At 68.3% G+C, this 53,098-nt stretch carries 61 protein-coding genes, 1 tRNA gene, 1 pseudogene and 1 riboswitch (1 of these 64 cut by a window edge); of the genes and pseudogenes, 31 read left to right on the top strand and 32 right to left on the bottom strand.

Translation table 11 applies throughout. From position 1 onward, the window contains the following. From ACZ5DS_RS29265 to ACZ5DS_RS29245, 5 genes are all read left to right on the top strand, one after another. Window positions 1–992: the 3' portion of an SEC-C domain-containing protein gene (locus tag ACZ5DS_RS29265; protein ID WP_468244246.1), read on the top strand. The gene continues 25 nt to the left of window position 1, outside the view; the window shows 992 of its 1,017 coding nt (coding positions 26–1,017); its start codon lies off the left edge, out of view; the stop codon is at window positions 990–992. 82 nt (window positions 993–1,074) lie between these two features. Beyond that, on the top strand, window positions 1,075–1,476 hold the full coding sequence (locus ACZ5DS_RS29260) for a hypothetical protein (RefSeq protein ID WP_468244244.1): 402 nt from the start codon (window positions 1,075–1,077) through the stop codon (window positions 1,474–1,476). A 437-nt stretch (window positions 1,477–1,913) separates the two neighbouring features. Next, a complete protein-coding gene (locus ACZ5DS_RS29255; protein ID WP_468244242.1) occupies window positions 1,914–2,372 on the top strand; it encodes a very short patch repair endonuclease in 459 nt (152 codons plus the stop codon). Next, entirely contained in the window at window positions 2,369–3,373 is a 1,005-nt protein-coding gene (locus ACZ5DS_RS29250) for an NgoMIV family type II restriction endonuclease (protein WP_468244239.1), read from the top strand. The genes ACZ5DS_RS29255 and ACZ5DS_RS29250 overlap by 4 nt, the downstream gene beginning before the upstream one ends. A gap of 130 nt (window positions 3,374–3,503) precedes the next feature. Next, the gene (locus tag ACZ5DS_RS29245; protein WP_468244238.1) at window positions 3,504–4,619 is read left to right on the top strand and encodes a DNA cytosine methyltransferase; all 1,116 of its coding nucleotides are present in this window, start codon (window positions 3,504–3,506) and stop codon (window positions 4,617–4,619) included. Here the strand turns inward: ACZ5DS_RS29245 and ACZ5DS_RS29240 are convergent. The 3 genes from ACZ5DS_RS29240 to ACZ5DS_RS29230 form a co-directional block, all read right to left on the bottom strand. Next, a complete protein-coding gene (locus ACZ5DS_RS29240; RefSeq protein ID WP_468244235.1) occupies window positions 4,616–5,575 on the bottom strand; it encodes a NaeI family type II restriction endonuclease in 960 nt (319 codons plus the stop codon). The two genes, ACZ5DS_RS29245 and ACZ5DS_RS29240, sit on opposite strands and share 4 nt — an antisense overlap. 75 nt (window positions 5,576–5,650) lie before the next feature. Then, window positions 5,651–5,938, bottom strand: coding sequence for a hypothetical protein (locus tag ACZ5DS_RS29235; protein WP_468244233.1), 288 nt, complete (start codon window positions 5,936–5,938; stop codon window positions 5,651–5,653). Between the two features lie 110 nt (window positions 5,939–6,048). Then, window positions 6,049–6,702 carry an ATP-binding protein gene (locus ACZ5DS_RS29230; RefSeq protein WP_468244231.1) on the bottom strand — a complete coding sequence of 218 codons (654 nt, stop codon included), beginning with the start codon at window positions 6,700–6,702 and terminating at the stop codon, window positions 6,049–6,051. A gap of 273 nt (window positions 6,703–6,975) precedes the next feature. On the opposite strand from ACZ5DS_RS29230, the gene ACZ5DS_RS29225 reads away from it, so the two are divergent. The 3 genes from ACZ5DS_RS29225 (at window position 6,976) to ACZ5DS_RS29215 (ending at window position 8,956) form a co-directional block, all read left to right on the top strand. Continuing rightward, window positions 6,976–7,824: a helix-turn-helix domain-containing protein gene (locus tag ACZ5DS_RS29225; protein WP_468244229.1), complete on the top strand. Its 849-nt coding sequence runs from the start codon at window positions 6,976–6,978 to the stop codon at window positions 7,822–7,824. A gap of 8 nt (window positions 7,825–7,832) precedes the next feature. Then, the gene (locus ACZ5DS_RS29220) at window positions 7,833–8,027 is read left to right on the top strand and encodes a hypothetical protein (RefSeq protein WP_468244226.1); all 195 of its coding nucleotides are present in this window, start codon (window positions 7,833–7,835) and stop codon (window positions 8,025–8,027) included. 74 nt (window positions 8,028–8,101) lie between these two features. After that, window positions 8,102–8,956 carry a hypothetical protein gene (locus ACZ5DS_RS29215; RefSeq protein ID WP_468244224.1) on the top strand — a complete coding sequence of 285 codons (855 nt, stop codon included), beginning with the start codon at window positions 8,102–8,104 and terminating at the stop codon, window positions 8,954–8,956. A 258-nt stretch (window positions 8,957–9,214) separates the two neighbouring features. On the opposite strand, the gene ACZ5DS_RS29210 is transcribed toward ACZ5DS_RS29215, so the two are convergent. The 3 genes from ACZ5DS_RS29210 to ACZ5DS_RS29200 are packed head-to-tail and all read right to left on the bottom strand — an operon-like array spanning window position 9,215 to window position 10,855. Continuing rightward, window positions 9,215–10,066 carry a helix-turn-helix domain-containing protein gene (locus ACZ5DS_RS29210; RefSeq protein ID WP_468244221.1) on the bottom strand — a complete coding sequence of 284 codons (852 nt, stop codon included), beginning with the start codon at window positions 10,064–10,066 and terminating at the stop codon, window positions 9,215–9,217. Between the two features lie 23 nt (window positions 10,067–10,089). Continuing rightward, the gene (locus ACZ5DS_RS29205; protein ID WP_468244218.1) at window positions 10,090–10,623 is read right to left on the bottom strand and encodes a DUF6879 family protein; all 534 of its coding nucleotides are present in this window, start codon (window positions 10,621–10,623) and stop codon (window positions 10,090–10,092) included. Continuing rightward, window positions 10,598–10,855, bottom strand: coding sequence for a hypothetical protein (locus ACZ5DS_RS29200; protein WP_468244619.1), 258 nt, complete (start codon window positions 10,853–10,855; stop codon window positions 10,598–10,600). The genes ACZ5DS_RS29205 and ACZ5DS_RS29200 overlap by 26 nt, the downstream gene beginning before the upstream one ends. Before the next feature lie 359 nt (window positions 10,856–11,214). Here ACZ5DS_RS29200 and ACZ5DS_RS29195 point away from each other — a divergent pair, with 359 nt between their 5' ends. The 3 genes from ACZ5DS_RS29195 (at window position 11,215) to ACZ5DS_RS29185 (ending at window position 12,645) form a co-directional block, all read left to right on the top strand. Continuing rightward, window positions 11,215–11,652 carry a glycine-rich domain-containing protein gene (locus tag ACZ5DS_RS29195; protein WP_468244215.1) on the top strand — a complete coding sequence of 146 codons (438 nt, stop codon included), beginning with the start codon at window positions 11,215–11,217 and terminating at the stop codon, window positions 11,650–11,652. A gap of 83 nt (window positions 11,653–11,735) precedes the next feature. Further along, complete coding sequence (locus ACZ5DS_RS29190; RefSeq protein WP_468244212.1) at window positions 11,736–12,110, top strand: hypothetical protein; 375 nt, start codon at window positions 11,736–11,738, stop codon at window positions 12,108–12,110. Window positions 12,111–12,444: 334 nt separating this feature from the next. Further along, a complete protein-coding gene (locus tag ACZ5DS_RS29185) occupies window positions 12,445–12,645 on the top strand; it encodes a hypothetical protein (RefSeq protein ID WP_468244209.1) in 201 nt (66 codons plus the stop codon). Window positions 12,646–12,699: 54 nt separating this feature from the next. On the opposite strand, the gene ACZ5DS_RS29180 is transcribed toward ACZ5DS_RS29185, so the two are convergent. Both ACZ5DS_RS29180 and ACZ5DS_RS29175 read right to left on the bottom strand, forming a co-directional pair. Beyond that, the gene (locus ACZ5DS_RS29180; protein WP_468244206.1) at window positions 12,700–13,083 is read right to left on the bottom strand and encodes a VOC family protein; all 384 of its coding nucleotides are present in this window, start codon (window positions 13,081–13,083) and stop codon (window positions 12,700–12,702) included. A 239-nt stretch (window positions 13,084–13,322) separates the two neighbouring features. Next, entirely contained in the window at window positions 13,323–14,432 is a 1,110-nt protein-coding gene (locus ACZ5DS_RS29175; RefSeq protein ID WP_468244203.1) for an IS701 family transposase, read from the bottom strand. Here ACZ5DS_RS29175 and ACZ5DS_RS29170 point away from each other — a divergent pair. Then, window positions 14,379–14,516 (top strand): hypothetical protein, encoded by a 138-nt coding sequence (locus ACZ5DS_RS29170; RefSeq protein ID WP_468244635.1) that lies wholly within the window; start codon window positions 14,379–14,381, stop codon window positions 14,514–14,516. The genes ACZ5DS_RS29175 and ACZ5DS_RS29170 overlap by 54 nt on opposite strands. Before the next feature lie 129 nt (window positions 14,517–14,645). Here ACZ5DS_RS29170 and ACZ5DS_RS29165 read toward each other — a convergent pair whose 3' ends face one another. After that, window positions 14,646–14,882 (bottom strand): chaplin, encoded by a 237-nt coding sequence (locus ACZ5DS_RS29165; RefSeq protein ID WP_468244200.1) that lies wholly within the window; start codon window positions 14,880–14,882, stop codon window positions 14,646–14,648. A gap of 135 nt (window positions 14,883–15,017) precedes the next feature. Beyond that, window positions 15,018–15,875 carry an inositol monophosphatase family protein gene (locus ACZ5DS_RS29160; protein WP_468244197.1) on the bottom strand — a complete coding sequence of 286 codons (858 nt, stop codon included), beginning with the start codon at window positions 15,873–15,875 and terminating at the stop codon, window positions 15,018–15,020. Between the two features lie 417 nt (window positions 15,876–16,292). Between ACZ5DS_RS29160 and ACZ5DS_RS29155 the strand changes: the two genes are divergently transcribed. The 3 genes from ACZ5DS_RS29155 (at window position 16,293) to ACZ5DS_RS29145 (ending at window position 18,063) form a co-directional block, all read left to right on the top strand. After that, complete coding sequence (locus tag ACZ5DS_RS29155; protein WP_468244194.1) at window positions 16,293–16,559, top strand: hypothetical protein; 267 nt, start codon at window positions 16,293–16,295, stop codon at window positions 16,557–16,559. Between the two features lie 379 nt (window positions 16,560–16,938). Next, window positions 16,939–17,481: an MOSC domain-containing protein gene (locus tag ACZ5DS_RS29150; RefSeq protein WP_468244191.1), complete on the top strand. Its 543-nt coding sequence runs from the start codon at window positions 16,939–16,941 to the stop codon at window positions 17,479–17,481. A gap of 279 nt (window positions 17,482–17,760) precedes the next feature. After that, window positions 17,761–18,063, top strand: coding sequence for a hypothetical protein (locus ACZ5DS_RS29145; protein ID WP_468244188.1), 303 nt, complete (start codon window positions 17,761–17,763; stop codon window positions 18,061–18,063). A gap of 118 nt (window positions 18,064–18,181) precedes the next feature. Here ACZ5DS_RS29145 and ACZ5DS_RS29140 read toward each other — a convergent pair. Then, window positions 18,182–18,707 (bottom strand): annotated as a pseudogene (locus ACZ5DS_RS29140) (GlxA family transcriptional regulator); the annotation flags it as partial. Between ACZ5DS_RS29140 and ACZ5DS_RS29135 the strand changes: the two are divergent. Beyond that, window positions 18,667–19,251, top strand: a complete 585-nt coding sequence (locus ACZ5DS_RS29135) for a hypothetical protein (RefSeq protein WP_468244186.1) — start codon at window positions 18,667–18,669, stop codon at window positions 19,249–19,251. The pseudogene ACZ5DS_RS29140 and the gene ACZ5DS_RS29135 overlap by 41 nt on opposite strands. A gap of 1 nt (window position 19,252) precedes the next feature. Here ACZ5DS_RS29135 and ACZ5DS_RS29130 read toward each other — a convergent pair whose 3' ends face one another. Then, complete coding sequence (locus tag ACZ5DS_RS29130; protein WP_468244183.1) at window positions 19,253–20,641, bottom strand: SGNH/GDSL hydrolase family protein; 1,389 nt, start codon at window positions 20,639–20,641, stop codon at window positions 19,253–19,255. Window positions 20,642–20,836: 195 nt separating this feature from the next. Here ACZ5DS_RS29130 and ACZ5DS_RS29125 point away from each other — a divergent pair, with 195 nt between their 5' ends. Then, window positions 20,837–22,159: a DUF445 domain-containing protein gene (locus ACZ5DS_RS29125; RefSeq protein WP_468244181.1), complete on the top strand. Its 1,323-nt coding sequence runs from the start codon at window positions 20,837–20,839 to the stop codon at window positions 22,157–22,159. A 45-nt stretch (window positions 22,160–22,204) separates the two neighbouring features. Next, a complete protein-coding gene (gene rdgB / locus ACZ5DS_RS29120; protein ID WP_468244178.1) occupies window positions 22,205–22,807 on the top strand; it encodes an RdgB/HAM1 family non-canonical purine NTP pyrophosphatase in 603 nt (200 codons plus the stop codon). Window positions 22,808–22,862: 55 nt separating this feature from the next. On the opposite strand, the gene ACZ5DS_RS29115 is transcribed toward rdgB, so the two are convergent. The 4 genes from ACZ5DS_RS29115 to bcp all read right to left on the bottom strand — a co-directional run bounded on the left by ACZ5DS_RS29115 (window position 22,863) and on the right by bcp (window position 25,028). Beyond that, window positions 22,863–22,937, bottom strand: a tRNA-Leu gene (locus ACZ5DS_RS29115). Between the two features lie 25 nt (window positions 22,938–22,962). Then, window positions 22,963–23,775: an HNH endonuclease gene (locus tag ACZ5DS_RS29110; RefSeq protein ID WP_468244175.1), complete on the bottom strand. Its 813-nt coding sequence runs from the start codon at window positions 23,773–23,775 to the stop codon at window positions 22,963–22,965. 29 nt (window positions 23,776–23,804) lie between these two features. Next, a complete protein-coding gene (locus ACZ5DS_RS29105; RefSeq protein WP_468244172.1) occupies window positions 23,805–24,431 on the bottom strand; it encodes an HNH endonuclease in 627 nt (208 codons plus the stop codon). A 129-nt stretch (window positions 24,432–24,560) separates the two neighbouring features. Next, a complete protein-coding gene (gene bcp, locus ACZ5DS_RS29100; protein ID WP_468244169.1) occupies window positions 24,561–25,028 on the bottom strand; it encodes a thioredoxin-dependent thiol peroxidase in 468 nt (155 codons plus the stop codon). 92 nt (window positions 25,029–25,120) lie between these two features. Between bcp and ACZ5DS_RS29095 the strand changes: the two genes are divergently transcribed. The 3 genes from ACZ5DS_RS29095 to ACZ5DS_RS29085 all read left to right on the top strand — a co-directional run bounded on the left by ACZ5DS_RS29095 (window position 25,121) and on the right by ACZ5DS_RS29085 (window position 26,347). Then, a complete protein-coding gene (locus tag ACZ5DS_RS29095; RefSeq protein WP_468244166.1) occupies window positions 25,121–25,453 on the top strand; it encodes a DUF3618 domain-containing protein in 333 nt (110 codons plus the stop codon). Window positions 25,454–25,568: 115 nt separating this feature from the next. Beyond that, window positions 25,569–25,871, top strand: a complete 303-nt coding sequence (locus tag ACZ5DS_RS29090; protein ID WP_468244616.1) for a GroES family chaperonin — start codon at window positions 25,569–25,571, stop codon at window positions 25,869–25,871. Window positions 25,872–25,917: 46 nt separating this feature from the next. Beyond that, window positions 25,918–25,989: riboswitch (guanidine-III (ykkC-III) riboswitch) on the top strand. 37 nt (window positions 25,990–26,026) lie between these two features. Continuing rightward, window positions 26,027–26,347, top strand: coding sequence for a DMT family transporter (locus ACZ5DS_RS29085; RefSeq protein WP_468244163.1), 321 nt, complete (start codon window positions 26,027–26,029; stop codon window positions 26,345–26,347). A gap of 48 nt (window positions 26,348–26,395) precedes the next feature. Here the strand turns inward: ACZ5DS_RS29085 and ACZ5DS_RS29080 are convergent, their stop codons facing one another. Further along, entirely contained in the window at window positions 26,396–28,966 is a 2,571-nt protein-coding gene (locus ACZ5DS_RS29080) for a transglycosylase domain-containing protein (protein ID WP_468244614.1), read from the bottom strand. Window positions 28,967–30,387: 1,421 nt separating this feature from the next. On the opposite strand from ACZ5DS_RS29080, the gene ACZ5DS_RS29075 reads away from it, so the two are divergent. The 4 genes from ACZ5DS_RS29075 to ACZ5DS_RS29060 are packed head-to-tail and all read left to right on the top strand — an operon-like array spanning window position 30,388 to window position 33,749. Further along, on the top strand, window positions 30,388–31,188 hold the full coding sequence (locus ACZ5DS_RS29075) for an ABC transporter permease (RefSeq protein WP_468244160.1): 801 nt from the start codon (window positions 30,388–30,390) through the stop codon (window positions 31,186–31,188). Window positions 31,189–31,237: 49 nt separating this feature from the next. Beyond that, window positions 31,238–32,002, top strand: coding sequence for an ABC transporter permease (locus ACZ5DS_RS29070; protein ID WP_468244611.1), 765 nt, complete (start codon window positions 31,238–31,240; stop codon window positions 32,000–32,002). A gap of 4 nt (window positions 32,003–32,006) precedes the next feature. Next, a complete protein-coding gene (locus ACZ5DS_RS29065) occupies window positions 32,007–33,011 on the top strand; it encodes an ABC transporter ATP-binding protein (protein WP_468244157.1) in 1,005 nt (334 codons plus the stop codon). A 51-nt stretch (window positions 33,012–33,062) separates the two neighbouring features. Next, window positions 33,063–33,749 (top strand): DUF1707 SHOCT-like domain-containing protein, encoded by a 687-nt coding sequence (locus tag ACZ5DS_RS29060; protein ID WP_468244154.1) that lies wholly within the window; start codon window positions 33,063–33,065, stop codon window positions 33,747–33,749. A gap of 72 nt (window positions 33,750–33,821) precedes the next feature. Here ACZ5DS_RS29060 and ACZ5DS_RS29055 read toward each other — a convergent pair whose 3' ends face one another. The 3 genes from ACZ5DS_RS29055 to ACZ5DS_RS29045 form a co-directional block, all read right to left on the bottom strand. Beyond that, complete coding sequence (locus tag ACZ5DS_RS29055; RefSeq protein ID WP_468244151.1) at window positions 33,822–34,223, bottom strand: hypothetical protein; 402 nt, start codon at window positions 34,221–34,223, stop codon at window positions 33,822–33,824. 141 nt (window positions 34,224–34,364) lie between these two features. Beyond that, on the bottom strand, window positions 34,365–35,102 hold the full coding sequence (gene rph, locus ACZ5DS_RS29050; protein WP_468244148.1) for a ribonuclease PH: 738 nt from the start codon (window positions 35,100–35,102) through the stop codon (window positions 34,365–34,367). 79 nt (window positions 35,103–35,181) lie between these two features. After that, window positions 35,182–35,415 carry a PTS sugar transporter subunit IIB gene (locus tag ACZ5DS_RS29045; protein ID WP_030782705.1) on the bottom strand — a complete coding sequence of 78 codons (234 nt, stop codon included), beginning with the start codon at window positions 35,413–35,415 and terminating at the stop codon, window positions 35,182–35,184. Window positions 35,416–35,601: 186 nt separating this feature from the next. On the opposite strand from ACZ5DS_RS29045, the gene ACZ5DS_RS29040 reads away from it, so the two are divergent. Together ACZ5DS_RS29040 and ACZ5DS_RS29035 are read left to right on the top strand one after the other, a co-directional pair. Beyond that, on the top strand, window positions 35,602–36,891 hold the full coding sequence (locus tag ACZ5DS_RS29040) for a PTS transporter subunit EIIC (protein WP_468244144.1): 1,290 nt from the start codon (window positions 35,602–35,604) through the stop codon (window positions 36,889–36,891). A gap of 89 nt (window positions 36,892–36,980) precedes the next feature. Beyond that, window positions 36,981–38,231: a PTS transporter subunit EIIC gene (locus tag ACZ5DS_RS29035; RefSeq protein WP_468244141.1), complete on the top strand. Its 1,251-nt coding sequence runs from the start codon at window positions 36,981–36,983 to the stop codon at window positions 38,229–38,231. A 70-nt stretch (window positions 38,232–38,301) separates the two neighbouring features. Here ACZ5DS_RS29035 and ACZ5DS_RS29030 read toward each other — a convergent pair whose 3' ends face one another. After that, entirely contained in the window at window positions 38,302–39,054 is a 753-nt protein-coding gene (locus ACZ5DS_RS29030; protein ID WP_468244138.1) for an MBL fold metallo-hydrolase, read from the bottom strand. Window positions 39,055–39,293: 239 nt separating this feature from the next. Between ACZ5DS_RS29030 and ACZ5DS_RS29025 the strand changes: the two genes are divergently transcribed. Continuing rightward, complete coding sequence (locus tag ACZ5DS_RS29025) at window positions 39,294–39,755, top strand: type II toxin-antitoxin system PemK/MazF family toxin (protein ID WP_468244135.1); 462 nt, start codon at window positions 39,294–39,296, stop codon at window positions 39,753–39,755. On the opposite strand, the gene ACZ5DS_RS29020 is transcribed toward ACZ5DS_RS29025, so the two are convergent. The 9 genes from ACZ5DS_RS29020 to clpS form a co-directional block, all read right to left on the bottom strand. Continuing rightward, the gene (locus tag ACZ5DS_RS29020; protein WP_468244132.1) at window positions 39,752–40,210 is read right to left on the bottom strand and encodes a hypothetical protein; all 459 of its coding nucleotides are present in this window, start codon (window positions 40,208–40,210) and stop codon (window positions 39,752–39,754) included. The two genes, ACZ5DS_RS29025 and ACZ5DS_RS29020, sit on opposite strands and share 4 nt — an antisense overlap. Before the next feature lie 134 nt (window positions 40,211–40,344). Next, the gene (locus ACZ5DS_RS29015) at window positions 40,345–42,402 is read right to left on the bottom strand and encodes a putative Ig domain-containing protein (RefSeq protein WP_468244129.1); all 2,058 of its coding nucleotides are present in this window, start codon (window positions 42,400–42,402) and stop codon (window positions 40,345–40,347) included. Between the two features lie 215 nt (window positions 42,403–42,617). Further along, entirely contained in the window at window positions 42,618–43,568 is a 951-nt protein-coding gene (locus tag ACZ5DS_RS29010; RefSeq protein WP_468244126.1) for a PLP-dependent cysteine synthase family protein, read from the bottom strand. A gap of 7 nt (window positions 43,569–43,575) precedes the next feature. Continuing rightward, window positions 43,576–43,854: a MoaD/ThiS family protein gene (locus ACZ5DS_RS29005; RefSeq protein WP_468244123.1), complete on the bottom strand. Its 279-nt coding sequence runs from the start codon at window positions 43,852–43,854 to the stop codon at window positions 43,576–43,578. A 123-nt stretch (window positions 43,855–43,977) separates the two neighbouring features. Beyond that, window positions 43,978–44,073 (bottom strand): putative leader peptide, encoded by a 96-nt coding sequence (locus ACZ5DS_RS29000; protein WP_020940333.1) that lies wholly within the window; start codon window positions 44,071–44,073, stop codon window positions 43,978–43,980. Between the two features lie 86 nt (window positions 44,074–44,159). Beyond that, a complete protein-coding gene (locus ACZ5DS_RS28995) occupies window positions 44,160–44,582 on the bottom strand; it encodes a M67 family metallopeptidase (protein WP_468244121.1) in 423 nt (140 codons plus the stop codon). 144 nt (window positions 44,583–44,726) lie between these two features. After that, window positions 44,727–46,145 (bottom strand): amino acid permease, encoded by a 1,419-nt coding sequence (locus ACZ5DS_RS28990; protein ID WP_468244118.1) that lies wholly within the window; start codon window positions 46,143–46,145, stop codon window positions 44,727–44,729. Between the two features lie 342 nt (window positions 46,146–46,487). Next, window positions 46,488–47,093, bottom strand: coding sequence for a DUF2017 domain-containing protein (locus ACZ5DS_RS28985; RefSeq protein WP_468244115.1), 606 nt, complete (start codon window positions 47,091–47,093; stop codon window positions 46,488–46,490). A gap of 12 nt (window positions 47,094–47,105) precedes the next feature. Further along, complete coding sequence (gene clpS / locus ACZ5DS_RS28980; RefSeq protein ID WP_468244112.1) at window positions 47,106–47,423, bottom strand: ATP-dependent Clp protease adapter ClpS; 318 nt, start codon at window positions 47,421–47,423, stop codon at window positions 47,106–47,108. 57 nt (window positions 47,424–47,480) lie between these two features. Between clpS and ACZ5DS_RS28975 the strand changes: the two genes are divergently transcribed. Both ACZ5DS_RS28975 and ACZ5DS_RS28970 read left to right on the top strand, forming a co-directional pair. Beyond that, entirely contained in the window at window positions 47,481–48,827 is a 1,347-nt protein-coding gene (locus ACZ5DS_RS28975; protein ID WP_468244109.1) for a nicotinate phosphoribosyltransferase, read from the top strand. A 98-nt stretch (window positions 48,828–48,925) separates the two neighbouring features. After that, window positions 48,926–49,519, top strand: coding sequence for a nicotinamidase (locus tag ACZ5DS_RS28970; RefSeq protein WP_468244106.1), 594 nt, complete (start codon window positions 48,926–48,928; stop codon window positions 49,517–49,519). 45 nt (window positions 49,520–49,564) lie between these two features. Here ACZ5DS_RS28970 and ACZ5DS_RS28965 read toward each other — a convergent pair whose 3' ends face one another. Then, window positions 49,565–49,897 (bottom strand): hypothetical protein, encoded by a 333-nt coding sequence (locus ACZ5DS_RS28965; RefSeq protein WP_468244103.1) that lies wholly within the window; start codon window positions 49,895–49,897, stop codon window positions 49,565–49,567. Window positions 49,898–50,018: 121 nt separating this feature from the next. Beyond that, the gene (locus tag ACZ5DS_RS28960) at window positions 50,019–52,373 is read right to left on the bottom strand and encodes an immune inhibitor A domain-containing protein (protein WP_468244100.1); all 2,355 of its coding nucleotides are present in this window, start codon (window positions 52,371–52,373) and stop codon (window positions 50,019–50,021) included. Between the two features lie 356 nt (window positions 52,374–52,729). On the opposite strand from ACZ5DS_RS28960, the gene ACZ5DS_RS28955 reads away from it, so the two are divergent. Further along, window positions 52,730–52,963: a hypothetical protein gene (locus ACZ5DS_RS28955; RefSeq protein WP_468244097.1), complete on the top strand. Its 234-nt coding sequence runs from the start codon at window positions 52,730–52,732 to the stop codon at window positions 52,961–52,963. Window positions 52,964–53,098: the final 135 nt, after the last annotated feature.

Here is a 53,098-nt window from a genome sequence, read left to right as displayed (position 1 = left end):
ATGTCGACCACACCGCCGAGGCGGCACGCCTGGAGCGGACCGCCGGCCTGTATCCCGAGGACGCCGAGGCCCTCCTCCTGCGCGCCGCGGCCCACCTGGAACTCTCCGGCGACCGCCCAGCCGCGACGACGCTCTACGACCGCCTGCTGTCCTCTGCCGACGGCCTGGAGAACCCCCACCTCATCCGCGCCCTGAAGGCGTCGAACCTCTGGGAGTACGACCACGAGGCGGAGGCCAGGGCGATCATCGACGGCATCCGCGCGTCGGCTCCCCGCGACCCGGCCCCCTGGGTGATCATCGCGGAGTCCCTGGAGTCCCACGACGAGCTGGAAGCGGCGGAGGAGACCTTCACGGAGGCGGCACACCTACTCCTGACGGACGTGACGGAGCCCCCGTACTCCACCCACCCCCTCCTCTACGGCCGCCACCGCGTGCGCCGCATGCTGGGCCTGCCCCACGACGACTGGGACACCTCGGCGGACACACTGCACTCGTCGCCCGTTTCGCTGGACGAGCTTCACGACCCGAAGAGGGTGTGGTCCCTGGGATCGGACAACCCGGCGGAGCTGGAGGCGGAGATCTCGCGCTTGCGGGCCGAGCTGGGCGCCTACCGCGAGGCCCTCTCCCGCCCCTTCCCGGTGGCGGTGCTGCACTGGCCGACGGCAGAGCTGTCGGAACTCCTGTCGGCGTACCCGGGCCTGGCGGCGGAGTACCCCTCCCACACGGAGCACCTGTCGACCATAGAGTCCGCCCTGCGCGAGCTGTCCTCCTCGGGAACCCCGAACCTGGGCATCGTGACGGGGACTGTGCCGTCGTACGAGGCGTTTGCGGCGTCGGAGGGGGCGTCGCCGGGGGACGTGACGTTGCTGCCGCAGTATGCGACGACGTTGGCGGCGAGGGGGCGGGCTGTGGCTTGGCCGCCTCAGCGGGGGGCACGGTGCTGGTGCGGATCGAGCCAGGCGTATGGCGAGTGCCACGGGCTGGGGGCGTAAGGCGCCGCATCGGCGGTGAGCGGATGACGGGGGCCGCGCGCCGCTGGGTCGGGCCGGCTCCCCGTCAATAGGCTCCGACGGCATGACAGAGCCCATCTTCTACATCGACCGCTCGGACATCCTGGAGGGCAAGCTCGCGCAGGTCAGGGAACTGATGCGCGAGCTTGCGTCCTTCGTGGAGAACCGCGAGCCGCAATTGCTCGCCTACCGCTTCTACATCGACGAGTCCAAGTCGCTGATGACGGTGGTAGCCATCCACCCTGATTCGGCGTCGATGGAGCTGCACATGGACGTCGGCGGACCGAGATTTCGTGCGTTGGGTGAGTTCATTCGCCTCAGGTCCATCGATGTCTACGGCCAGCTGGGCTCGGGGGCGATGGGCCTGGTCCGACGGAAGGCGGAGATGCTCGGGGGTGCGACCGTCACTTGTCACACCCTGGAGGCGGGGTTCAGTCGAGGGGGGCGTGACGGGGACTCTGTCTGATGGGGGCGGCGCGCTAGCGCATAGCTTGATCACAAGCAACGGGCGAAACCGACCGTCGCCTCATGCCGCCCCGGCGTGCCCCGAAGCGTTGACGCGCCCGTCTCCGCCGGTCGACTGATCAGCCGACCCCTGCCGCCGCCAACGCCCGGGCCCCGCCTTCCCTGGCCAAGGGTGGCCCGAAGGGCCATCGGCGCCAGCCGACGCGGGAGCGCAGCGAAGCGAAGCGGGAGCGCCCTTGAGGCGGGCCGCGGAAGCACGACAATGCCGAGAAGAGGGCGGCTCTACGATCACCGCGTAGCCCCGGGCAGTCGACGGATGGGACGCTCATGCTGACCAATGCCCGTCGGCGCAGGCTCCGCAGGTAGTGGCCCCACGAGCCACGCCTTCGTACACAGATCGCCACATCACTTGAACAGCGCCATGAACGTGCTGGCAGAATGCTTCCCGTGCCAGGTGCAGTTCCATCATCACCCGCCGTGTCCGCCCGGATGAGCCGACAGAGTTCCCGCGACACGGCTCAAGAGGTCGCGGTGCGCAAACTCCTGCATGCGGCAGGGTTGCGCTACCGGGTGAACTACCCGGTGCCCGGCATGCCACGTCGTACGATCGACATCGCGTTCAGCCGAGCGAAGATCGCGGTATTCCTTGACGGGTGTTTTTGGCACGGATGCCCCGAGCACGCGACCAACCCCAAGGCGAATGCCGAATGGTGGCGAACAAAGTTGACGAAAAACGTCACACGCGACCGGGAGACCACACAGCAACTGGAATCACAGGGCTGGACCGTCCTACGATTCTGGGAGCATGAAGTTCCGACTTCTGTCGCCGAGGTCGTTACCGAGAAATGGACCAACCTACAACAAGGAACGCCTCGGAGCAAGAAAATTCCAGAATGACCTTCTTGCTTACAACATCCCACATTCGAGGCGAGACGTTCAAGGCCTGCACCTCGCGGGATCAGTCAATAGCCAATTGGGGGGGTTCCTTGCCTGCACCTTTCGTCAAATCACTCTGCGGCTATCGCGACGGGAGGCCAAACACATCCGACAAGGGCGACTCGGGCTCAATTGCTTTGGGCAAGCTCTTCTTTGAAGCCATGGGAATCGCGACAGAGGCAGTCCCTCCGGAGGAAAGCGACGACAATAAGACGACGGTCGGCACCCTGATGTCCACCCTGATGTCCAACGATCTCCAGGACGTCCTGAACGACGAGGCGCCGCACCTAACGGTAGAACCGGAGAAATCATTCCCAAGCTTTGAACAGTTCGCGCACATCAATGCTGCGCGAGAACTGCGCGGCGACATGACGAAGGAAGTCGAGCGAGCCGTCCAAGAACTGCACAATTACTCAGCTCGCGCCGGCCTCGACGAAGAGATACGCGGCAAGCTCAACGAACATCTGGACAACATTCGCAATGAAATTCAGATGGCCGACGAACGTCGTCGGGAACTCCTGAACCTCATGGGCGAGGAGTCACTGCTCAACTTGGACATCACCGTCTCAAGGGAGCTGATCAGCGCCGTCGCCCCCTCCGCACCCCTACGACACCTTGTGGCTGGACTGTCCTTGAAGTGGACGCTTCGAACAGACCGCGCCCAGGACTGCAGGAGCCAGGGAGCCAAGATGGCTGCACTCCGCCGCGGTCGCATGCCCCACTTCGCCGCGGTGACGATGGAGCCGAGGCCGGCGATGCTCGCACTCCTCGCACGAGGGACCGGCGACGTCGACTGCGTATACCACCTGCACCTGCCCGCGCTCTCCGACGCGCTGGACGAATACTGTTCGGGAAGCAAGCGCAAGACCCGGCTCGCCATCAGAGACAACTTCAGGCGCATGCGCGATCAGCGCCGAATCCGCGACTACGACGAGCTGCGGAGTTACCTGAGCACGCTGTGACGGTCAACACAACGGGCCATCCCATCACCGCTACCTCGCAGCACCAGTCCACCTCCTGAACACCGGCACCCATCGGCGTTCTCATCCCCATCAAGGGCAACTGTCAGTCCCTGGGATTAACCTATCCAGCATGGCTAAGCGCATCTCCATGATCGACCTGTTCGCAGGCTGCGGCGGCATGACCTCCGGCTTTGTCGCCGCAAAAGGATACAAACCGGTCATGGCGGTCGAATGGGACCTTCACGCCGCGGCGACGTACGCAGCCAACTTCGGTGAGTCCCACATGCATTGGGGCGACATCCAGGACATCAAAGACGATGAGATCCCGTCTGCTGACGTAATCATCGGCGGACCTCCTTGCCAGGGCTTCTCCAACTTGGGCACCAGGGATGTGAACGACCCACGCAATAAGCTGTGGAAGGAGTACATCCGCTTCGTCAGACACGCCCGTCCCAAGGTCTTCGTCATCGAGAACGTCGACCGCTTCCTCAAGTCCTCCGAGTTCGCACTACTCCAGGCCGAGGTTCGCCACGGCGGCTTGCTCGAGGGTTACGAGTTGACCTACGGCCTGCTGCTGGCCGCAGACTACGGAGCGCCTCAGCGGCGCAAACGAACGATCGTGATTGGGTCTCGCATCGGCAAGATCCCACTCCCCGAGCCGACCCACGGCCAGGGCAATCCCATGGGGCTCAAGAGTTGGCGTACGGTTCGCGATGCCCTCGACGGGAAGCAGCTCCTCGACGTGCCGGCCGTCAAGGCACTCCCCAACTCGACCGTTTCGTTCTTCGGGGAGAAAGTGCCGGGAATCTACAAGAGCGAGGACCTGCACATCGGACGCACTCCTACGGACGTCTCGCTGCTCCGGTACGCACACATTCCGCCAGGAGGAGGGCGCTTCGACCTCCCGGAAGAGCTGTTGCCCAACTGCTGGAAGAACAAGCCCACCGGAACCACAGACGTCATGGGCAGGATGCGGTGGGACGAGCCCTCACTGACCATCAGGACCGAGTTCTACAAGCCTGAGAAGGGGCAGTACTTGCACCCCCAGTGGGAGCCCGGACCGAATGGCTACCGAGTGGATCGCCCCATCACTCATCGAGAAGCCGCGCTGCTCCAGACCTTCCCCGACACCTATTTGTGGTGCGGCACCAAGATCCAGATTGCGAAGCAGATCGGCAACGCTGTCCCAACCGTCCTTGCCGAGGCCATTGCGCGTCAGATCAAGCCATACATCCTGAGTGCTTAGCAGTCGATGGCGGGTGCTGGATGAGGCGGCTCATCCAGCCTCGCCGTCACGTAGGAAACTCCGTCGATCCAAACCAGCGGCCTGTCATCCCCACTTCTCGGAGCCGGCACGAGACGTGTCGCTATCCACGTCCCCTTCTCCGGGGTCGGCAGACCCAGAGCCGCTGCCACACGAGGGCTCTCCTTCTGGTGCCCCAGAATGACTACACCCTCCGGACCGAGTCTGCGTCTCGCGTCCCGCACCCGCTTTGGTGCATCCAACTGCTTGGCGACAGTCACCACGGCGTTCCTGTCAATGATGCGCCCATGAACGTGCCTGAACAGTTGATCCACTCTGCTCTGTCCCACAGGTACTCGTTCCAATACGTCCCGAGTGACGGAATCGAGCCCCAACAGCAGATTGCTCTTCAGCTTCCCCTTGGGGAAAAGCCACTTTATGTGACTCCGTCCGGCGAGAGAGATCGAACGCTTTCCGTCCTGATTCCCCCCTCTGGTCAAAACGTCTTCCGAAATCCGGATGAGACCGACTTTGAAGCTGGACGACCGGTCGTTCGCAGCCATCAGTAGGCAGAGGTGTCCCATAGCCTCACGAGGGATCATCCACTTCCCCTCCAGCGAGAACTTGGCATCCACCTCATGATCGCAGATCCGATAGTCCATATCGTCTCCGAACGGCAGGTTGAAGGCGGCGCGACAAACAATCTCGACCTTCGTGCCGAGATAGGTCTTCTCCGTCTTCTCAAGGGTGTCAACGTCGTATCTTCCGGTCCTCTGCCCGTCCAGCACTTCGTCCACGGCTTGCCTGAACACAGAAGAGAAGCGGCTCTCGAGGTCAGTGTGACCTTCGAACCAGCGCGCCACACGCTCGACACCGCTGTCCTGAGCCCCATCAGCTGCCGATCCATTCTCTGCAGACGTAGGTTCGCGCGGGTCATCGAACAGGGTGTTGTCATCCATAGACATGGTGACACCCTAGATCGCAGCCATGCCCTTTCTCCACACTGTTCGATCACGAAGCAGACGGGCGAACCGTCAATCCGTACAGGCCTGTTGGAGAAGCGATCGCACCTGCTGCAGTTCTGAGGCCACCCGCAGCCACGTGTACGCGTTCAATCCAGCCCTGGCGCGCCATGCAATCTCGGCCAGATGTCCAAGCACGTGTTGTGCGGCCTCGATCCCTGCCATGCCGTCGGGAGGCTCGACTTCACTCCACGCGAACCTCATTGAGGCGACAACGAGGTCTTCCGTGATAGCGACTGTCAGCAGAAACTCACTCCTCGTGGGATCGATGGCCAAGGGCAGCACCTCCACGCCGTCCAAGAACCCGGCCTCCCCCGCAACTCGGCACAGCACCCGTAGCGAGTCCGGGTCGCGCCAACCGATGTTGAAGGCGCCAGCTGGATGGGAGTCCGGGCCCGCACTCCCGGCGTTCATCGCACCGGTCCAGGCGCGGCAGCCTCAAACCGCTCCTGCGCTCTCTCCAGCGTGGCCTCTGGATCCAGCCCATGAGCCTGGATCCAGAGCAGGAGATCGGCAATCAGATCGACAGCTCTCTCAGCGGCTCGGCCAACGGTCAAGCCACCGGACTCTGTAAGACAGGCAACCCCGCCGTACGAAGTGAGCATCCCATCAGCGCGCGCAACGCGGTGGTCGCGAATGTGTCCGTGCGAGGACGTGAGCGCTGTGGCCAACTCACACCATGTGGCTTTCCCCTCTGCGCCGAGGCGACGAACACCCCAACGCTCGGACACCGCGTCGATGAGGGCGAGACCCCGCCCTCCCTCTGAGTCCGCTTCCGCTCGGCCCAACGTCGGGAGTTCATCCGTCCCGGGGTCCTCCACCTCCAGATGCAGGTTCGTACCGTTCATGGAGACAGCCAGCATGGCGGGGACACCGACTCCCACATGCTTGATTACGTTGGTGACCAGTTCGCTGACGCAGAGCTCGGCCTTCTCCAGCACACCGAGGAGACCCCAGTGCGTCAGGTGAATTCGCATGATCCGGCGCAAGGCAGGAACCTCTCTCGGTGTCGCCGCAAAGGGAACCTCCCAATCTTTCCGAGGCAGACAGTTCTCGTGGTTCACGTGTGACCCCCTCGAGTCAGTGGGTGTGTGCGTCGGTCCCGGTACCACGCAGCGAGCAGTGGCCTGTCACCCTGACGCAGGCCCGCCACTCCCAGGGCAGGAGGAACCGGGCAGACCTGCGCGATGCACTTCCGGTCGCTGCGCGTGAACGGAACAACACTCAACGTAGAGAGGCTGAGGTAAATTTGCCATCGATTTCGGCAAATTAGCTCGATCGTGGTCCGCGGCGCGAAGACACGGCAGACTGCGTCTGAGCACGACGGAAGGAACGGCATGCCTCCGAAGGCTGTCCCCACGCAGCGACAGAAGCGCCTCGGCCACGAGTTGCGCCGGATGCGGGTAGCTGCAGGCATGTCTGCAGAACAGGCAGCGAAGCTCCTCGGCGTCGACCGAGGGAAGATCTCCTACATGGAGTCCGGGGTCCGGAACGTCAGCGAGGACCGTCTTCGCACCCTCGCTCACCACTGTCAGTGCACAGACGAGAGGTATGTAGGTGCATTGATCGAGATGGCCTCAGCCGGCCAGGGATGGTGGGAGCAGTACCGAGGCGCTCTGCCACAAGGCCTGCTGGACATCGCCGAGTTGGAAGCGCGAGCCATCTGTATGCGTGCTGCGTGCATGGTACACATTCCGGGTCTGCTTCAAACGACCGACTATGCCCTCGCGGTCTTCCGTGCCGTCCTCCCACATCTGCCGGAACACGAAGTAACGATGAGAGCGGCCCATCGCAGCCGACGCCAAGAGGTGCTTGCCGCCGAGGCAGCTCCTCCCTTCACCGGCATCGTGCACGAAGCGGCGCTCCGAATGCAGTTCGGCGGGCCTCGGGTCGCCCGCGAACAGCTCCAGCATCTCCTCGACCAGTCCGAGCGGGATGGCCTGACGGTGCTGGTCGTCCCCTTTGTCCATGGAGCCTTTCCCGGCGCGGGACAGACCGTCCTGTACGCAGAAGGGCCGACGGAACTACTGGACACCGTGCAGATCGACAACTCTCATGGCCCGGACTTCCTCTACGGGGAGACCGAGTTGGCCAAGTACGGTGCTCACTTGGACCGGATGGAGGAACTGGCGCTGTCCCCCGACGACTCAAGAGACTTCATCCACGCCATCGCACGCGAGCTCTAGGAGACGCCATGCCCGAGATCCAGTGGGAAGAGCCGTTCTGCGGGGAAGGCAACTCGTGCTTCCGGATAGGTGTCGACGGGGCCGGCAACGCATACATAGCGGTGCACGGCGAGGAGGACCGTTTCATCACAGACAGCCGAGACGCCCTGCGGACCATGATTCTCGACATCAAGGCCGGTAAGGCGGACCACCTGCTGAGGTGAGGCCCTACTGGGACCCGACATCCGAACTCAGCAAGCAGAGTCTTTGCGAGAGTCCCGCTGCTACGGTCGCCCTTATGACGCTCTCTGTATCAGCTCGATCCGTCGACCTGCGAGTGGAGCCGGTTGATCAAGTACTCGGTCATGTGGAGCGGTCGCTTCAGACATGCCTGGAGCGCGACACGGTGGCTCGTAAGCGCCGCACGGTCGGGGCGCGAACGGAACGCGGCACGTGGGTGCGTGTCGAGAGGCGGCCGTTCGAGAGCATCGGGGTCCAGGGCTGGAACGGTACGGAGTGCGCCGCTCGTCTGGAAGGCATCGCGCAGCCCGCATGGCTCGGGTGCGTGGTCTGGCAGGACTCGGACGAGCCTGCGATGTGGCGGGCCGACGAAACGGGACTCCTACCTGGAAGGCCGATCGGAACCGCCGTGCTGAGCGAGGCGCCGGTACTGCTGGACGAGTGGTGGCAAGCGCTCAACGCCTCGTTGGACGCTCTCGCGGCCCAGGAGACGAGGCGCGTCGCCACGCCGGACACCGTCACCATCACCCAGACGCTCGTGACCGAGTCCATCCGCAGTGTCTTTCCTGACAGATTCGATGCGACGGTCGAGCGATGGGTACCTGCCCACGCAGATCTGAACTGGGCCAATGTGACAGCGCCGACGTTCAGCATCTTCGATTGGGAAGACTGGGGCATCGCGCCCATGGGGATGGACTCCGCGTCACTGTGGGCAAGTTCCCTTGCAGTCCCGGCCCTGGCCGATCGCGTGCGGCGAGAGCGCCGGTCCGACTTCGAGAGCCGGGACGGCAAACTGATGACGTTGTTCGTGTGCTCGAAGATCCTCGGGCCTGACGCCCATCCGGAAGACCCTCGGCTGAAGCCTGCACGCCGCATGGCAGAGCAGGTCATCGGGGAGCTTCAGAGGGGCTGACCGCGCAACGGGGCTCGCAGGAGCTCCCGGTACTCGTGGATTGCCTACTCGTCGATGTCGCCGGCCAGGGCACCGATCAGTTCGACAAGGTGGGCGGGTTCCTCAGTTCCCGGTTCGCTGGCCGAAGTCCTCGTCGCCTGTCAGGCCCGGGGCTCTGCCTGGCACCACGCTATACGTACCCAAGGGTTTGCCAGGCAGGTACGTTCCACGGTATGAGCTGTCACGAGGAATTGGCAGACGGCTGAATGGGGCACAAGGTCACTGCAGTGCCTCGATCGCCTTCACGATCAGCGCCCGTGCCTCAGCCCCGTACACGGCCATGCTGCGCAGTTGCTCGAATGCCTTGATGTACAGGGCGATCTCGGAAGGCTGTGTGATGTTGACCTCGGCGGAGATCAGCTCGATGGATACGAGCGTGTCGTCGTGCACGTCGAACGTCTCTTGCGGCCACAGTGCGCGCTCGCGTGTCGACATCGGAATGATGCCGAAGGACACTGCCGGCAGCGCCCCAGCGGTGAGCAGGTAGCCCAGCTGTGCGGCCATCGCATCCGAATCGCCCAGCTGGTAGTAGAGCACGGCCTCCTCGATGAGCAGCACGAAGCGGTGCCCGGGCTCGTGGATGACCTGCGAGCGCTGCACACGTGCAGCCGCAGCCTCGGCCGCGTCGTCGGGAACGCCGAGGAAGCGGGCGTTGGTGCTCAGCAAGGCCCGTGCGTATCCCTCTGTCTGCAGCAGCCCGGGGACCAGGACTGGCGAGTACACGCGCAGCAGGCTCGTCGACCTGTACAGCTCCACGTAGCTGTCCTGCAGCTTCCGCAGCCCCGTGCGCACGCGCTGCCGCCACTCACGGTAGAGCGACTCCGCGTGCTGGGAGGCTGCGATCAGGTCGGGGGCTTGGTCGGAGGTGCCTGTGGCGCGGCACCACAGGCGGATATCTGTGGGCGATGGCGGCGTCCTGGCGTTCTCGATACGAGAGGTCTTGGCGTGGTGCCATCCGCACTGAGTGGCCAGCTCAGTGACCGTCAGCCCGGCGCTTTTCCTCAGATCGCGCAGATGCCGTGCCACGCTCTCGCGCGCGGCCTGGGCTGAGGACGACGGGGATATGGACATGAGCTGGCCAGTGGTGCTTTCTGTCAGTGGATTTCGTACTCATTGTGTGGGACGGCGCGCTCCCAGACTGCCTCAAACGCGTCCGAGCACTGCTTGATGATGCCCGGCTCGGTTCGCAGTTCCATGTCGGGATCGGCCCACTCACCGTCGCCGGTGAAGTGGTTGAAGAGGACCTGCGCTCCGTCGAAAATCCACAGGTCGGCGCCCGGCAGCATGAGGTCCACCGCTCGCCGACGGGGCAGCCAACGCACCTGTTCGCCAGCATGCACATTGACAGCCGTGGCGGCGTGCTCGTACCGGATGTAGTCGGTGACTGGCTCGGACACGATGCGAGCACGCCGTACGGCGACCCCACGGGCGACCGCACGGGAGATCATGTCGACCCAGGGCGCCCAGTACTCCGAGGTGGGATCGGAGTCGCGCCGTCCGGTGCGAAGCCAGGTGTTGAAGTCCTCCGCCTCGTCACCGACCGCGTACTGGTCGCGCATCTCGAGGTGCACCGCGGAGTGCTGCGCCGCCTCCATGAGCTGGTCAAAGGTGGGCACGTTCTGCGACATCGCATGCCTCCCTCAGCATCGACACCAGGCGCGCGGGGATGCGGATCACCGTCTCGTGGTCAGGGATTCCCTTGGCGTGCCCGGGCGCCGTGTTCTCCACGCACTGGGCCCTCGTCTCTTCGTCGGCCGTGTAGCTCTGGATCACGATGTCCGCGCTCTCCAGATCTACCCAGGCTGTTGGTGACCCGTTCTTGCCTGTCTCCGGATCGATCCCGATGAACTGTAGGTGCATGGCAACCTTCCATCGCTGTTGCTGTGCGCTGATGTGCACCAACCTGATCTACTCCTGATCCTCCGTCAAGGGCGCGAAGTTGACACATAGCAGTCCAGAAGAGTGTGCGCACATTGGTGCACATCGCTCGCCGTGGGGCACAGCGTGCCCATAGCGTCATGACCTGTGACAGCTCGCCCGACGGCTCGAACACAAGCCGCGTACGAGGCCCATGGACAACTCCTGGATGCGTCCGCACCAGCCGACAGCCCAAAGGCCCTCCCACTGCGAGGAGAACCCGTGCTTCGCACAACCCCGCCCGAACAGCCCCCAGGCCCCACCCCTCCCAGGATCGACACGAGCGCGCAGGAGGCCACGCGATGACCACCACTGTCGCCATCACAACGCGCACGGGTCGATCTCTCGTCGCCGACGCGGACTTCGACATGCTCGCCGAGTTCTGCGCCGCCGAATACGGCTTGGAACGCTGCGTCGCCGACCGTGTCACGGACCAGGCCCTCGCTTTGGTCTACGTGATGGGCACGACTGGTTCGGGCGCCACCATGGCCCCCTCTCAGCAGGTCGACCCCGGATGGCACACCCTCATCCTCCACACCGACTGGTACGCCAACTGGTGCCAGAAGCAGTTCGGGTACTTCCTGCACCACCAGCCGAACAGCAAGACCCGCACGCGCGGCCTGATGACCGACGTCGTCACCAAGATCCAGGAAGCCGGCTTCGAGGTTGACGAACGGCTGTGGGGGACGGCCGCCGAATGCAACCCGCCCGCCTGCTGCGGCGACGGTCCCTGCTGCTGACCCCTCCCGATCGCCCCCCGGATGAGGCGGGTCGACTCTCCTGTGGGTTGGCCCGCCCATCCCGCCAGAACGGACCCACATCCGTGCCCCTCACGGAACTGACCGCAACCAGCCGCGTGACCGTCTTCCTCCTCGAAGGCTTCACCGTCGCCTACACCACCCAGTCCAGCGACCAGCGTTGCCTGGGCGACATCGGACTCGTCACCATCGCCGGTGAACTCAGCGAGGGCGAGGAGCTGTGGCACCTCGCACGCGATCTCGGCGGTCGCAGCAACACACAAGAGCAGGCACGATGGATCCTCACCCAGGCCAGCCGCGCCCGCATGGTGAAGTCAGACGACCATCCGAACACGACGTGGACTGCACACATCCGCCGACGCGTCGCACTCGATGCACTCTTCGCAAACCACGAGGTACTGCTGACCGGCCGGATCAAGCCATGGGGCCAGAAGGGATGAGCCTTCGCACATCAACGGCTCTTCATCTGGCTATGTGTGCCGCTCAGCTCCGAGGCTCCGTGTCTGACGTAAATGTGGAGCTGCGTCGGCGACAAGAAAACGGGCACGCGTCGTGAGCCAGGAAGCGAGCGCAAATCTCTTTGCCGATCGCCCCTTGATGACCGTACGGGTCTCTCATGACTCAGGTCAGACCTGGGGGCCCGAGCTGGCCGTGTTCAACTCCGATGACCTCGCCCCGCTGGTCACCCCGGAATGGCCCCCGTGCCAGTGTCCCCGCTGCGCGGAACGTGCAAGCTCCTCGAACCGCTGAAGGCTTCTGCCTCTCCCGGAGCACGTGGCCGAATACGCGACCCGGTTCGCCTCCGCGAGCAACCGCGGCATTGCCGATACGGTGTTTCTGTCCAACTCCTCAATGAAGAGGCCGAGTTCACGGGGAGACCTGTCGCTCGACTTCTACCTCGAACGCCTCTCGTTCCCACCCCAGCAGCAGCGCGCTGGTAGCGATCTGCTGAAGCAGCTCGGTGCGGCGTACTAGTACTGCAGCGGCACTTATCGCGGGGCTGACGCTGGGCTTGAGCAAGGGCTGAGGTCACGAGGACAATGCGGCCCGCTCGGATTTGGCCAGCAGTATGCAGAACTCGTTGCCCTCCGGGTCGGCGAGAACGACCCAGCCCCAGCCGTCGGGCTTGCGGCGATCGGCGACCAGGGAGGCGCCCAGCTTCAGCAGCCGCTCAACCTCTGCGTCCCGCGAGGTGTCCGGGCGCAGGCACAGATGGAGCCGGTTCTTGGCTGACTTCGGCTCCGGAACCTCGTTGAAGTGCAAAGCCGGGCCGCCGGGCAGCATGATCTCGGTCTCGTCGTCACCCGGTTTGTCCTCGGGATCCAGCGGGTGTCCGGTCACCTCGCTCCAGAACCGCGCCAGTTGGTAGGCGTTCGCACAGTCGATCGCTATGTTCGTCACCGTTGAGGCCATGCGCGCGATCATGTCCGAGTGGCGCCCCGCCCGCCATCGGAATATGGCCGCACCCGCGGCCTACTACCGCAGCCGATGTTACGGGGGTCGGTGGCCTCGGCGGCGGTAGTGGCTGAGACGGGCGCGGTGTTGATGACGTCGGCGCCAGCGTGACCAGTGCAGGATGTGACCGGCTTCGTGCCGGACGGCGTGGGCGAATCTGCTCAGCAGGCGGCGGATCTCGTTCACGCTCAGTCGGATCAGGTCGCGGCTGGCTCCCCCTTTTCGTGCTCGGTCGCGCGGATGGCGGTCAGGTGGGCGGCGGCGGCCATGGCCAGGGTGATGTGCCCGTACCAGGCCGGGTACTGGCGTACTTGGTAGTGGTCCAGGCCGGCCTCGTTCTTCGCGGCCTGGAAGCACTCCTCGATCGCCCAGCGGGCGCCGGCTGCCCGCACGATCTCCGCCAGAGGAGTGTTTGCTGGGGTGTGGGTGAGGTAGTAGGCACGTTCACCGTCGGCGAGGCTGCGGCGGATCAGCAGGGCGTCGTCGAAGCCGTCGTCGCTGCCCCCGGGCAGCGGGACCAGGGCCCAGGCGTATTCGCGCAGGCCGTGGGCGCCGTCGCCGGCGGAGCGGATCTCCCAGACATGATCCGGCAGGATCGCCGAGACGGTGCGGGCGTTTTGCCCGCGCGGCCCACACCGATGCTTGCAGGCGATCGCCAGCACGTAGCTCAGGCGCTGCTCGGCCAGCCAGCCGCGCAGGACCGGGTCCTGGCCGTAGACCTCGTCGCTGGTCACCCAGCGAAACGGCAGCTTCGCGGCGACCACCCGCTCCAACATCGCGCGGGCCAGCGCGGGCTTGGTGTGGAAGGTGACCTCGCCGCCGATCTTCACATCCGCCCGGCGGGCCGGATCCTCGATCCAGGAGGTGGGCAGGTACAACTCCCGGTCGATCAACGCCCGCCCCCGCGTGGATGCGTAGGCCAAGAACACCCCCAACTGGCAGTTGTCGATCTTCCCGGAGGTGCCGGTGTACTGCCGTTGCACGCCGGCCGACCGCGTGCCCTTCTTGATGAAGCCGGTCTCGTCCACGGCGAGCACGCCGTCCTCGGCGCCCAGATGATCCAGCACGAAGCCGCGCACCTCGTCCCGGACCGCGTCGGCGTCCCAGCCGGCCTGGTTCAGCAGCCGCTGCATACCGTCCGGGCACAGCTCCCCGGCCTGCTCGGCCAGCGTCCAGCCGTTCTTGCGCTCCAACGGCGCGAGCAACCCGCGCAGATACTCCATTGCCCGCCGACGCGGCTCCGACCTCCGGAAATGCCCACCGATCCGAGCGTGCAGAGCCTCCAGACCGGCCGCCCAGCGGTGCACCTCATCAACCGTGACATCCCCACCCATGCCCAGCCCAACGAGCAGCCCGCCGACCGGTCACAGCAACTGCGGCTGCAGTACTAGGCCGAGCAGCGCGGCAGTAGGTCGGCGGAGGCCACTCAGGATGCCCTCTCCTGAGGCGGCGGGTCCGCGCCCGTACACACGCGATCCGGCACGCGGCGAGGTGCCGCGTGCCGGATCGGGGGACAAGTCCTACTCGTTGATGCAGACGTTGCCGAACGCGGGGTTGAGAACCCCGATGACACTGATGGTGTTGCCACACACGTTGATGGGCGCGTGTACGGGCACCTGGACCACGTTGCCGCTCAGAACTCCGGGAGAATGCACGGCGGCGCCTTCGGCCCCGGCATGGGCGGCTGCGGCTCCTGCGCATCCGAGGACTGCGGTGGTGGCGAGAGCGGCGGCGGCCAGGGCGATACGTCCACGCATGGTGTTCTCCTTCGTGTGGAGGGCGGTCGCTCGATAGCTCTCCCGGCACTCGACAGAAAAACGCCGCTCCAGGCGCAGTCTGGAGAAACCACTCGTTCAGTTGGAAGTGCGATCATCTCGGCCACGGACAGGGGTCTAGATCTCTCCGTTCTGGATCGTGTGCCACAGCTCGGCCAACTCCTCCGCCACCCCTGGTGCCGTCAGCAGCAACGGCTCGTCGTACGCGGGAATTTGAGGCAGGGCCACCGCTCCCGCCTCCATCGCGATCAGGTACGCTGGGAGGCCGTCCACCGCGTGGAATTCGCCGATGGCTGCGGCGGTGGCTCGGCCTGCGGCCACCTGGGCCAGGGAGAGTGCCGTCGAGCCCATCACCCTTGCCGTGCAATGGCGGGCGGACAGGGCGGCGAGGAGGGTGTCCAGGCCCGGCCAGTGGGCGTGGGCTGCCCATTCCGTCAGGAAGAGGTGGCCTGTGAGGGTGGTGTGGGTGGCCGCCCGGATCGGGATGCCGTTCAGGTGGGCGCCTCTTCCTCGGATCGCCGTGAAGGTCTCGCCTCGCCAGGGGTCGGCCACCAAGCCGAGCAACGGGGTGCCGTCGGGGGCCGCCAGGCCCAGGGAGAAGGAGCACCAGCCGATGCCGTGGGCGTAGTTCGTCGTGCCGTCTACCGGGTCCACGACCCAGTACGGGGCGTTCGGGGTTGCCGGCTCCTGGGTGCCGTACTCCTCGCCCTCGATGCCGTGCGTCGGGAAGGCGGTCCGCAGGACCGAGCGGACGTGCGCCTCGATCGTCTCGTCCGTCTGCGTGACGATGTCCGCGGGGCTCGCCTTCTCCCGTACCCCGCCGCCGCGCGGGCGGCGGATCGCCTCTGACGCCAAGACGGCCAAATCGGTCGCGACTGCCAGGGCTTGGTCGAGGTCGAGGTCGAGGTCCAAGTCCAAGCCCAAGTCCTGGGCCTGGTTCGGGGCCGGATCGGGGGCCGGGTCTTGGTCGTTCACGGGGCTTCTCCGCCGGTCTGTTCGGGGGCGGTCGTGGGGAAGGATGCCACGGGCTTGGAGTGGCGCTCCGGCCGGTCCAGGTCGGTGTGCCGCTGGAGACCAGTTGCCGTAGGCCGGGGGTGAGATCGATGGTTCGTCCGGTTGGCTGCGTTGGTTGCCGGGGTGGGGGCCGAATGCGCGCCCCTTGCGCATCAGTCAAACCACCACCCGGACCAGCGAACGGCCAGGCCAAGCAAGACCACCTGGCGGGAAGGGGCTGTGGCCACCCACGTCGGCAGTGGGATTTCGAGATGCAGATGCTACGAGATCATGATACGGCGTGTCGCTATCCACTTTGGGGCATTTTCACATAATTTTCGTGACTGTAAGGAGACGATCCGTGACAGATCGCACCCACACCACCTCTATGGAGATGACATGCACAAGCTTCACAAGGCTGCCGTCCTGGTCGCGGCCCTCGGCAGCGTCGGGTTCCTGACGGCCGGCACCGCCCACGCGGGGGGCGGTGACAACCAGGTCCTGCAGAGCTCCAACTGCAAGTCGCACGACCTGAACGTCGACGTCCTCGGCGAGGTCGGGATCCTCAACGGCCTGCTGGGCAACGGGCTCAACGGCGAGGGCGACCCGGGGGCGCAGAACACCCATCTCGGCTCGTCCATGGGCTGCAGCAACAAGGCCTGGTAGCAGGACGGTTCAGTACCCCTTGGCGGCGGAAAGCGGCGGCACGGCAGGCGTCCGTGGGCCGGCCGACTTGCCCACCGCCGACACGGGACACGCGTGGCAACCTCAAGCGCGCACGGGTACGGGGCACGAAACCCGTCTGCGCGCATGGGGTTGCCACGCCCACGACCACGTTCGTCACGGCGCGAGTGGCACGTGGCGGCCGGGCCTTCAGCTCGGCCGGGGCCTTCGGCTCCGCGCACAGCAGGGGGCGGCCGGGAGGAAGGGGGGCAAGGGCGGCGTTCTCTGGTGTTGGCTGCCCAGTGACCCCTGGCAGCGGGCTCAGCAGCGCGGTTAGGCTCTCAGCCGATCTTGGAGTGAGAGCGGAAGCGGGGGTTGCCGTATGGCTGGGACTGTCACTGCCGTCAGCAGTAACGGGGAGTACTCCTTCACCAAGCCGAACCGGGAGAGCATAACTCTCCTGGCTGGGCTTGGAGTTGAGGGGGACGTGCATGCCGGGGTCACCGTCAGGCATCGGTCCCGGGTTGCTCAGGATCCGACTCAGCCCAATCTGCGGCAGGTCCACCTCATGCACGAGGAGCTCTTCGAAGACGTCGCGAAGAGCGGGTTTCGGGTGGCGGCCGGCGAGCTGGGCGAGAACATCACCACCCGGGGGATCGATCTGCTGGGGCTGCCCACCGGGGCGTTGCTGCGGATCGGGGACGACGCCGTCGTCGAGGTGACCGGGCTGCGTAATCCCTGTGCTCAGATCGACACCTTCCAGCGCGGGCTGCTGAAGGAAGTTGTCGGGCGGGGTGAGGACGGGAACGTCGTGCGCAAGGCCGGTGTCATGGGTGTGGTGAAGGTGGGGGGCGTTGTCCGGCCCGGTGATCCCATTGCCGTGGAACTGCCTGCCGGGCCGCATCGGCCGCTTGAGCGGGTCTGACCAAGAGCGCCCTCATGGGCGCGGCCGGTGTCCCGGGTTGCGCGGCTGCACCGGGGGTGAGGTGGATGACCCAACGCACTGGCGGGCCTCGACGGCGTCGAGTTCGTCGACCGCGAGCGTACATACCGTCTTCCGCCGCCGGACTCGCCCGTCCAGTTGGCAGGGGTACGACGGTTCACACGGTTCACGACGCCGGAGCCAAGTCCGCTCGAAGGGGTCCGCGCGCATGAGCAGCACAGGTCGGCGCTAGCCTCAGGGCACAGACCAAAGGAGGCAGGCATGGCCAAGGTTCCCAGCTCGGTGATCGCCGCGAGCGGACTCGTCGGCGGGTACGGCGTCGCCCGCTGGACCAAGAAGCGGCAGCTCGGCGGGGCCGTCCTGGCCGTCGCGGGGGCCGCCGCCGCGCAGCAGTGGCGCAAGCAGGCGGGCGGGAAGGCCGCCGGTGCGCTGACCGCCGCGTACGTCGCCGCGTTCGCCGGGTCCCACCCGCTGGCGAAGAAGGTCGGCGCCTGGCCGTCCGTCTTCGGCGTCGCGGGCGCCGTGGCCCTGGCCTCCTGGGCCGTCGCCGACCGCCGGGGCTGACCGGCAGAGGCCTCCCCGGCTGTCGCCGACCCCCGGGGCTGACCGGCAAAGGCCTCCCCGGCCGTCGCCGACCGCCGGGGCCGAGCCGACCGAGCAGCCCTACCTCGCCCTTCGAGCCCTACGACGCCTTTACGGAACCCTCCCCCGCCGACCGGAACGACCGCCGATACGCCTGCGGACTCGTCCCCACCACCCACCTGGCGGAAGCGCTCCCGGAACGCCGTCGGGGGGCCGAAACCCGCCTGGGCTGCGATCCGTTCCACCGGGTACGGCGTCGTCTCCAGCAGGTACTGCGCCCGCCGCACCCGCGCCCGGTACAGCCACTGCAGCGGCGTCGTCCCGGTCTGCTCGCGGAAGCGGCGGTTGAGGGTACGGCTGCTCATGCGGGCCTGGGCCGCGATCTCGTCCAGGGTGAGATCGCGGTCGCAGTGGTCCTCCAGCCAGGCCAGGAGGGGCTCCAGGGCGGCACCCGCGGGCGCCGGGGGCAGGTCGTGGACGATGAACTGGGCCTGCCCGCCCTCCCGTTCCAGCGGCATCACGGACATCCGGGCCGCGTGCGCGGCGACCGCCGAGCCGTGGTCCTTGCGGATCATGTGCAGGCACATGTCCAGGGCCGCGGCCGCGCCCGCCGAGGTGAGGAACTGCGCGTACTTCAAGCACGGCTCCGGACTCGGCTCCGTCCGCCATGCCATCCCCGTCGTCCACGACGACGGGCTAGCCGAGTGGCTGGAGGCCGGCCGCGACCAGGGGCACGCCCTGCTCGGCGTGCCACTCATGGGCACCGTGTGCGAGATGGCCTGGAACCAGGGCATCGACCTCTACGGCTACGACGACGCCCGCTTCCTCAAGGGCGCCCAGTACGTGGCCAAATGGTGCCTCGGGGAGCCTGTGCCGTACACCTCGAACACCCGGCGGAAGGGCTCTCGCCTTCACCCGCGACCGCAGCCCTCGGTCCCGGACCCCGGTTTCTCCCAGCCCGGCAGCCGCAGCCTCCGGCCCCCGCCCGCAGACACGGTCGACCGGCAAACCCGTCCACGACCTCGCCGCGACCGGCACCCCCGGCGTCCTCGGCTGGACCGCAGCAGCGGGCGTCGGCGCCGGGGCGGGAGGCCTGCTGCTGCTCCGACGGCGGGACCGGAACCGGCGCCCCACGGAGTGAACTACAGCTCGGCCCGGCCCGCGGAGTGACCTACAGCGCCGCCTGCCCAGCCCCCTCCAGCGCGCCCAGGTCGAAGACCTCGCCCATCCTGCGGAAGCCCAGGTCGCTGGGGTGCAGATGGTCGCCGGAGTCGTACTCGGGGCGCAGGCGGCGGGGGTCGTAGGGGTCCTTGAGGGCCCTGTCGAAGTCGACGACGGCGTCGTACACCCGGCCGGCCCGGATCTCGGCGTTGATCTGCCGACGTACCGCCTCCCGGGCCGGGGTGAAGCCGCGGTGGCCCTCGAAGGGCAGGAGGGTGGCGCCGACGACCTTCAGACCGCGGGCGTGGGCCTGGCGGACCAGGGTGCGCAGACCGTCGGCGATCCGGTTCGGGTCGGCGAGATCCGGGTTGCGCAGGATGTCGTTGACACCGAGGTCGATGACGACGACCTTGACGTTCGTACGGGAGAGCACGTCCCGGCCGAAACGGCCGAGGCCGCTCTGGTTCTCCGCCGGGCGGCCGAGGCCGTCGGCGAGGACCTGGTTGCCGCTGATGCCCTCGTTGACGACACCGTACCGGGGCAGCGCATCGCCGCTCGCGACGGCCGTGCGCAGGCGGCCGGCGAGGACGTCGGTCCAGCGGCGGTTGGCGCCGACGGTGGACGTTATGCCGTCGGTGATGGAGTCGCCGAACACGACGACCGTGCCGGTGGCCTCGTTGCTCAGGACGTCGAGAGCCGTCAGATAGCGCCAGTACGGGGTCTGTTCGGTGTACGGCGTGCCGGTCGTGTCCTCGGTGCGGTCGCCCTCGGCGGCGTAGGACACCTGGCGTGCGTACGGGTGATACGTCACCGGGCCGGAGGGAGTGGGCGAGTACGTCGTGACCAGGACGTCCGTGTCGTGCGGGATGGTCAGGCGCACGGCGTCGCTCAGCACCTGGCCGCCCGGCGGGATGACGACGCCGGTGCGGCCGTCGAACGTGAGGCGGCGCATCGTTTCCGCATCGGCCGCGGCGGTGCCGTCGCCCGTCGACAGGGCCAGGGAGCCGTGCGTGATGGTCAGCGGGGACTGGCCGTAGAGGTTCGACAGCGTGATCCGGGCGCTCGTACCGCCGGTGCTCGCGTGCACGACGTTGCGCACCGAGCGGCCGGCCAGACCCTCCATCGCGGTGCCCGGCTCGCCGCCCACGGGTGCCGTGGACCAGGCACCGACCCAGGTGCCGGTCGAGGCGGGGGCGGCGGAGGAGTCGTGGTGCGGGCGGTTGTCGGCGACGGTGCCGCGAGGGGTGCCGTCGTCGGCCGCCACGGTGACGTAGATGGCGGCGGACACGGCCACGACCAGCGCGACGAGCGCACTCAGGACGGCACGGTGCTTTGCGGGGGCGGAGGGTGCCGGCCGCGCGGCAGCAGGCCCCGCGCCCCCGTCACGAGGCTTGGTCACGTTGGTGTTGTTCTCCCCCGGGAATGGGAGCCCCAGGCTCCGATCTGATGAGCCCATGATCCGGCATGGGTTCGGGAGACCTGACAGGACCCTGCCCACAAACCCGCTCGGACAGACGCCGGGAACTCCTGATCGGTTCCGGGAGTCGGTCAGGAAGGGACAATTGTGTGCGGGATCACCGGACGGGTGGAGCTGATGGAACATACCGAGACGGAAACGGCGCAGACACCGAGCCGGACGACGTCGTACCGGACCATGACCGCCTTCACCCCGGCCGACGAGGAGCGCCGGCGCGGGGTGCGGCACATGAAGCTGACCGCCACCGGACTGCTGCTGTTCGTGGCAGTCGTCTACGTACTGGCGAAATGGGGCTCGCACGAGGGAGCCGGCGACTGGGCGGGCTACGTCGCCGCCGCCGCCGAAGCCGGCATGGTCGGTGCCCTGGCCGACTGGTTCGCCGTCACCGCCCTCTTCCGGCACCCGCTCGGCCTGCCCATCCCGCACACCGCAATCATCCCGACCAAGAAAGACCAGCTCGGCATCTCGCTCGGCGAGTTCGTCGGCGAGAACTTCCTCTCCGAGGACGTCGTACGACAGCGGCTGCGCGCCGTCGGCATCGGCAGCCGGCTCGGCGCCTGGCTCGCCGAGCCCGAGCACGCAGACCGCGTGACGGCAGAGCTGGCCACCGCACTCCGAGGCGCCCTGACCGTGCTGCGCGACTCCGACGTCCAGGCCGTCGTCGGAGAGGCGATCACCCGACGGGCGAACGCCCAGGAGATCGCACCCGGGCTCGGCAAGATGCTGGAGAAGATCGTCGCCGACGGCGGCCACAAACGGGTCGTCGACCTCGTGGTGGCCCGCGCCCACGACTGGCTCGTGCTGCACCGCGGAGACGTGATGGTCGCCGTCGAAGGCGGCGCGCCCGGCTGGACCCCGCGGTTCGTGGACCGCAAGGTCGGCGACCGCGTCTACAAGGAGCTGCTGCGCTTCGTCACCGAGACGCGCGACATGCCCTCCCACCCCGCGCGCGGCGCCCTGGACCGCTTCCTCACCGACTTCGCCTCCGACCTCCAGTCCGACACGGAAACCCGCGCGCGCGTCGAGCGGCTCAAGGGCGACGTGCTGGGCCGCGGCGAGGTCCAGGAACTGATCGCCTCCGCCTGGACGGCCGTACGATCCATGATCGTCGCGGCGGCCGAGGACGAGCGCAGCGAGCTGCGGCTGCGGGTGCGGTCCGCCCTGCTCTCCCTCGGCGCGCGGATGGCGAGCGAACCGAAGATGCAGGGGAAGGTCGACAGCTGGGTCGAGGACGCGGCGGTGCATGTCGTGACGACCTACCGCAAGGAGATCACCTCGCTGATCACCGACACGGTCGCCGGCTGGGACGCCGAGCACACCACCCGCAAGATCGAGGCCCACATCGGCCGCGACCTGCAGTTCATCCGGATCAACGGCACGGTGGTCGGCTCACTGGCGGGCCTGCTGATCTACACCATCTCGCGGGGACTGGGAGCCTGACCGGGCCGATCCGTCTTTTCCCGTGGGCCAGGGATACTGACCCCCATGACCCGCTTGATCCTCGCCACCCGCAACGCCGGAAAGATCACCGAGCTGAGGGCCATCCTCGCCGAGGCCGGACTCCCCCACGAACTCGTCGGCGCGGACGCCTACCCCGACATCCCCGACGTCAAGGAAACGGGCGTGACGTTCGCGGAGAACGCCCTGCTGAAGGCCCACGCCCTGGCCCAGGCGACCGGCCTCCCTGCCGTCGCCGACGACTCCGGCCTCTGCGTCGACGTCCTGAACGGCGCCCCCGGCATCTTCTCCGCCCGCTGGGCGGGACGACACGGAGACGACCGCGCCAACCTGGAGCTGCTGCTGGCCCAGCTGGCCGACATCACGGAGGAACACCGGGGCGCCCACTTCGCCTGCGCGGCGGCGCTCGCCCTGCCGGACGGGAGGGAGCGGGTGGTCGAGGGGCGGCTGCGGGGTGTGCTGCGGCATGCGCCCGTCGGCACGAACGGGTTCGGGTACGACCCGATCCTGCAGCCGGAGGGGGAGACGCGGACGTGCGCTGAGCTGAGTCCGGAGGAGAAGAACGCCATCAGCCATCGGGGGAAGGCGTTTCGGGCGTTGGTGCCGGTTGTGCGGGAGTTGTTGGGCTGAGACTTATGGGGAGGCCCCGCACCTTTGATCCAAGGCGCGGGGCCTGCCCTCTCTGTGAGCCCGGTGGGACTCGAACCCACGACACACCGGACCTAAACCGGCGCCCTCTTGCCAGCTGGGGTACGGGCCCGCAACGCTGCCTACTCTACTGGGCCTCAGGGAGCCGGTGTGCGGCGAGATCGATTCGCGTAGGTGTCCGTCTGGCTATGGCATGAAGGGCACAGATACCGAAGGTTTTCGCGACGGTTGTCCAGCCGGTCGCCGTTGATGTGATCGATCTCCAGGACCAGGCGCCTGCCTTGCCAGATGTCGCCGATGCCGCACTCGGCGCAGATGTGCGGCATGCCCAGGTCGTCGAGGGCACGTCGCAGCAGGGCCGTTTTGGTGCGGTTCGAGCCTGGCTCCTCTCGTCGCAGGATCCGGTCGGGGGACTTTCGGTGCCGCGATACGGAGCCGCGAAAGTGGCCTTGCCCGGTGAAGTGATCAGTGGCGATGCCGTGTGCCTCCAGACTGCGCTTCACTCGTGCGCGAGCGGCGCCATTGGTGTCGCGGTAGCCGAGGATCTTGAGTAAGCCGGAAACGCTGGTGGCTCGGGCGGCCGCCGATGCGAGAACGTCCCGGGGAAGGTCTTCGAGACTGCGCCCGCGGCCACGGGTGAAGTGCGATGTGTCGATGCCGTATTGGTCCAGTCGCCTACTGACGAGCCCGTAGGGACTGTCCTCGGGCGGATAGCCGAGGTACTCGAACATTTCGCGGATGCTGTGCGATCGGGCTGCCGCCTCTTCCAGCAGTTCGCGTGCGTAGGACCGCTTCTCCCGAGGCGGGAGTGGCTCCTCGACGAAGTGCGAGGTGTCGATCCCATAGTGCTCCAGCCTGTGGCATAGGTAGCGCCGAGGCCCGCTGCCCAATGGCGCGCCCAACCGTCGCATCAGATCCACCACGCTGGTCGAGACGGCGGCAGTCCTCATCAGTACGTCCCTGGGGTACTTGGGAGTCCTCATGCGCCCCACCGCCTCCGGCGTCCCCGGTAAGTGTCGGTCGTGGCATGGCAGTTAGGGCACAGCAGCCGCAGATTCTCCGGGCGGTTGTCCCACCAGTCACCGCTGATGTGGTCGACTTCGAGGCGGAGCGGTTTGCCGTTCCATTCCGGCCCTGTGCCACACGCCGCGCAGACTTCACGGACTCCGGTACGCAGAAGCTCTCGGAGCAGCCGCTCGCCAGGGACCCTTCCGTCCTCGGCCCTGCGAAGGGTGAGCGGGCCGCCGAGTGATCCCTTCGGGCGCCCCTGACGTGCAGGGATGAAGTGAGAAGTGTCGATTCCGAGCGCGACGATGCGGCGACTGATGTGCGTTTGGTTGCCCCCGACCTGGCTGATTCCCAGATGGCGCACGACGTCCTTGATGCTGGTCGACACCGCCACGGCCGCGCGTAGGCGCTCTTCCGTGTGCCGGACCTGGTTCGTGGCGAGGTGCGAGATGTCCACGCCGGCCTCGGCCATCTTCTCGCGCAGGTAGCGCCTACTCCCGGGAGTCGGTGTGCCGCCGCACCACCGAACGGCGTCGTCGATGTGCCCCGTCTCGCGGGCGGCTTCCTCCAGCAGTTCGCGGGTGTATCTGATGGACACGCCTCCTCCGTTCCGGGCGTGCGTTCGCAGCCCGTACGGAGTAACGAACCGGTTATCGGACAGTCACGCCCGGCAATGGGAAACGGCCCGCAGCGGAGTGTCCGGTGCGGGCCGTTGCGAGAGGAGGAGTCAGATCCCCAGGTCCTTGATGATCTTTGCCACGTGGCCCGTCGCGCGGACGTTGTACAGGGCCCGTTCGACCTTGCCCTGTTCGTCCACGATGATCGTGGAGCGGATGACGCCCATGTACGTCTTGCCGTAGTTCTTCTTCTCGCCGAAGGCGCCGTAGGCGTCGAGGACCTTCTTGTCGGGGTCGGCGAGGAGGGTGACCTTCAGGGACTCCTGGTCGCGGAATGCGGCCAGCTTCTCCGGCTTGTCGGGGGAGATGCCGATGACGTCGTAGCCGGCGCCGGCCAGGAGGGTCAGGTTGTCCGTGAAGTCGCAGGCCTGCTTGGTGCAGCCGGGGGTCAGGGCCGCGGGGTAGAAGTACACGATGACCTTGCGGCCCTTGTGGTCCGACAAGGACACCTCGTTGCCGTCGGCGTCGGGGAGGGTGAAGGCGGGGGCCACGTCCCCGGGCTGGAGTCGCTCGCTCATCGGTCCAGCGTAACGGGGGGCGTTGCGGTGCGGTGGAGGCTGGAGCTGACAGACTGTCCAGAACAGCATCAGGAGACTTCGGAGGCCGTACGGTGGCGGAGACGTCGGACACCAGAACCCCGGCGCAGATCGAGGCGGACATCAAGCGCCGTCGTGAAGTGCTGGCCGAGACGCTCGACGAGATCGGGGTGCGGGTGCATCCGCAGACGATCGTCGCGGACGCCAAGGCCAAGGTCGTCGCCAATATCGATCACACGGTGGGGCGGGCCTACGTCCAGGTGAACCGGGTGGTGAGTGAGGTGCGGGCGCGGTTCGTGGACGAGGAGGGCTCGCCCCGGCCGGAGCGGATCGTGCCGGTCGCGCTGGTCGTGGTGGGGGTCGTGGGGCTGTTCGCCCTGGGCTCGCGGCGGCGGCGCAAGGGCTGACGGGGGCGGAGTCGAGCGGTGGCCCGGGTCGTACGGGCCGGTCCGAGGCAGGTAGGTTCGAGGCGTGAGCGCCAACAGAAACAGCAACCCTCAGCACGACAAGCTGCCCATCCGGATGCTGCACGACCGGGTTCTCGTGCGGCAGGACGCCGGTGAGGGCGAGCGGCGGTCGGGCGGCGGCATCCTGATCCCGGCGACGGCGGCGGTCGGGCGGCGACTGGCCTGGGCCGACGTCGTCGCGGTGGGGCAGAACGTACGGACCGTGGAGCCGGGTGACCGGGTCCTGTTCGACCCGGAGGACCGGGCGGAGGTCGAGGTGCGGGGCGTGGCGTACGTGCTCATGCGGGAGCGGGATCTGCATGCCGTGGCCGCGGACCGGTTCGAGGGGGCGGAGGACTCCACGGGCCTCTACCTCTGATTCAACAGCTCAAAGGGGCTGGTGACTGTTGTCACCAGCCCCTTCGTCGTTCCTTTGCTATGTTCGAAGGAGCCCGACGAGACGCGCCGTACCGGGATGCAGGCAAAGACGACGCACCGAGGAAGAGTCGTCCGTTCGTCTCGGAGGTGTTTGTCGTGGCCTGGGTGCTGCTGATTGTTGCCGGTCTGCTGGAAGTCGGCTGGTCGATCGGGATGAAGTACACCGACGGGTTCACACGTCTGGTGCCCAGCGTGTTCACCGGTGCGGGGATCGTCGCCAGCATGGTGCTGCTGTCGTATGCCGCCAAGTCGCTGCCCATCGGTACCGCCTACGGCGTGTGGGTCGGTATCGGGGCGGCCGGGGCGGCGGTGCTCGGCATGGTGGTGCTGGGTGAGCCGGTCACCGCCGCCCGGATCTTCTTCGTCTGTCTGCTGCTGGTCGCCGTGGTGGGGCTGAAGGCGACCAGCGGTCACTGACGGTTCGGAGACCTTGTCGCCGCGTCGTCGCCGCGTTCCTACGGTTGCCTACGGTTGGCCTCCGATGGCGCCTCCGTCGCCTGTGGTGCCGGCGTCGGTGCCGCCGCCCGTGGTCGTGCCGCCGCCGGTGGTCCCGCCCGGGGTGCCGCCGCCGGTGGTCGTGCCGCCGTCGGTGGTGGTTCCGGTGGTGCCGCCGGCCGTGGTGGTGCCGCCGCCGTCGGTGGTGGTTCCGGTGGTGCCGCCGTCCGTCGTCGTGCCGCCGTCGGTGGTGGTGCCGTCGGTCGTGCCGCCGTCCGTGGGGGTGCCGGTGGGGGTGCCGGTGGTGCCGCCGGTGTGCTGGCCGCCGTCGGTGGTGGTGCCGCCGTTGTCCTGGCCGCCGGTGCCGGGCTTTCCGGAGGGCTGGGTGCTGGGGGTCTGGATCACGTCGGCGCCCGGCTGGAGTTCGAGGTCGAAGTCGGTGACCGGCTTGCCCTTCAGCGCGTTCTTCGTGTACTGCGCCCAGATGTCGGTGGGCGGGCCGCCGCCGTTCATACGGGGCTGGCCGAGGGCGCCGTAGAGCGGCATGTGCTTGGCCGTGACCGGGTCCTGGCCCATGACGGAGACCACGGTGGCGAGGTCCGGGGTGTAGCCCGCGAACCAGGCGGCGGTGTCCTCCTCGGCGGTGCCGGTCTTGCCGGCCGCGGGGCGGCCCGCGGCCTGGGCGGCGGTGGCGGTGCCGTTGTCGACCACGCTCTGCAGGACGGAGGTGGTGGTGTCGGCGGCCTCGCGGGTGACGGCCTGCTTGGTCTCCGGGTTGGGCAGCTCGACCTCTTCCTTGCCGTCCTTGGTGATCTTCTCGACCATCGTGTACGTGCCGTGCTTGCCGTGGTTGGCGAGCGTGGCGTACGCCTGAGCCATGTCCAGGACGTTGGCGGTGGCGGTGCCGAGGGCGATGGACGGGTAGGGCTGGAGGTCGTTGGTGTCGGCGGGGATGCCGAGGTCGACGGCGGTCTCCTTGACCTTGGCGGGGCCGACGTCGACGGCCATCTGCGCGTAGACGGAGTTGACCGAGAGATCGGTGGCCTTGCGGACGGTGATGTCGCCGTACGACTTCTCGTCCTCGTTCGCGGGGGCGTAGGCGCCGCCGCTCCAGCCCTGTACGGGGCGCCGGGTGGTGCCGTCGTACGCCGTGTTCGGGGTGATGGTCTGGCCGCTCTGGGTGGTGGAGAAGTTCTGGACGGCCGAGGTGAACACGAACGGCTTGAAGGTGGAGCCGACCTGGAAGTCACCGCGGGTGGCGCCGTTGGTGTACTGCTTCACGTAGTCGATGCCGCCGTACAGGGCGACGACCTTGCCGGTCTTGGGGTCGACGGAGGCGCCGCCGGCCCGGACGTAGGTGTCGGCCTTGCGGTTCTTCTTGTCCAGCTTGGACATCAGCTGGTCGTTCACGGCCTTGACGAAGGCGTTCTGCTTGCTCTTCTGGAAGGTGGTCGTGATGCGGTAACCGCGGCCCTCCATCTGCTCCTTGGTGAGGATGTCGTGCTCGATGAGGTAGTCCTTGACCGCCTGGACGAGGTAGCCGCGCTGGCCGGACAGGCCGGTGGAGACGGTCTGTTCCTTCGGCATGGGGAACTTCATGCCGGTGCGCTCGGACTCGCTGAGCCAGCCCTTGGTGACCATGCCGTCCAGGACGTAGTTCCAGCGGGCGACGGCGGCGGACTTGTTCTCGGGGTGGGCCACGACGTCGTACTCACTGGGCGCGTTGACGAGCGCGGCGAGGTAGGCGGCGCGGGCCGGGTCGAGGTCGGTGGCGTCCACGCCGTAGTAGGCCTGGGCGGCGGCCTGGATGCCGTAGGCGTTGCGGCCGAAGTAGCTGGTGTTGAGGTAGCCCTCGAGGATCTGGTCCTTGGACTTGTTCCGGTCCAGCTTGATCGAGATGAAGAACTCCTTGGCCTTGCGGGTGACCGTCTGTTCCTGGGCCAGGTAGTAGTTCTTCACGTACTGCTGGGTGATGGTCGAGCCGGACTGCTTGCCCTTGCCGGTGGCCGTGTTCCAGGCGGCGCGGAGCATGGCCTTGGGGTCGACGGCGGACTCGGTGTAGAAGTCGCGGTCCTCGGCGGCGAGTACGGCGTGCTGGGCGTCCTTGGAGACCTGGGCGAGGGTGACGTTCTCGCGGTTGATGTCGCCGTCGCGGGCCAGCTGGGAGCCGTCGGCGTAGAGGTAGACGTTGCTCTGCATGGTGGCGAGGGCGTTGGCGGGCGGGATCTTCACGAGCGAGTAGCCGAGGAAGAAGAGGCCGACGATCAGCAGGACGCCGATCACGAAGGTGCCGAGCACCATGCGCCAGGTCGGAATCAGCCGCCGCCACCCGGTCCGCTTGGGCCGCTTGGGCTTCTTGCCGTTGCCACCGCCGGGGCCTCCGGGGCCGCCGGGTCCTCCGGGGCCGCCGCTGTCGGAGAGGGCGGCGGCGGTCTTGGGGGTCTGGGGGGTGGAGCTGGCGCGGGGGGTACGAGAGGTGCCGGTGCCGGATGCGGCTCCGGTCGGACCCGCGGGGGCCTTGGGGGCGGCAGCGGCGGAGGCGCCGGCCGGCGCGGCACCGCCCGCGGCCTGAGCCGCCTTCGCGGCGGCGCCGCTTGCCATGCCTGCCTGGGCCGCGGCGCCCGCTCCGCCCGGCCGGCGCGGGGCGTTGACGCGCCGGAGGACCTGGGTGCTCTCGGGTGCCGGGGTCTCCCCGGAGGCCTGCGGGCCACCGGCCGCCGCCTTGCCGGTGCCGTCCGACCGGTTCCCGGACGCGGCGTCCTGGGGTGCCCGGGGAGGGCTGATACGCCGGAGGACCTGGGTGCTCTCGGCGGGGTTGGCCTGCTCGGAGTCGTGCGACCTGTGGGCAGCCGGGGTCCGCCCGCCCTGCGCGGGCACGCCGGCACGCCGGGGGGTCGGGGCCGACTCGCCCTGCGCCCGGGACTCGTCGCCCGGGGCCGGCGCCTGGGGCTGACCGCCGCGAGGAGCCCCCTGGGCCCCATGAGACTTCCCGGGCTGACGGGACGTGGCAGCTTCCTGAGACATCTCGGAGCCCTGAGGCCGCGCGGCCTGACGGGACTCACCAGACCCCTGAGCCTCTGCAGCCCCCCGGGGCTTGTCCGCACCCTGAGGCCTGCCGGACTGACGGGGTTCAGCGGAAGGCTGCGCGGACCCCCGGGGCCTGTCAGCACCTTGCCTTCCGGACTGACGGGAGTCAGCAGACCCCTGGGACTCCGCGGCTCCCTGGGACCTTTCAGCTCCTCCCTGGGGCTGCTGGGACCCCTGAGGCCTCTCAGCTCCTTGGGGCTGTTGGGATGCTTGAGGCCTCTCAGCTCCTTGGGGCTGCTGGGATGCCTGAGGCCTCTGGGACCCCGCGGTCGCCGGGCCCTTGTCGCCCGCAGACCCCTCCGTGCCGGTCCGCCCCGCACGGCTCGCCTGAGCAGCCAGAGCCGCCCGGCGCGCCCGCGTCGCCTGGTCCACACCGGCACCGGAAGGCGACTGCCCCCCGAGCGTCCGGCCCGCCCCGGCCGCCGCACCGGCATCCCCCTGGGCACTCTGAGCCGACCCACCGGCCGAACCCGGCCGGTCCTGACCCTGCTCGGCCCGAACCTCGCTCAGTCCCTCCCGAGACTGCCCCTCCCGAGACTGCCCCTCCCGAGACTGCCCCTCCCGAGACTGCCCCTCCCGAGGCCGGCCCTCCCGGGCCTCGTCCTGGTCGGTCCGTGCCCGGTGTTGTTGGGGTCGGGTGTTGGTCCCCGGCTCTCCGGGCCCTTCAGCCGGCAGCGGTGTGGTGGGTACCCCGCCCTTGTTCTGCTGCTGCGGCTGCGGCTCGTCGCTCATGTCGTGCACGGACTCCTGTTTCGCGTCGTACGGTTCCCGTACGCCTCGTACGCCTTCTGCGCCCCCATTTGAAGACTCTCGCACCTGGCGTTCCGTTCCCGGTTTCGGCCACGCTTCCGGGGCGAAATTGCGTGGCCGGTCGCCGGGCCTCCGGACTAGGCTCCTGCGCTTCGGTGTCGAGCTGTCCAGGGAGGTCGACTGGTGTGGGTGCGGGACGGTTGTACGTGGCCGTCGCAGCGGGGGGATTCAGACGGTACGCGACGTATCGGGCGGCTACTGCGGCAGGGGTGTTCACCAACACGGTCTTCGGGCTGATTCTCGTGTACACGTATCGCGCGCTGTGGGACGAGAAACCGCACCTCGGGGGGTATGACCAGGCGCAGGTCGTGACCTATGTGTGGCTGGGGCAGGCGTTGCTGTCGACGCTCGCGATCGGGGGCGGTGGCGTCGAGGACGAGTTGATGGAACGCATCCGTACGGGGGATGTGGCGATCGACCTGTACCGGCCCGCCGATCTTCAGTTGTGGTGGCTTGCGGCCGATCTCGGCCGGGCGTTCTTCCAGTTGTTCGGGCGGGGGGTCGTTCCGTTCGCCTTCGGGGCGCTCTGCTTTCCGGTGTACCTGCCGAAGGACGCCGGCACCTGGGTCGCCTTCTTCGTCGCCGTGCTGCTGGCGATGCTGGTCGGCTTCGGGATCCGTTTCCTGGTGGCGCTGAGCGCGTTCTGGCTGCTGGACGGCACGGGGATGCAGCAGATGGCGTGGCTGCTCGGGTTCTTCTGCTCGGGGATGCTGCTGCCGCTGAACGTCTTCCCGGGGGTGCTCGGGGAGGTCGTACGGGCCCTGCCGTGGTCGTCGCTGCTGCAGGCGCCGGCGGATGTGCTGCTGGGGCATGCGGATCCGCTGGGCACTTATCTGTTCCAGGGGGCGTGGGCGGTGGCGCTGCTGGGCGTGGGGCGGCTGGTGCAGTCGGTGGCCACACGGCGGGTGGTGGTCCAGGGTGGGTGAGGGCGGCCGGGTGCGGGAGGGCGCGCGGGCCTATCTGCTGATCGCGGGGATGTGGCTGCGGTCCACGATGGCCTACCGCGCCTCCTTCGCCATGACCACGTTCGGGAACTTCGCGGCGACCTTCTTCGACTTCGTCGCGATCATGCTGATGTTCTCGCGGGTGGAGGCGCTGGGCGGCTATGAGCTGCCCGAGGTGGCGTTTCTGTACGGGCTGTCCGCCGTGTCGTTCGGGATGGCCGATCTGGCGATCGGCTCGATGGACCGGCTGGGGCGGCGGGTGCGGGACGGCACGCTGGACATACTGCTGGTGCGGCCGGCGCCGGTGCTGGCGCAGGTGGCGGCCGACCGGTTCGCGCTCAGGCGGATGGGCCGGGTGGTGCAGGGCTCGCTGGTGCTGGGCTGGTCGCTGACCCGGGTCGACATCGACTGGACGGCGGGGAAGCTGCTGTTGATGCCGGTGATGCTGGTGAGCGGCTTCGGGATCTTCTGCGCGGTGTTCGTGGCGGGGGCTGCGTTCCAGTTCGTGGCGCAGGACGCCTCCGAGGTGCAGAACGCCTTCACCTACGGCGGGACGACGCTGTTGCAGTATCCGCCGACGGTGTTCGCGAAGGAGCTGGTGCGCGGCGTGACGTTCGTGCTGCCGCTGGCCTTCGTCAACTGGCTGCCCGCCTCCTATGTGCTGGGGCGGCCGTATCCGCTGGGCCTGCCGGAGTGGGTGGCGTTCGCGCCACCGCTGGTGGCGGCGGGCTGCTGTGCGCTGGCGGGGCTGGCCTGGCGGACGGGACTTCGTTCGTATCGGAGCACAGGGAGCTAGCACGGTGCCGGACAGTGACTTCATTCACCTCGACCGGGTAGAGAAGGTCTTCGAGGTGCGCAAGAAGACCGGGTTTCTCAAGCGGGAGCGGCGGCAGGTGCGGGCGGTGGACTCGATCTCGTTCACCGTGGCGCGCGGCGAGATGGTCGGCTACATCGGTCCGAACGGCGCCGGGAAGTCGACCACGATCAAGATGCTGACCGGCATCCTGACGCCGAGCGCCGGCCGGCTGCGGGTGGCGGGGATCGACCCCTCGCGGGAGCGGACGCGGCTGGCGCACCGGATCGGGGTGGTGTTCGGGCAGCGGACGACGCTGTGGTGGGATCTGCCGCTGATCGACTCCTACCGCCTGGCGCACCGTATGTACCGCGTCCCGGACGCCCGTTACCGGGAGAACCTGGACCGCTGCGTGGAACTGCTGGAGCTGGGCGACCTGTTGGACGTGCCGGTGCGGCAGCTCTCGCTGGGCCAGCGGATGCGCGGGGACATCGTGGCGGCCCTGCTGCACGATCCGGAGGTGCTGTATCTGGACGAGCCGACGATCGGTCTGGATGTCGTCTCCAAGGCCAAGGTGCGGGGGTTCCTGAAGGAGTTGAACGCGGAGCGCGGGACGACCGTGCTGCTCACGACGCACGATCTGCAGGACATCGAGCAGTTGTGCTCGCGGGTGATGGTGATCGACCACGGGCGGCTGATGTACGACGGTCCGCTCGCCGGGCTGCACGAGGCCGGGGAGGGCGAGCGGACGCTGGTGGTGGACCTGGAGCGGGAGCTGCCGCCGATCGAGGCGCCGCCGTGCCGGGTGGTGCGGGTGGAGGGGCCGCGGCAGTGGCTGGCGTTCCCGGCGGGGCAGTCGGCGGCGCCGCTGGTGGCCCATATCGCGGCCGCGTATCCGCTGGTGGACCTTTCGGTGCGGGAGCCGGACATCGAGGCCGTCATCGCGAAGATGCTGCATTCATTGGGGGACACGGACACCCCCAAACCCCCGTCGGAGAAGGCGGTCTCGTAGACATCTGTTTGCGGACATCAGTTCGTAGGCATCTTCTCGTAGGCTGCTGGCATGACCGATGACGCAGTCCCGGAACTCCGTGCATCCGACGCCGACCGTGAACGGGTCGCCGAGGTCCTGCGGGACGCCCTCGCCGAGGGACGCCTGGACATGGCGGAGTTCGAGGACCGGCTGGAGGCGACGTACAAGGCGCGTACGTACGCCGAGCTGACGCCGATCACCCGCGATCTGCCGACGGGCGGGGCGGTGGCGCCCGCTCCCGTCTCGTTCACCAAGGAGCCGGTGGAGAGCGGGAGTTGGGCGGGCCGGATCGTCGGGGGCGAGGGGTCGTCCACGGGGGCGTTCGCGGTCATGTCCGGCTTCCAGCGCAAGGGGCGCTGGACGGTGCCCAGGCAGTTCACCGCGTTCACCTTCTGGGGCGGCGGCGAGATCGACCTGAGGGAGGCGGACTTCGCGGACCGCGAGGTCCACATCAACTGTGTGGCGATCATGGGCGGGATGCAGGTGATCGTGCCGCCGGGCGTCGAGGTCGTCGTCCGCGGGATCGGCATCATGGGCGGCTTCGATCACCCTCGGGGGGACGACCGGGCCGAGCCGGGCGCGCCACGGGTGGTGATCGGCGGCTTCGCCTTCTGGGGCGGGGTCGGCGTGGCGCGCAAGGCGACCCGGGCCGAGCGACAGCGGCTGAAGGAGCAGCGCAAGATGCTGCGCGAGCAGCGGCGGGAACGGGGGCACTGAGCACCGTCGTTCGCCGCGGGTGCGTTGTGGTTGCTCGCGCAGTTCCCCGCGCCCCTTCGGGGCCGCGCCCCCCTACGACGTGCAGACCTTCGTCAGTTCGCCCGCCGCGTCCGTCACCGGGCTGACGTCCGGTGTGTTGTCGCCGTTCTTGATGGCCGTGCGGACGTTGGCCACGGCCTTGTTCAGGTCGTCGACCGCCTTGTTGACGTCGGCGTTGTCGGTCTTGTCGCCGATCTTGTCGAGGTTCTTGTCGATGGAGGCGAGGGCCTGGTCGAGCTGTGTCGGGTCGTTGGAGGCGTTCTCCACGGCCGTCTGGAGTTCGGTGACGCTGTCGGCGATGGATTCGGCGGTCTGCACGCAGTCCAGGGCCTTGTTCACGGCGTCGCAGCCGGTGGTGAGGCCGGCGGTGAGCGCGGCGGTCGCTACGACGGCGGCGACGGTGACGAGTCGGCCTCGGCGTCGGTTGGCGGCCATGGTGGTGTTCCCTCCCTGGATCGGCTGGCCGGGCGCACGGTGGTGGGCCGTGCGCCCGTACCCATAGGGACGCCGGGGAGGGTGCCGCGGGTTGCCCCCGCGTAACCCGCTTTTTGGCGCACCCTTTACTTTCGGTGCTCGCTACTTCTCGAGGGCCGCGGCCAGTGCGGTCCGCTGGATCGCGGTCAGTTCGGTGCAGCCGGTGACGGCGAGGTCGAGCAGGGCGTTCAGTTCCTCGCGGGCGAAGGGCTCGGCCTCGGCGGTGCCCTGGACCTCGACGAAGCGGCCGTCGCCGGTGCAGACGACGTTCATGTCGGTCTCGGCGCGCACGTCCTCCTCGTAGCAGAGGTCCAGCAAAGGCACCCCGCCGACGATGCCGACGGAGACCGCGCTCACGGTTCCGGTCAGCGGCTGGCGGCCGGCCCGGATCAGCTTCTTGTCCCGGGCCCAGGCGACCGCGTCGGCGAGGGCGACGTAGGCGCCGGTGATGGCGGCGGTGCGGGTGCCGCCGTCGGCCTGGAGGACGTCGCAGTCGAGGACGATGGTGTTCTCGCCGAGCGCCTTGTAGTCGATGACGGCGCGCAGGGAGCGGCCGATGAGCCGGGAGATCTCGTGGGTACGGCCGCCGATCTTGCCCTTGACGGACTCTCGGTCGCCGCGGGTGTTCGTGGCGCGGGGCAGCATGGCGTACTCCGCGGTGACCCAGCCCTCGCCGCTGCCCTTGCGCCAGCGCGGGACTCCTTCGGTGACGGAGGCGGTGCAGAAGACCTTGGTGTCGCCGAAGGAGACGAGGACGGAGCCCTCGGCGTGCTTGCTCCAGCCGCGTTCGATGGTGACCGGGCGGAGTTGTTCGGGGGTGCGGCCGTCGATTCGAGACATGGGCACGAGCCTATCCGGAGTGACGGAAGGGGCTCCTCCCCCGGTGGGAAGAGCCCCTCTCCTGGCGAACCCGGCGGGTTCACATCATGTCTTCGATCTCCGCGGCGATAGGGTCGGCGTCGGTGCCGATGACGACCTGGATGGCGGTGCCCATCTTGACGACGCCGTGGGCGCCGGCGGCCTTCAGGGCGGCCTCGTCGACCAGCGAGGGGTCGGACACCTCGGTGCGCAGCCGGGTGATGCAGCCCTCGATCTCCTCGATGTTGTCGATTCCGCCGAGGCCGGCGACGATCTTCTCAGCCTTGCTGGCCATGTTCCTTCTCCCTGATCCGAACCGATTGGTCGCAGTAACCCACAGTTGGCCCATCTTCGCGAGCGGTCATGCCGTACGTGCCGAATGATGGCGATCACGACAGCGGAACCGTCCGCAAACTGGTCTACACCACCCGGGGGACGGTCGCCAAACCGCGTCCCGGTCGAGTGGCCCAGGGAGGACGCCATGAGTGCCGACAGCACGGTCAGCCCCGTGCGCGCCCGCTGGAACACCCTGTTTCAGGGCCTGCAGAAGATGGGCCGCAGTCTGCAGCTCCCGATCGCGGTCCTGCCGGCGGCCGGCATCCTCAACCGGCTGGGCCAGCCTGATGTGTTCGGGGCCGACGGCCTCGGCTGGACGGACGTCTCGAAGGTGATGAAGGGGGCGGGCGGCGCGCTGCTCGACGGCTCGCTCGGCCTTCCGCTGCTGTTCTGCGTGGGGGTCGCGATCGGCATGGCCCGCAAGTCGGACGGCTCGACGGCCCTCGCGGCGGTGGCGGGCTTCCTCGTCTACTACGGCGTGCTGCACCAGTTCCCCGAGCAGTGCCCGGCCGACGCGAAGGCGATCCCGGATGTCGGCTGCCAGGTCGAGGCCGGGTCGGTGACCGCCTTCACGTTCCAGAACCCGGGTGTCTTCGGCGGCATCGTCATGGGTCTGCTGGCCGCGTTCTTCTGGGCCCGCTTCCACCGCACCAGGCTGGTGGACTGGCTGGGCTTCTTCAACGGCCGGCGGCTGGTCCCGATCATCATGTCGTTCGTCGCCATCGTCTTCGCGGCGCTGTGCCTGTGGATCTGGCCGCCGATCGGCGCCGGCCTGGAGAGCTTCAGCCACTGGCTGCGGGACGCGGGGTCCTGGGGCGCGGGCCTCTTCGGCCTCGCCAACCGGGGGCTGCTCGTCATCGGCCTGCACCAGTTCCTGAACGTGCCCCTCTGGTTCCAGTTCGGCAGCTACACCACGCCCGACGGCAAGGTCGTGCACGGCGACATCAACATGTTCCTGGCGGGCGACCCGCACGCGGGCCAGTTCACCTCCGGCTTCTTCCCGATCATGATGTTCGCGCTGCCGGCGGCCGCACTTGCGATCACGCACTGCGCCCGGCCGAACCGCCGCAAGGAGGTGGGCGGTCTGATGCTCTCGGTTGCGCTGACCTCGTTCGTCACGGGCATCACCGAGCCGATCGAGTACTCGTTCCTGTTCATCGCGCCCCTGCTGTACGCGGTCCACGCCGTGCTCACCGGTGTGTCGATGGCGGTGACCTGGGCGCTCGGGGTGCACGACGGCTTCAGCTTCTCGGCCGGTCTCATCGACTACGTCATCAACTGGAACCTGGCCACCAGGCCGTGGCTGATCATCCCGATCGGGCTGTGTTTCGCGGCCGTCTACTACGGCATCTTCCGGTTCGCCATCACGAAGTTCGACCTCGGGACTCCCGGCCGCGAGCCCGAGGAGGAGGTCGAGGACGTCACCAAACTGTGAGCGGATTCGCGGGTTCCTTATACCGCCTTCATCGTGCTACAACAGGTCTACACCACTGAGTGGTGTAGACCACCCCCGATGGAGGAACCATGAGCACCGCCACCGCGCCCACGGCGGCCCCCGCAAAGAAGCGGGGATCGGGCCTGTTCCAGGGCCTGCAGAAGGTCGGCCGCAGCCTGCAGCTCCCGATCGCCGTACTTCCGGCGGCGGGTCTGCTGCTCCGCTTCGGCCAGCAGGACATCCACGACAAGCTGCACCTGCCCGACAAGGTCACGGCGGTGTTCGCCACGGCGGGTGGCGCCATCTTCGACAACCTCCCGATGCTGTTCTGCCTGGGTGTCGCGATCGGCTTCGCCAAGAAGGCGGACGGCTCCACCGCGCTGGCCGCCCTGGTCGGCTTCCTTGTCTACAGCAATGTCCTCAAGGCGTTCCCGGTCACCGAGGCGAAGATCCAGCAGGGCGCGGACATAGCCGCGACCTACAACAACCCGGGTGTGCTGGGCGGCCTGGTGATGGGTCTGCTCGGTGCCGTGATCTGGCAGCGCTTCCACCGCACCAGGCTGGTGGACTGGCTCGGCTTCTTCAACGGCCGCCGGCTCGTCCCGATCGTCATGGCCTTCGTCGGCACGCTCATGGGCGTCTTCTTCGGTCTGGTCTGGGAGCCGATCGGCGAGGGCATCTCGAACTTCGGTGAGTGGATCACCGGTCTGGGCGCCTTCGGTGCCGGTCTGTTCGGTCTGATCAACCGCGCGCTGATCCCGGTCGGCATGCACCAGTTCGTGAACACCGTCTCCTGGTTCCAGATCGGCGACTTCAAGAACGCGTCCGGCACGATCGTCCACGGTGACCTGACCCGCTTCTTCGCCGGTGACCCGACGGCCGGTCAGTTCATGTCCGGCTTCTTCCCGATCATGATGTTCGGCCTCCCGGCCGCCGCCCTGGCCATCGCGCACACCGCCCGCCCGGAGCGCCGCTCGGCCGTGCTGGGCATGATGATCTCCATGGCGCTGACCTCCTTCGTGACCGGTGTCACCGAGCCGATCGAGTTCACGTTCATGTTCATCGCGCCGATCCTGTACGCGATCCACGCGGTGCTCACCGCCCTGTCCATGGCGATCACCTGGGCGCTCGGGGTGCACGCGGGCTTCACCTTCTCCGCGGGTGTCATCGACTACGGGCTCAACTGGAACCTGGCGACCAAGCCCTGGCTGATCATCCCGATCGGCCTGGTGTTCGGAGCGATCTACTACTTCGTCTTCCGCTTCGCGATCATCAAGTTCAACCTCCCCACCCCGGGCCGCGAGCCCGAGGAGGAGGTCGAGGACCTCACCAAGGCGTGAGGCCCGCCGCCCCCGGCATGACCGAGGCCCCGGAACCGATCAGGTTCCGGGGCCTTCGTGCGCGTACCGGCTAGATCTCGTACGTGGCCCGCGGAGCGGCCAGCTCCACCGGGCCCGCGAACACCTCGCGTGCGTCGGCGAGGTTGACCTGCGGGTCGGTCCACGGCGGGATGTGGGTGAGGACCAGGCGGCGCGCGCCCGCGCGGGCCGCCGACTCGCCCGCCTCACGGCCGTTGAGATGCAGGTCGGGGATGTCTTCCTTGCCGTGCGTGAAAGCGGCCTCGCACAGGAACAGGTCCGTGTCCCGGGCCAGCTCGTCCAGCGCCTCGCTGACGCCCGTGTCGCCGGAGTACGTCAGCGACCGTCCGCCGTGCTCGATGCGGATGGCGTACGCCTCCACGGGATGGCGCACCCGCTCGGTGTGCACCGTGAACGGGCCGATCTCGAACGTGGACGGCTTGACCGTGTGGAAGTCGAAGACCTCGCTCATGGAGGACGCGGAGGGGACGTCGGCGTACGCCGTGGTCAAACGGTGTTCGGTGCCCTCGGGGCCGTAGACCGGGATCGGGCCGCAGCGGCCGCCGTCATGGCGGTAGTAGCGCGCCACGAAGTACGCGAGCATGTCGATGCAGTGATCGGCGTGCAGATGACTCAGGAAGATCGCGTCGAGGTCGTAGAGACCGCAGTGGCGCTGCAGCTCGCCGAGGGCGCCATTGCCCATGTCGAGCAGCAGCCGGAAGCCGTCGGCCTCTACGAGGTAGCTCGAGCAGGCCGATTCCGCGGACGGGAACGACCCTGAGCAGCCGACGACGGTGAGCTTCATGAAGCAGAAACCTCCGTTGGCGGGAAACCCATGGGCGGGGAGCTGAGCGAGGGTCGGGCAGGGGGCTGACGGGGGTCGTGCGGTTTGTCGAGCGTAAGGCGCAAAAGGGCCGGTCGCTCCTCCGCCAAGGGCTGTTGTGGGCGAACTCACCTGTGGTGTCACCGGTTCGGCTGGACCGAGGGCGCGGAAGCTTACGAGAGGGCGCGCGATGTCGAGCGCGCGCCGGTAACGTCGTGCCTATGGACACGTCATGGTGGCTGGCGCTCGCGGCGGTGGTGCTGCTCGCGCTGGTCGCCACGCTCGTCGACGGCTGGGGGCGGGGCCGCCGGCCCGGCGGGCACCGGCTGCGGCCGCCGGGGCGCCCTCTCGCCCGGGACCGGGCCCTGACGACACGTCCGCACCCGGGGGACATCTGGTGGGCGAACGTGCCGTACGAGGACCGGCCCGACGTGAAGGACCGGCCCTGTCTGGTGCTGGCCGTGCGCGGGAACCGGGCCACGGTCGCGAAGATCACCAGCAAGTACCACGACGAGCGCGCCGGGGTGATCCCGCTGCCGCCCGGCTCGGTCGGCGACGCCCACGGCCGGCCCAGCTTCCTGCAGACCGACGAGCTGCGCGAGGTGCCTGTCGGCGACTTCCGGCGACGGGTGGGTGTGGTCGACCCGGTCCTGTGGGACCAGGTCAGGCACCTCGCCGGTTAGCTCACGGTCACGGTGACCTGCCACTCCTCGATGCCCTTGCAGGAGACCTGGCCGGGCGCGGTGGGCTCGGCGCACAGGGGGCGGGAGGACGTCAGCTCGGTCTTTCCGGCGGCGACCGCCTGGTAGGCGGCGGTGGCGTCGCCCGGCTGGATGACGAAGCCGGCGTTGATCGCCTTCAGGGCGGTGCCCTTGGCCACGACCGGCTTCCAGGGGCGGCTCCTGGTGCCGTCGAGGGTGATCCGCAGCTCGCCGCCCTTGGCCAGGCAGACGGTACGGCCGTTGTCACCGGCGGTCAGTTCCGCGTGGCTGACGCAGCCGCCGCCGGGCTTCGTGGCGGTGGGCGACGGTGACACCTTGCCGTTGTCGCCGGTGCCGCTGTCCCCGCCGTTCTGGGAGCCGCAGCCCGCGAGGAGCAGCGCTGCCGCCGCGAGCGCGACGGTCGTCGTACGGCGCATGGGGTCCGCCTCTCTGCCGTGGCCGGTCGGCCGGCCTGCCGGTCTCCTGGTGCAGATGAGACGTACCACCGGCACGGACGGATCCCGCACGCGGAAGACTTCCTTCCGTGTGCGGGACCCGATTGCCGTACGGCTCAGCCGGTCGTCAGGGCGGTGTCGTCCACGACGAAGCTGGTCTGGAGGGAGGAGTCCTCCACTCCGCTGAACTTCAGGGTGACCGTCTGACCCGCGAAGGAGGACAGGTCGAAGGTCTTCTGCGCGTACCCGGAGGCGGCGTTGACGTTCGAGTACGTCGCCAGGGTGGTCGAACCAGCGGTGACCGTCAGCTTGTCGTACGCGGTGCTGCCGGTCTCGGCGGTGTCGATGTGCAGGTAGAAGGTGAAGCTCGCCTTGCAGCCGGACGGGATGGTCACCGACTGGGACAGCGTGTCGGTGTGCGAGGAGCCGTACCCGTCGAGCCAGGCCTTGTAGGAGCCGCCGTGCGCGGCCTCACCGGTGTCGTTGGTGATGACGCCGCTGGTGGCGGTCCAGGTGGTGCTGCCGGACTCGAAGCCGGGGTTGCCGAGCAGCTGGGCCGAGCTGCAGGTGCCTCCGGAGGAGCCGACCGTCCAGGTGAAGGAGGTCGAGCCGGTGGCGCCGGTGGTGTCGGTCGCGGTGACCGTGACCTGGTAGGTGCCCGCGGTGGACGCCGTACCGGAGATCAGGCCGGAGGAGCTGTTGATGGACAGGCCGGTCGGCAGGCCGGAGGCGCTGTAGGTCAGGGTCGCGCCCGCGCTGTCGGTGGCGTGGATCTGCAGACTGGCCGAGCCGCCGGTGGTGGTGGACTGGCTGCCGGGGTTGGTGACGGTCACCGTGTTGCCGGTGCTGGTGCCGGCCGTGAAGGCGGCGGTGCCGTTCGGGGTGCCCCAGCCGGTCGGGCCGTCGTAGCCGGTGCCCGCGGTGCAGAAGTACGAGGTGGAGCAGGAGCCGTTGGAGCCGCTGGTCACGTCGTACAGGTTGCTCGTGTGCTGGTACGGGTACTTCGCCGGGTAGTCGGTCGAGCCCGGGGTGCCCGCGAGGGCGTAGACGCCGGCGACGATCGGGGCGGAGGCGCTGGTGCCGCCGTAGACCGCCCAGCCGGAGCCGCCGTAGGTGTCGTAGACCGCCACGCCGGTGGCCGGGTCGGCGACCGCGGAGACGTCGGCCTCCATGCGCTTGGAGCAGCCGGTGTCGGTCTGCCAGCTCGGCTTCGGGTCGTAGGCGGAGCAGCCGGAGCCGGTGCCCTCGGTGGAGCTGGTGTGCCACACCGACTCGCTCCAGCCGCGGGAGTTGGAGGCGGTGGTGAGCGCGGTGCCGCCGACGGCAGTCACGTACTGGGAGGTCGCCGGGTACTCGGCGCCGTAGGCGGAGTCACCGGAGGAGACGGTGATGGCGACGCCCGGGTGCTTGAAGTACTGGGTGTCCTCGCTGGTCTGGGAGGAGGACTCGGAGCCGCCCCAGCTGTTGGAGACGACCTTGGCACCGAGCGAGACGGCCTCGTTCTCGGCTATGCCGAGGTCGGTGTCGTTCGCCGAGTTGGCCTCGACCAGGATGATGCTGCAGTTCGGGCAGACCGCGCTGACCATGTCGAGGTCGAGCGCCTCTTCACCGGCCCAGCCGGTGTCGTTGGTCGGCAGCGAGGTGGTGGAGCCGGTCTGGCTGACCTGCTTGAAGCAGCCGTTGGCCTTGGTGCAGGCCGACAGCCCGTAGGTGGACCGGTAAGTGCCCAGGTCCGCCTCGGCGTTGGGGTCGTTGTAGGCGTCGACGATGGCGACGGTCATGCCGGAGCCGCCGGTCGAGGGCAGGTTGTAGGCGCTGTGCAGGTTGGCCGGGGAGAGGCCGGAGGGCGCGGCGGCGGCGAGCGCCGAGGCGAGCCGCTGCCTGATGTCGGTGCGGCGCTGGGCGAAGCAGGACGCGTGGCCCGGCTCGGCGGTGGCACACAGGCGGGTCGTGGGGACCTTCTGGCCGGGCTTGCCGGTGGGGTGGAAGGTCTGGCGCTCCGGGGCGGTCAGGGCCTTGGCGTTCTGGGTGGCCCGAGGGGTGTGGGCGGGGGTCTGTGCCCCGGCCGTCGGCGCCGCGACGAGTCCGGCGACGGTGAGGGCGAGGGCGGGAACGGCGGCGGCCAGGAGTCTTCGCAGGCTCCGGCGGCGCCTGCTCGTGCGTGACTCACGCATTGCGGTACTGCCTCCATCGGTGGGGTTTCAGGCAGGCCCGTGACGCGCGTAGCGGCGGCGGAACCGCGCAGCCATGAGCATGACACTCTGGGGAGTGCGCGAGGAACGTAGCCCCCGGCCCGAGGGCTCCGGCAGTGCCGAAGGGAGATCTTTGCCGCTCCATGGGCAGCGTTTAGCCCCCTCATGAGAGGGGGCTGGTGGCTGCTTGATGAGCCCTATGCCCAGAGCTGGCCCTGGAGCGTCTCGATGGCCTCCTCGGTGGTGGCCGCCGTGTAGACGCCGGTGGAGAGGTACTTCCAGCCGCCGTCGGCGACGATGAAGACGATGTCGGCGCTCTCGCCGGCCTTCACCGCCTTCCGTCCGACGCCGATCGCCGCGTGCAGGGCGGCGCCGGTGGAGACGCCCGCGAAGATGCCCTCCTGCTGCAGGAGTTCACGGGTGCGGGTGACCGCGTCGGCGGAGCCGACCGAGAAGCGGGTGGTGAGCACGGAGGCGTCGTACAGCTCCGGTACGAAGCCCTCGTCGAGGTTGCGCAGGCCGTAGACCAGGTCGTCGTAGCGCGGTTCGGCGGCGACGATCTTCACGTCCGGCTTGTGCTCGCGCAGGTAGCGGCCGACGCCCATGAGGGTGCCGGTGGTGCCGAGGCCCGCCACGAAGTGGGTGATCGAGGGGAGGTCCGCCAGGATCTCCGGGCCCGTCGTGGCGTAGTGGGCACCGGCGTTGTCCGGGTTGCCGTACTGGTAGAGCATCACCCAGTCGGGGTGCTCGGCGGCCAGCTCCTTGGCCACGCGTACGGCCGTGTTGGAGCCGCCCGCGGCCGGGGAGGAGATGATCTCGGCACCCCACATGCCGAGCAGGTCCCGGCGCTCCTTGGAGGTGTTCTCCGGCATCACGCACACCATGCGGTAGCCCTTGAGCTTGGCGGCCATCGCCAGGGAGATGCCGGTGTTGCCGGAGGTCGGCTCCAGGATCGTGCAGCCCGGGGTGAGCCGGCCGTCCTTCTCCGCCTGCTCGATCATGTGCAGGGCCGGGCGGTCCTTGACCGAGCCGGTCGGGTTGCGGTCCTCCAGCTTGGCCCAGATGCGCACGTCCGGGGACGGCGACAACCGCGGCAGGCGCACCAAGGGGGTGTTGCCCACCGCGGCGAGCGGCGAGTCGTAGCGCATGCCGGTCTCAGGCCATGCCGCCGGCCACCGCCGGCAGGATCGTCACGGTGTCGCCGTCGGACAGCTTGGTGCTGATGCCGTCGACGAAGCGGACGTCCTCGTCGTTCAGGTACACGTTGACGAAGCGGCGCAGCTGGCCGTTGTCCACAATGCGGGCCTGGATGCCCGCGTGCCGGCTCTCGAGGTCGGCGAACAGCTCGGCGAGGGTCTCACCGCTGCCCTCCACCGCCTTCTGACCGTCGGTGTACTGGCGGAGGATGGTGGGGATGCGGACCTCGATGGCCATGGTGGCGGGCTCCTGTCGGAAAAGGGCGGTTCGTCGGTTCGGTCTGGGCGCGCGATGGGGGTCCCCCCAGCCTTGCGCACCGGGGGAGCGCCGCGGCTCACGGCCGTACGGCGGCGGGGAACGTCAACAGATGGCGCTGTTCAGCCTGCACAGGTCGACGTGCAGCCGCGCCACGAGCAGGATGCCCGGCGTCTTCTCGCTCACGTCGTTCAGAACCATGGGCTCATCGTATCGATTCCCGGTCCGGGTCCAGCCATGTGATCTCGCATGCTGGATGAATTCTGTCCGAACTGCGGTCAGGCAGCTCAGTACGCCTCCACGACCTTGACCTCCTCCTCGGTGACCTCGCCGTCGAGGATCCGGAAGGAGCGGAACTGGAAGTCGCCGAGGCCGTCGGTGTCGGCGGTGGAGACCAGGACGTAGTGGGCGCCGGGCTCGTTGGCATAGCCGATGTCGGTCCGGGACGGGTAGGCCTCGGTGGCCGTGTGGGAGTGGTAGATGATCACCGGCTCCTCGTCGCGGTCGTCCATCTCGCGGTAGAGCTTGAGAAGGTCACCGGAGTCGAACTCGTAGAACGTGGGCGACATGGCCGCGTTCAGCATCGGGATGAAGCGCTCGGGGCGGTCCGAACCCGCCGGGCCCGCGACGACGCCGCACGCCTCGTCGGGGTGGTCCTTGCGCGCGTGGGCGACGATCTGGTCGACGAGGGCCTGGGTGATGGTCAGCATGTTCGTCAGGATAAGCAGAGGGGCCGTCCCGTACCGAGGTGTGGTACGGGACGGCCCACATGATGGACGTCCTGAGCGGCGGCCGGCGGGTGGTGCCACGAGCACTCCCGGCGGCCGGACGTCCCGGGATGGTCTACCCGGTGGTCAGCCCACCCGCTCCAGCTCCGGCTCGCGGCGGTCGGCGATCTGCGGCGTACGGGTCTTCAGGACCAGCCAGCCGATGCCGAGCGCGACCGACCAGCCGGCCATCACGTACAGGCAGACGCGGGAGTCGGCGTCGTACGCGATCAGGCCGGTGACGAAGAGCAGGAACGCGATGGCGATGTACGAGCACACCGCGCCGCCCGGCGCCGGGAAGGACGAGGCGGGCAGCCGGCCCGCGACGACCGCGCGACGGTAGAGGACGTGGCTGACGAGGATCATCAGCCAGGTCCAGATGCCGGCGGCGGTGGCGACGGAGGTGACGTAGCCGAACGCCTTCTCCGGGACGATGTAGTTCAGGATCACGCCGATGCCCATGAAGGTGACGGACACGGTGATGCCGAGCGCCGGGGTCTTGCTGGACGACAGCTTGGAGAAGACCCGCGGGGCCTCGCCGTTGTCCGCGAGGGTGCGCAGCATGCGGCCCGTGGAGTACATGCCCGAGTTGCACGACGACAGGGCCGCGGTGAGCACCACGAAGTTGACGATGCCGGCGCCGGCCGGGATGCCGATCACGGCGAACGCCTTCACGAAGGGGCTGACGCCCGCCGCGAACTCGGTCCACTTGACCACGCACAGGATGACCGTGAGGGCACCGACGTAGAACAGGGCGATACGCCAGGGCAGGGTGTTGATCGCCTTCGGGAGGGTCTTCTCCGGGTCCTCGGACTCGCCCGCGGTGACGCCGACCAGCTCGACGGCGAGGTAGGCGAACATCACGCCCTGCAGGGTCATCAGCGAGGAGCCGACGCCCTTGGGGAAGAAGCCGTCGAACTGCCACAGGTTGGACACGGACGCGGTGTCACCGGCGGCGCTGAAGCCGAAGGTGAGCACGCCGAGGCCGATCACGATCATGCCGACCAGGGCGGTGACCTTGACCATCGAGAACCAGAACTCGATCTCGCCGAAGACCTTCACCGAGATCAGGTTGGCCACGAACAGGACCACCAGGAAGACCAGCGCCGTCACCCACTGCGGGATCGCCGGGAACCAGTAGTGGACGTAGATCGCGGCGGCCGTCAGCTCGGCCATGTTGGTCACGACCCACATCAGCCAGTACGTCCAGCCGGTGAAGTAACCGAAGAACGGGCCGAGGAACTCGCGCGAGTACTCCGCGAACGATCCGGAGACCGGGCGGTAGAGCAGCAGCTCGCCGAGTGCCCGCATGATGAAGAAGATGATCACGCCGGCGAGGGCGTACATCATGATGAGGCTGGGACCGGCCTTGGCGATGTTCGCCCCGGCTCCGAGGAACAGGCCGACGCCGATCGCGCCGCCGATGGCGATCATCTGGACCTGACGGCTGCCGAGCCCGCGCTCGTAGCCCTCCTCAGGGACTTCGGTGACCTTCTCAGAGGTCATGTTGTGGTGCGCCTTTCTCCATGCCGACCCGGGCCTTTCGTCGGCCTCGGATCGGGTTTCGATCCCCCCGGAATGATGGAGCTGAGCGGAGTTCGCGAGTCCGCTCGTGCCTGGCCGACGGTCGCCGGCTCGGTGGCGCACCCGGCCGGACATGGGTGGTGTCCGCCGGGCGGTCGTGAAGATTTATCACGGCCGCAATATTGATCACAGGAGCGCATTGTGGCGCATCACACAGGAAGAAGCGGACAAAGAGCGCCCTAAGGCGCCAAAACAGGCCGCAACGGTGACGTGATCGTTATCCGGATTTGAGCATCCTCTGAGCGGACACGCAAAAGCGACGAGTTACGGCATAAGGGTGGTCACGAGGGTCTCCTGGAGGCCGCCCAGCCACAGGTACGCCATCACCATCGGCTTGCGCGGGTCCTCGTCCGGCAGCCGGTAGAGCAGATCGGTGTCGTCCTCGTCGGTGATCTCCAGCCGGGCGCCGATCGCGAGCCGCAGGTCGTTGAGGGCGCCGAGCCAGTACCGCGACTGCTCCGGAGAGAGCTTGAGGACCGCGCCGCCCTCCCGCACCGGGGACAGCTCGTCCAGGGTGCGGATCACCGCGAGGGCGTTCTCCCGCTTGCCGGCCCTGAGGTCGTTCTCGGTGTAGCGGCGGAACTCGGCGGAGTGCACCAGCCGCTCCTCGGCCTCGGCCGGGGAGTCGGGTGCCATCTCCGGGTCGTTGTAGGCGTCCGGGAAGAGCCTGCGCAGGACCGGGTCCGTGGGCGGCTCGCTCGGACCCTCGGCGAACAGCTCGGCCAGCGGGTCCTCCGGGGCGTCCGCACCGGGGCCGGGGCCGATGAGCTCCAGGAGCTGGACGGCCAGCGACCGGATGATGGCGATCTCGACATCGTCGAGCGCGACGGCGGCGCCGCCGCCGGGGATCGGTTCGAAGGTTCCGGGCATGGAGGAGATTCGCTACTTCCGGTCCTGCTGGAGGGTGGCCCACAGACCGTAGCCGTGCATCGCCTGCACGTCGCGCTCCATCTCCTCGCGAGAACCGCTGGAGACGACCGCCCGGCCCTTGTGGTGGACGTCGAGCATGAGCTTGGTGGCCTTGTCCTTCGGATAGCCGAAGTACGACTGGAAGACGTACGTCACATAGCTCATGAGGTTGACGGGGTCGTTGTGGACGATCGTGACCCAGGGGACGTCGGGCTCGGGTACGGCGAAGACCTCCTCCGCCGACTCGGTGCGTTCGATCTCTACGGGCGCGGGTGACGTCACAACGCCCATGCTGCCACGCGGCACAGAAATCGTCACACTGACGAAATAGGAGTACGATCCATGGTCATGAACACAGCGGACCTTGGGCTGCCGGTGGACGTTCCCTCGACGGCGCTCTTCACGGACCAGTACGAGCTGACGATGCTGCAGGCCGCACTGAAGGCCGGTACGGCCGAGCGGCGCAGCGTGTTCGAGGTCTTCACCCGGCGCCTGCCGGACGGGCGCCGCTACGGCGTGGTGGCGGGCACCGGACGCGTCCTGGACGCGGTCGAGAACTTCCGCTTCGACGAGGGTGTCCTCGGCTTCCTGCGGGAGCGGAAGATCGTGGACGAGCCGACACTCACCTGGCTCGCCGGCTACCGGTTCGGCGGGGACATCTGGGGCTACCCCGAGGGCGAGGTCCACTTCCCCGGCTCGCCGATCATGCGGGTCGAGGGCACCTTCGCCGAATGCGTGCTCCTGGAGACGGTGATCCTCTCCATCCTCAACCACGACTCGGCGATCGCGGCCGCCGCCTCCCGGATGGCCTCCGCCGCGGGCGAGAGGCCGCTGATCGAGATGGGCGCCCGCCGCACCCACGAGCTGGCCGCCGTGGCCGCCGCGCGGGCCGCGTACGTCGGCGGCTTCGCGACCACCTCCGACCTCGCGGCGGGCTTCCGGTACGGCATCCCGACCGTCGGCACCTCCGCGCACGCCTTCACCCTGCTGCACGACCGGGAGCGGGACGCCTTCCAGGCCCAGGTCGACTCCCTGGGCCGGCGCACGACCCTGCTGGTGGACACCTATGACGTCGCCGAGGCCGTCCGTACGGCGGTGGAGGTGGCCGGACCCGAGCTGGGCGCGGTCCGCATCGACTCCGGTGACCTGCTGCTCGTGGCACACCGGGTGCGGCAGCAGCTGAACGAGCTGGGCGCCACGGACACGAAGATCATCGTGACCTCCGACCTGGACGAGTACGCCATCGCCTCGCTGGCCGCGGCGCCCGTGGACGCGTACGGGGTCGGCACCCAGCTGGTGACCGGCTCCGGGCATCCGACCTGCTCGATGGTCTACAAGCTGGTCGCCCGGGCCGAGTCCGCCGACCCGGCGGCACCGCTGGTGCCGGTCGCGAAGAAGGCCAGCGGGGGCAAGACCTCCATCGGCGGACGCAAGTGGGCGGCCCGCCGGCTGGACGAGGAGGGGGTGGCGGAGGCCGAGGTCGTCGGGACCGGGCCGGTGCCGTCCGAGCTGGCCGACCGGCAGCTGCTGGTGCAGTTGGTCAAGGGCGGCGAGGTCGTCGCGCGCGAGCCGCTCGACGTGCCCCGCGAGCGGCACATAGCCGCGCGGGCCAATCTGCCGCTGTCCGCTACACAGCTCTCGCGGGGGGAACCCGTCATTCCGACGGAGTACCTCCAGGGCCGCTCGGGTAGCTAGAGCGGGACCCTCGTCCGTCCCCTCGCAACGCCCCCTCCCGAACGGGCAGCAAAGTCTCTAGGCTCAGTTACTTAAACCTCAGTCGAAGGACACCCACCATGCGCCGCGCCTTGATCGTCGTAGATGTGCAGAACGACTTCTGCGAGGGAGGCAGCCTCGCGGTGTCCGGGGGTGCCGACGTGGCCGCCGCGATCACCGAGCTGATCGGACAGGCGGCGGGTACGGGATACCGACATGTGGTCGCCACCCGCGACCACCACATCGCTCCCGGCGGCCACTTCGCGGACAACCCCGACTTCGTCCGCTCCTGGCCCGCGCACTGCGTCGCGGGCACCGAGGGCGTGGGCTTCCACCCGAACTTCGCGCCCGCCGTCGCCTCCGGGGCGGTGGACGCGGTGTTCGACAAGGGCGCGTACGCGGCCGCGTACAGCGGCTTCGAGGGCACGGACGAGAACGGGGTCCCGCTGGCCGAGTGGCTGCGCTCGCGTCACATCGACGAGGTCGACGTGGTCGGCATAGCCACGGACCACTGCGTACGCGCCACCGCGCTGGACGCGGCGCGGGAGGGCTTCCGTACCCAGGTGCTGCTGGACCTGACCGCAGGGGTCGCTCCGGAGACGACCGAGCGGGCCCTGGAGGAGCTGCGCGAGGCGGGCGTGGAGCTGACCGGCAAGCCGGTGGTCAGCGGCTAGACAGCCCGGCGACAGCGCCCCGCCCGTCCAGGGGTCCCTGCCGCGTCAGCTTTGCTGCACCACCGCCGACCTGCGAAGCAGCGCTCGTATGGGGTGCCACAGCTCCGGCGCGGTGACACCGTTGTCGGGCGCCGTACGCCATATCAGGCCGTCGGGGTGGTGCAGCACCGCCGTGATCTCGTCCGGGGTCGGCGGGGCCGCGTTGCCCCGCAGGTAGACCGCGCGCAGGCCGAGGTTGCGCAGCCGCGTCAGGGCCCGGGCGCGGTTCTGGGCGTGGACCAGTACACGTACCCCGGCGGCGGTGTCGGCGGGGCTGGGCAGATTCAGCGCCACCACCACCGTGCCGTTCGGCAGCTTGCAGAAGCCTCCTGCGGCCATGCGGTCACATCCCCGTTTCGGTCGGTGTCAATAAGCGAGCCACAGGACGCACCTAAACACGATCGGCGGCGACCCGCCAGGGGGTCACCGCCGATACGCTTCTGACCTGCGAAAATGCTGGCTACTTCACCGCAGGGCCGACCTTGAGCAGGATCGTGGAGCCGTCCTTGGCCTCCTTGACGATCTTGATCTTGGTGTTGGTGTCAGTGATCTTGACACCCGCGGTCGGGGTCGCCGGGTCGTAGTAGGTGTTCGTGTGGTCGTTGAAGACCGGAACACCCGCCGACGACTTGATCTCGGTCGCCACGTCCGCGTTGTGCAGCGTGAGGCCGTCCGTGCGGTAGAGGCTGAACGGCGAGTCGTAGGACTGGATGCGGGTGCGCATCAGCGTGCCGTCGGACCACTTCATCGCCGCCGGGTGCGAGTCGACCGGCAGGACCAGGCCGACGCCCGGGTGGACGCTGGTGTTGTTGTCCGCCTGGGAGGTGTCCCACTTCCAGATCAACAGGCCGTTCTGGTACGGGTAGTGCTCCACCCAGCCCGGGCGGGTCGTCGAGAAGCCGAAGTTGTACGGGCCGACCTTGAGGGTCTTGTCGTACGAGACGTATTGGCGGTTCTCGGCGATGTAGTACTGCTTGTAGTCCTTGGTGAAGGACGAGCCGATGCGGGAGAAGCCGTTCGCGGTCCAAGCGGCGTCCGCGGACTCGGCGTTGTCGGAGAACACGGTCGCGCCGTCGGCGGTCAGCGTGATCTCGTCTGCCGCGAAGCCCTTCTGGGCCACGCCGCCGTCGGTCGCGTAGCGGAAGCGGACGTCGATCTTCTTGCCCGCGTAGGCGTCCAGGGAGTACGACAGCTTCTTGTAGCCGTCGACCGTGCCGGTCAGCGCCGGGGCGTTGCTGGCGTCGCGCGGGATGGCCTGGCCGTCCACCGTGCCGTCGATCGCGGTCCAGTTGACGCCGCCGTCGGTCGACACCTCGGTGTAGAGGAAGTCGTAGTTGGCCTCGATGTCGTACCAGCCGTCCAGGCTCAGCGCGGCCGAGGACTTGCCGGTGAGGTCGATCGAACGGGTCAGCGTGTTCTTGAGGTTGTCACCGCTGCCGCTCCACCACTGGGCCGAGCCCTGCGCCGGGGTCACGACGGTGGTGGTGACCGCCTTGTCCGGCAGGGAGACCACGAGGGCCTGCTTGTCCCAGGTGTTGTACTCGGCGACGCCCAGCTTGTGGGTGGACTGCTGGCCGGCCTTGGCCGTGTCGAAGTTCAGCCAGCCGAGCTGCAGCTTGTCCCAGGCGCTGAAGTCGCCCGGCAGGTCGCCGATGGAGTCCTTGCCCCGGCCCAGCCAGGAACCGGAGGACATCAGCGTCCAGAAGCCGGTGGAGTTGTCGCCCTTGCCGGTGGTGTCGTAGTGGTCCGGCAGACCGAGGTCGTGGCCGTACTCGTGGGCAAAGACGCCGAGTCCGCCGTTCTCCGGCTGGATGGTGTAGTCGCCGACCCAGATGCCGGTGTCACCGATCTGCGCGCCACCCAGCTTGTTGCCCGTGGGGCCGGTGGCGCCGGCGTCGGTGCCGAAGGCGTACCAGCGGTGGGCCCAGATCGCGTCCTTGCCCTGGGCGCCGCCGCCCGCGGACTCGTCCTCACCGGCGTGCACGATCTGGAAGTGGTCGATGTAGCCGTCGGGCTCGTTGAAGTTGCCGTCACCGTCGAAGTCGTAGCGGTCCCACTGGTCGAACTTCGCCACGTCCGTCTTGATCTGGGCGTCGGTACGGCCGGCCGCCTTCTGCTGGGCGACCCAGGAGTTCAGGCCGTCGCTGACGACGTTCCACACGCTCGGGCAGTTGGTGGAACCGCAGGCGTTGTTGCCGTAACGTGCCTCGTTGTACGGGACCTTGACCCAGTCGGCGACCTTGCCCGCCACCGAGTAGCGGCCCGAGGACTCCTTCTCGTAGAACTTCTTCATCGACTCGACGTTCTTGCCGGTGCCGAAGTAGAGGTCCTGGAAGTGCTTCTGGTTGTAGTCCTTCTGCCAGGCCGTGCTGTTGTCCTTGGTACGGTCCGGCGCGGCTATCCGGTTGTGCAGCGGGCCGGCGGTGCCGCCGAACTTCGGGTCGGTCTTGTCGCCGAACTCCACCAGGATCGTGAAGATCTTGTCGGTCTTCTCGCGGCCGAGCTCGACGTACTTGCTGTCGCCCTTCCGGCTCTTGAGCTGCACGACCTTCGAGCCGTTGCGCTCCTGAGCCTTGGCCTTGCCCGATATGAGCTGGTTCAGAGCCTCCTCGCGCTGGGCATCCTGCGTCTTGCTCAGCGGGCCGTCGAGGTCGTGGTCCTGCTGCTTCACCGGAGCCGGGTCGTGCCGGTTCGCGGCTGCGGACCGGGCCGGGGTGCTCGCCTCCGCGACGGCGAAGGTCGAAAACGTGGCGGAGGCCGCGGCGAGCGCCACACCGATGGCGGCGGCTCTGAACGTCCAGGGTCTGCTGGTCACTTGAGTTCCTCCCCCGCGCAGCGCCACACGGACAGGGGGTCCTGGTCATGGAAGGGTCCGTGCGCGCATGATCAGCGCGTGTAGTCAAGTGACGACATTTGACTAGAGGTTTAGAAGAAAAGACAGACCTTGACTTGAACAAGACAAGTGCACTATGCGGAGTCGACGTTCGTTTTACGAACAACTGAACGCTCCGGTCAACGGGCGCATGCGCCCGGCACGTTCCCGGACCCCATGACTCCGTGCGCCCCCTGTGCACCGGTACCGTGGGTTAGGTCACGCTTACCGCGCGTCCGGCTCGGGCATGCAGGCGAAGAGAGTCGAATGGCGCCCCATCTTCCGAGGACACGATTGCCATGCCTCGTCCGACCGCCGCACAGCTCGCCTACGGTTCGTGCACCGTGATCTTCTCGACGCTCGCCATGCTGCTGCTGTCCCAGACGAGTTCAGGCCTCGCGGTCACCGTCATCGCCCTGGCCGCGCTCGCGCTGGGACTGCTCGTCGCGATGACGGTGCCCCTGCCCAAGCCGCGCACCGTCGCGCCGGCGGAGACCGCACCGGAGAGCGAGCGGGTCCCCACCGCACTGTGAACGAGTGAACGACGCGCACGGGAGCGGGGGGGGGGGGGGGGGGGGGGGGGGGGGGGGGGGGGGGGGGGGGGGGGGGGGGGGAGGGGGGGGGGGGGGGGGGGGGAGGGGGGGGGGGGGGGTGTGGGTGGGGGGTGG

The sequence above is a fragment of the Streptomyces sp. NPDC031100 genome (assembly GCF_055570785.1).
This window is presented reverse-complemented; position numbering and strand designations above follow the sequence as displayed.

Coding starts and splice junctions, on each gene's coding strand:
- ACZ5DS_RS29210 (WP_468244221.1), bottom strand. CDS start 10,066: ATGTCCATATCCCCGTCGTCCTCAGCCCAGGCCGCGCGCGAGAGCGTG.
- ACZ5DS_RS29220 (WP_468244226.1), top strand. CDS start 7,833: ATGCCCGAGATCCAGTGGGAAGAGCCGTTCTGCGGGGAAGGCAACTCG.
- ACZ5DS_RS29020 (WP_468244132.1), bottom strand. CDS start 40,210: ATGCGCCGTACGACGACCGTCGCGCTCGCGGCGGCAGCGCTGCTCCTC.
- ACZ5DS_RS29080 (WP_468244614.1), bottom strand. CDS start 28,966: ATGGCAAGCGGCGCCGCCGCGAAGGCGGCTCAGGCCGCGGGCGGTGCC.
- ACZ5DS_RS29145 (WP_468244188.1), top strand. CDS start 17,761: ATGGCCAAGGTTCCCAGCTCGGTGATCGCCGCGAGCGGACTCGTCGGC.
- ACZ5DS_RS29030 (WP_468244138.1), bottom strand. CDS start 39,054: ATGAAGCTCACCGTCGTCGGCTGCTCAGGGTCGTTCCCGTCCGCGGAA.
- ACZ5DS_RS28985 (WP_468244115.1), bottom strand. CDS start 47,093: ATGCCCGGAACCTTCGAACCGATCCCCGGCGGCGGCGCCGCCGTCGCG.
- ACZ5DS_RS28995 (WP_468244121.1), bottom strand. CDS start 44,582: ATGCTGACCATCACCCAGGCCCTCGTCGACCAGATCGTCGCCCACGCG.
- ACZ5DS_RS29125 (WP_468244181.1), top strand. CDS start 20,837: ATGGAACATACCGAGACGGAAACGGCGCAGACACCGAGCCGGACGACG.
- ACZ5DS_RS29060 (WP_468244154.1), top strand. CDS start 33,063: ATGACCGATGACGCAGTCCCGGAACTCCGTGCATCCGACGCCGACCGT.
- rph (WP_468244148.1), bottom strand. CDS start 35,102: ATGTCTCGAATCGACGGCCGCACCCCCGAACAACTCCGCCCGGTCACC.
- ACZ5DS_RS29200 (WP_468244619.1), bottom strand. CDS start 10,855: ATGCACCTACAGTTCATCGGGATCGATCCGGAGACAGGCAAGAACGGG.
- bcp (WP_468244169.1), bottom strand. CDS start 25,028: ATGAGCGAGCGACTCCAGCCCGGGGACGTGGCCCCCGCCTTCACCCTC.
- ACZ5DS_RS29225 (WP_468244229.1), top strand. CDS start 6,976: ATGCCTCCGAAGGCTGTCCCCACGCAGCGACAGAAGCGCCTCGGCCAC.
- ACZ5DS_RS29180 (WP_468244206.1), bottom strand. CDS start 13,083: ATGGCCTCAACGGTGACGAACATAGCGATCGACTGTGCGAACGCCTAC.
- ACZ5DS_RS29135 (WP_468244186.1), top strand. CDS start 18,667: ATGTCCAGGGCCGCGGCCGCGCCCGCCGAGGTGAGGAACTGCGCGTAC.
- ACZ5DS_RS28970 (WP_468244106.1), top strand. CDS start 48,926: ATGCGCCGCGCCTTGATCGTCGTAGATGTGCAGAACGACTTCTGCGAG.
- clpS (WP_468244112.1), bottom strand. CDS start 47,423: ATGGGCGTTGTGACGTCACCCGCGCCCGTAGAGATCGAACGCACCGAG.
- ACZ5DS_RS29010 (WP_468244126.1), bottom strand. CDS start 43,568: ATGCGCTACGACTCGCCGCTCGCCGCGGTGGGCAACACCCCCTTGGTG.
- ACZ5DS_RS28990 (WP_468244118.1), bottom strand. CDS start 46,145: ATGACCTCTGAGAAGGTCACCGAAGTCCCTGAGGAGGGCTACGAGCGC.
- ACZ5DS_RS29240 (WP_468244235.1), bottom strand. CDS start 5,575: ATGGATGACAACACCCTGTTCGATGACCCGCGCGAACCTACGTCTGCA.
- ACZ5DS_RS29000 (WP_020940333.1), bottom strand. CDS start 44,073: ATGGTTCTGAACGACGTGAGCGAGAAGACGCCGGGCATCCTGCTCGTG.
- ACZ5DS_RS29055 (WP_468244151.1), bottom strand. CDS start 34,223: ATGGCCGCCAACCGACGCCGAGGCCGACTCGTCACCGTCGCCGCCGTC.
- rdgB (WP_468244178.1), top strand. CDS start 22,205: ATGACCCGCTTGATCCTCGCCACCCGCAACGCCGGAAAGATCACCGAG.
- ACZ5DS_RS29045 (WP_030782705.1), bottom strand. CDS start 35,415: ATGGCCAGCAAGGCTGAGAAGATCGTCGCCGGCCTCGGCGGAATCGAC.
- ACZ5DS_RS29070 (WP_468244611.1), top strand. CDS start 31,238: ATGTGGCTGCGGTCCACGATGGCCTACCGCGCCTCCTTCGCCATGACC.
- ACZ5DS_RS29015 (WP_468244129.1), bottom strand. CDS start 42,402: ATGCGTGAGTCACGCACGAGCAGGCGCCGCCGGAGCCTGCGAAGACTC.
- ACZ5DS_RS29215 (WP_468244224.1), top strand. CDS start 8,102: ATGACGCTCTCTGTATCAGCTCGATCCGTCGACCTGCGAGTGGAGCCG.
- ACZ5DS_RS29260 (WP_468244244.1), top strand. CDS start 1,075: ATGACAGAGCCCATCTTCTACATCGACCGCTCGGACATCCTGGAGGGC.
- ACZ5DS_RS29170 (WP_468244635.1), top strand. CDS start 14,379: ATGCCCACCGATCCGAGCGTGCAGAGCCTCCAGACCGGCCGCCCAGCG.
- ACZ5DS_RS28965 (WP_468244103.1), bottom strand. CDS start 49,897: ATGGCCGCAGGAGGCTTCTGCAAGCTGCCGAACGGCACGGTGGTGGTG.
- ACZ5DS_RS29150 (WP_468244191.1), top strand. CDS start 16,939: ATGGCTGGGACTGTCACTGCCGTCAGCAGTAACGGGGAGTACTCCTTC.
- ACZ5DS_RS29195 (WP_468244215.1), top strand. CDS start 11,215: ATGACCACCACTGTCGCCATCACAACGCGCACGGGTCGATCTCTCGTC.
- ACZ5DS_RS29005 (WP_468244123.1), bottom strand. CDS start 43,854: ATGGCCATCGAGGTCCGCATCCCCACCATCCTCCGCCAGTACACCGAC.
- ACZ5DS_RS29025 (WP_468244135.1), top strand. CDS start 39,294: ATGGACACGTCATGGTGGCTGGCGCTCGCGGCGGTGGTGCTGCTCGCG.
- ACZ5DS_RS28955 (WP_468244097.1), top strand. CDS start 52,730: ATGCCTCGTCCGACCGCCGCACAGCTCGCCTACGGTTCGTGCACCGTG.
- ACZ5DS_RS29090 (WP_468244616.1), top strand. CDS start 25,569: ATGCTGCACGACCGGGTTCTCGTGCGGCAGGACGCCGGTGAGGGCGAG.
- ACZ5DS_RS29245 (WP_468244238.1), top strand. CDS start 3,504: ATGGCTAAGCGCATCTCCATGATCGACCTGTTCGCAGGCTGCGGCGGC.
- ACZ5DS_RS29255 (WP_468244242.1), top strand. CDS start 1,914: ATGCTTCCCGTGCCAGGTGCAGTTCCATCATCACCCGCCGTGTCCGCC.
- ACZ5DS_RS29205 (WP_468244218.1), bottom strand. CDS start 10,623: ATGTCGCAGAACGTGCCCACCTTTGACCAGCTCATGGAGGCGGCGCAG.
- ACZ5DS_RS29040 (WP_468244144.1), top strand. CDS start 35,602: ATGAGTGCCGACAGCACGGTCAGCCCCGTGCGCGCCCGCTGGAACACC.
- ACZ5DS_RS29035 (WP_468244141.1), top strand. CDS start 36,981: ATGAGCACCGCCACCGCGCCCACGGCGGCCCCCGCAAAGAAGCGGGGA.
- ACZ5DS_RS29110 (WP_468244175.1), bottom strand. CDS start 23,775: ATGAGGACTGCCGCCGTCTCGACCAGCGTGGTGGATCTGATGCGACGG.
- ACZ5DS_RS28975 (WP_468244109.1), top strand. CDS start 47,481: ATGAACACAGCGGACCTTGGGCTGCCGGTGGACGTTCCCTCGACGGCG.
- ACZ5DS_RS29165 (WP_468244200.1), bottom strand. CDS start 14,882: ATGCGTGGACGTATCGCCCTGGCCGCCGCCGCTCTCGCCACCACCGCA.
- ACZ5DS_RS29250 (WP_468244239.1), top strand. CDS start 2,369: ATGACCTTCTTGCTTACAACATCCCACATTCGAGGCGAGACGTTCAAG.
- ACZ5DS_RS29155 (WP_468244194.1), top strand. CDS start 16,293: ATGCACAAGCTTCACAAGGCTGCCGTCCTGGTCGCGGCCCTCGGCAGC.